The sequence below is a fragment of the Pseudomonas putida genome (assembly GCF_028682175.1).
Lineage (GTDB): Bacteria > Pseudomonadota > Gammaproteobacteria > Pseudomonadales > Pseudomonadaceae > Aquipseudomonas > Aquipseudomonas putida_AD.
The window spans coordinates 1-55,741 of the sequence record NZ_JANHKS010000019.1 but is presented as its reverse complement, the minus strand read 5'-3'; the positions used below and the strand labels follow the sequence as shown (position 1 = coordinate 55,741).

Annotated in this window: 54 protein-coding genes (1 of these 54 cut by a window edge); 24 read left to right on the top strand and 30 right to left on the bottom strand. The window is 62.1% G+C overall.

Going from position 1 to position 55,741, the window contains the following annotated elements; translation table 11 throughout:
• The 8 genes from iolD to NPS29_RS15155 all read left to right on the top strand — a co-directional run.
• Positions 1-759 carry the end of a 3D-(3,5/4)-trihydroxycyclohexane-1,2-dione acylhydrolase (decyclizing) gene (iolD, locus tag NPS29_RS15190; RefSeq protein ID WP_274133552.1) on the top strand. It extends 1,173 nt beyond the left edge of the window, so 759 of the gene's 1,932 nt are visible here — the last part of the coding sequence; its start codon lies off the left edge, out of view; its stop codon occupies positions 757-759.
• Positions 760-903: 144 nt separating this feature from the next.
• Positions 904-1,923 (top strand): Gfo/Idh/MocA family protein, encoded by a 1,020-nt coding sequence (locus NPS29_RS15185; protein ID WP_274133551.1) that lies wholly within the window; start codon positions 904-906, stop codon positions 1,921-1,923.
• Between the two features lie 301 nt (positions 1,924-2,224).
• A complete protein-coding gene (locus tag NPS29_RS15180; protein ID WP_274133550.1) occupies positions 2,225-2,461 on the top strand; it encodes a hypothetical protein in 237 nt (78 codons plus the stop codon).
• 58 nt (positions 2,462-2,519) lie between these two features.
• Positions 2,520-3,446 (top strand): sugar ABC transporter substrate-binding protein, encoded by a 927-nt coding sequence (locus NPS29_RS15175; RefSeq protein ID WP_274133549.1) that lies wholly within the window; start codon positions 2,520-2,522, stop codon positions 3,444-3,446.
• 79 nt (positions 3,447-3,525) lie between these two features.
• Entirely contained in the window at positions 3,526-5,079 is a 1,554-nt protein-coding gene (locus tag NPS29_RS15170; protein ID WP_274133548.1) for a sugar ABC transporter ATP-binding protein, read from the top strand.
• Positions 5,080-5,137: 58 nt separating this feature from the next.
• Positions 5,138-6,160, top strand: a complete 1,023-nt coding sequence (locus NPS29_RS15165) for an ABC transporter permease (RefSeq protein ID WP_274133589.1) — start codon at positions 5,138-5,140, stop codon at positions 6,158-6,160.
• 454 nt (positions 6,161-6,614) lie between these two features.
• Positions 6,615-7,019 carry a TraR/DksA family transcriptional regulator gene (locus tag NPS29_RS15160; RefSeq protein WP_274133547.1) on the top strand — a complete coding sequence of 135 codons (405 nt, stop codon included), beginning with the start codon at positions 6,615-6,617 and terminating at the stop codon, positions 7,017-7,019.
• Positions 7,020-7,342: 323 nt separating this feature from the next.
• On the top strand, positions 7,343-8,806 hold the full coding sequence (locus NPS29_RS15155) for a T6SS phospholipase effector Tle1-like catalytic domain-containing protein (protein ID WP_274133546.1): 1,464 nt from the start codon (positions 7,343-7,345) through the stop codon (positions 8,804-8,806).
• A gap of 44 nt (positions 8,807-8,850) precedes the next feature.
• Here the strand turns inward: NPS29_RS15155 and NPS29_RS15150 are convergent, their stop codons facing one another.
• Positions 8,851-9,087 (bottom strand): DUF2789 domain-containing protein, encoded by a 237-nt coding sequence (locus tag NPS29_RS15150; protein WP_274133545.1) that lies wholly within the window; start codon positions 9,085-9,087, stop codon positions 8,851-8,853.
• A 324-nt stretch (positions 9,088-9,411) separates the two neighbouring features.
• Between NPS29_RS15150 and NPS29_RS15145 the strand changes: the two genes are divergently transcribed.
• A complete protein-coding gene (locus tag NPS29_RS15145; RefSeq protein WP_274133544.1) occupies positions 9,412-9,879 on the top strand; it encodes a hypothetical protein in 468 nt (155 codons plus the stop codon).
• Between the two features lie 25 nt (positions 9,880-9,904).
• Here NPS29_RS15145 and NPS29_RS15140 read toward each other — a convergent pair whose 3' ends face one another.
• The 8 genes from NPS29_RS15140 to NPS29_RS15105 form a co-directional block, all read right to left on the bottom strand.
• Positions 9,905-12,037, bottom strand: coding sequence for a TonB-dependent receptor (locus tag NPS29_RS15140; RefSeq protein ID WP_274133543.1), 2,133 nt, complete (start codon positions 12,035-12,037; stop codon positions 9,905-9,907).
• 229 nt (positions 12,038-12,266) lie between these two features.
• Positions 12,267-12,662, bottom strand: coding sequence for a DUF2946 domain-containing protein (locus tag NPS29_RS15135; RefSeq protein ID WP_274133542.1), 396 nt, complete (start codon positions 12,660-12,662; stop codon positions 12,267-12,269).
• Between the two features lie 70 nt (positions 12,663-12,732).
• On the bottom strand, positions 12,733-13,101 hold the full coding sequence (locus NPS29_RS15130; RefSeq protein WP_274133541.1) for a Na+/H+ antiporter subunit G: 369 nt from the start codon (positions 13,099-13,101) through the stop codon (positions 12,733-12,735).
• Positions 13,098-13,376, bottom strand: a complete 279-nt coding sequence (locus NPS29_RS15125) for a K+/H+ antiporter subunit F (RefSeq protein WP_274133540.1) — start codon at positions 13,374-13,376, stop codon at positions 13,098-13,100. The genes NPS29_RS15130 and NPS29_RS15125 overlap by 4 nt, the downstream gene beginning before the upstream one ends.
• Positions 13,373-13,861 (bottom strand): Na+/H+ antiporter subunit E, encoded by a 489-nt coding sequence (locus tag NPS29_RS15120; RefSeq protein WP_274133539.1) that lies wholly within the window; start codon positions 13,859-13,861, stop codon positions 13,373-13,375. Before NPS29_RS15120 ends, NPS29_RS15125 begins: the two co-directional genes overlap by 4 nt.
• Entirely contained in the window at positions 13,858-15,534 is a 1,677-nt protein-coding gene (locus tag NPS29_RS15115) for a monovalent cation/H+ antiporter subunit D (protein ID WP_274133538.1), read from the bottom strand. Before NPS29_RS15115 ends, NPS29_RS15120 begins: the two co-directional genes overlap by 4 nt.
• A complete protein-coding gene (locus NPS29_RS15110; protein WP_081568723.1) occupies positions 15,531-15,875 on the bottom strand; it encodes a Na+/H+ antiporter subunit C in 345 nt (114 codons plus the stop codon). The genes NPS29_RS15115 and NPS29_RS15110 overlap by 4 nt, the downstream gene beginning before the upstream one ends.
• Positions 15,875-18,811 (bottom strand): monovalent cation/H+ antiporter subunit A, encoded by a 2,937-nt coding sequence (locus NPS29_RS15105; protein WP_274133537.1) that lies wholly within the window; start codon positions 18,809-18,811, stop codon positions 15,875-15,877. The genes NPS29_RS15110 and NPS29_RS15105 overlap by 1 nt, the downstream gene beginning before the upstream one ends.
• An 850-nt stretch (positions 18,812-19,661) precedes the next feature.
• Between NPS29_RS15105 and tusA the strand changes: the two genes are divergently transcribed.
• Positions 19,662-19,916 carry a sulfurtransferase TusA gene (tusA, locus tag NPS29_RS15100; RefSeq protein ID WP_274133536.1) on the top strand — a complete coding sequence of 85 codons (255 nt, stop codon included), beginning with the start codon at positions 19,662-19,664 and terminating at the stop codon, positions 19,914-19,916.
• Between the two features lie 77 nt (positions 19,917-19,993).
• Positions 19,994-21,142 (top strand): 4-phosphoerythronate dehydrogenase PdxB, encoded by a 1,149-nt coding sequence (gene pdxB / locus NPS29_RS15095; RefSeq protein ID WP_274133535.1) that lies wholly within the window; start codon positions 19,994-19,996, stop codon positions 21,140-21,142.
• Here pdxB and NPS29_RS15090 read toward each other — a convergent pair whose 3' ends face one another.
• Positions 21,143-22,123, bottom strand: a complete 981-nt coding sequence (locus NPS29_RS15090; protein WP_274133534.1) for a zeta toxin family protein — start codon at positions 22,121-22,123, stop codon at positions 21,143-21,145.
• A 160-nt stretch (positions 22,124-22,283) separates the two neighbouring features.
• Entirely contained in the window at positions 22,284-22,457 is a 174-nt protein-coding gene (locus NPS29_RS15085; RefSeq protein ID WP_274133533.1) for a PA1571 family protein, read from the bottom strand.
• 193 nt (positions 22,458-22,650) lie between these two features.
• On the opposite strand from NPS29_RS15085, the gene NPS29_RS15080 reads away from it, so the two are divergent.
• Entirely contained in the window at positions 22,651-24,435 is a 1,785-nt protein-coding gene (locus tag NPS29_RS15080) for an ABC transporter transmembrane domain-containing protein (RefSeq protein WP_274133532.1), read from the top strand.
• Between the two features lie 89 nt (positions 24,436-24,524).
• Here NPS29_RS15080 and NPS29_RS15075 read toward each other — a convergent pair whose 3' ends face one another.
• Both NPS29_RS15075 and NPS29_RS15070 read right to left on the bottom strand, forming a co-directional pair.
• Positions 24,525-24,812 (bottom strand): pyrimidine/purine nucleoside phosphorylase, encoded by a 288-nt coding sequence (locus NPS29_RS15075; protein ID WP_274133531.1) that lies wholly within the window; start codon positions 24,810-24,812, stop codon positions 24,525-24,527.
• 87 nt (positions 24,813-24,899) lie between these two features.
• Positions 24,900-25,442: an exonuclease domain-containing protein gene (locus NPS29_RS15070; RefSeq protein WP_274133530.1), complete on the bottom strand. Its 543-nt coding sequence runs from the start codon at positions 25,440-25,442 to the stop codon at positions 24,900-24,902.
• Positions 25,443-25,829: 387 nt separating this feature from the next.
• Between NPS29_RS15070 and NPS29_RS15065 the strand changes: the two genes are divergently transcribed.
• Complete coding sequence (locus tag NPS29_RS15065) at positions 25,830-26,660, top strand: substrate-binding periplasmic protein (RefSeq protein ID WP_400609586.1); 831 nt, start codon at positions 25,830-25,832, stop codon at positions 26,658-26,660.
• A 38-nt stretch (positions 26,661-26,698) separates the two neighbouring features.
• Here NPS29_RS15065 and NPS29_RS15060 read toward each other — a convergent pair whose 3' ends face one another.
• A complete protein-coding gene (locus NPS29_RS15060) occupies positions 26,699-26,866 on the bottom strand; it encodes a DUF2897 family protein (RefSeq protein WP_274133529.1) in 168 nt (55 codons plus the stop codon).
• 219 nt (positions 26,867-27,085) lie between these two features.
• Between NPS29_RS15060 and pyrF the strand changes: the two genes are divergently transcribed.
• Positions 27,086-27,784, top strand: coding sequence for an orotidine-5'-phosphate decarboxylase (gene pyrF, locus NPS29_RS15055; RefSeq protein WP_274133528.1), 699 nt, complete (start codon positions 27,086-27,088; stop codon positions 27,782-27,784).
• A 191-nt stretch (positions 27,785-27,975) separates the two neighbouring features.
• On the opposite strand, the gene NPS29_RS15050 is transcribed toward pyrF, so the two are convergent.
• Positions 27,976-29,103, bottom strand: a complete 1,128-nt coding sequence (locus NPS29_RS15050; RefSeq protein WP_274133527.1) for a glycerophosphodiester phosphodiesterase — start codon at positions 29,101-29,103, stop codon at positions 27,976-27,978.
• A gap of 160 nt (positions 29,104-29,263) precedes the next feature.
• Here NPS29_RS15050 and NPS29_RS15045 point away from each other — a divergent pair, with 160 nt between their 5' ends.
• The gene (locus NPS29_RS15045; protein ID WP_274133526.1) at positions 29,264-30,619 is read left to right on the top strand and encodes a sensor domain-containing protein; all 1,356 of its coding nucleotides are present in this window, start codon (positions 29,264-29,266) and stop codon (positions 30,617-30,619) included.
• Positions 30,620-30,625: 6 nt separating this feature from the next.
• Here the strand turns inward: NPS29_RS15045 and NPS29_RS15040 are convergent, their stop codons facing one another.
• Complete coding sequence (locus NPS29_RS15040; protein WP_274133525.1) at positions 30,626-31,072, bottom strand: DUF2442 domain-containing protein; 447 nt, start codon at positions 31,070-31,072, stop codon at positions 30,626-30,628.
• Positions 31,069-31,497, bottom strand: coding sequence for a DUF4160 domain-containing protein (locus NPS29_RS15035; protein ID WP_274133524.1), 429 nt, complete (start codon positions 31,495-31,497; stop codon positions 31,069-31,071). Before NPS29_RS15035 ends, NPS29_RS15040 begins: the two co-directional genes overlap by 4 nt.
• A gap of 275 nt (positions 31,498-31,772) precedes the next feature.
• Between NPS29_RS15035 and NPS29_RS15030 the strand changes: the two genes are divergently transcribed.
• From NPS29_RS15030 to NPS29_RS15015, 4 genes are all read left to right on the top strand, one after another.
• On the top strand, positions 31,773-32,705 hold the full coding sequence (locus NPS29_RS15030) for a 2-hydroxyacid dehydrogenase (protein ID WP_274133587.1): 933 nt from the start codon (positions 31,773-31,775) through the stop codon (positions 32,703-32,705).
• A 147-nt stretch (positions 32,706-32,852) separates the two neighbouring features.
• Positions 32,853-33,608 carry an SDR family oxidoreductase gene (locus NPS29_RS15025; RefSeq protein WP_274133523.1) on the top strand — a complete coding sequence of 252 codons (756 nt, stop codon included), beginning with the start codon at positions 32,853-32,855 and terminating at the stop codon, positions 33,606-33,608.
• A gap of 234 nt (positions 33,609-33,842) precedes the next feature.
• Complete coding sequence (locus tag NPS29_RS15020) at positions 33,843-34,532, top strand: fumarylacetoacetate hydrolase family protein (RefSeq protein WP_274133522.1); 690 nt, start codon at positions 33,843-33,845, stop codon at positions 34,530-34,532.
• Positions 34,533-34,649: 117 nt separating this feature from the next.
• A complete protein-coding gene (locus NPS29_RS15015; protein ID WP_274133521.1) occupies positions 34,650-35,552 on the top strand; it encodes a helix-turn-helix transcriptional regulator in 903 nt (300 codons plus the stop codon).
• Between the two features lie 96 nt (positions 35,553-35,648).
• Here the strand turns inward: NPS29_RS15015 and NPS29_RS15010 are convergent, their stop codons facing one another.
• Positions 35,649-36,560, bottom strand: coding sequence for a LysR family transcriptional regulator (locus tag NPS29_RS15010; RefSeq protein WP_274133520.1), 912 nt, complete (start codon positions 36,558-36,560; stop codon positions 35,649-35,651).
• 62 nt (positions 36,561-36,622) lie between these two features.
• Here NPS29_RS15010 and NPS29_RS15005 point away from each other — a divergent pair, with 62 nt between their 5' ends.
• Entirely contained in the window at positions 36,623-37,333 is a 711-nt protein-coding gene (locus NPS29_RS15005) for a CTP synthase C-terminal region-related (seleno)protein (RefSeq protein WP_274133519.1), read from the top strand.
• Positions 37,334-37,476: 143 nt separating this feature from the next.
• Here the strand turns inward: NPS29_RS15005 and NPS29_RS15000 are convergent, their stop codons facing one another.
• The 3 genes from NPS29_RS15000 to NPS29_RS14990 form a co-directional block, all read right to left on the bottom strand.
• On the bottom strand, positions 37,477-38,895 hold the full coding sequence (locus NPS29_RS15000; RefSeq protein WP_274133518.1) for a short-chain fatty acid transporter: 1,419 nt from the start codon (positions 38,893-38,895) through the stop codon (positions 37,477-37,479).
• A gap of 254 nt (positions 38,896-39,149) precedes the next feature.
• The gene (locus NPS29_RS14995) at positions 39,150-39,806 is read right to left on the bottom strand and encodes a CoA transferase subunit B (RefSeq protein WP_274133517.1); all 657 of its coding nucleotides are present in this window, start codon (positions 39,804-39,806) and stop codon (positions 39,150-39,152) included.
• Positions 39,807-39,856: 50 nt separating this feature from the next.
• Positions 39,857-40,558: a CoA transferase subunit A gene (locus NPS29_RS14990; RefSeq protein WP_274133516.1), complete on the bottom strand. Its 702-nt coding sequence runs from the start codon at positions 40,556-40,558 to the stop codon at positions 39,857-39,859.
• Between the two features lie 130 nt (positions 40,559-40,688).
• On the opposite strand from NPS29_RS14990, the gene NPS29_RS14985 reads away from it, so the two are divergent.
• From NPS29_RS14985 to NPS29_RS14970, 4 genes are all read left to right on the top strand, one after another.
• The gene (locus NPS29_RS14985) at positions 40,689-41,576 is read left to right on the top strand and encodes a LysR family transcriptional regulator (protein WP_274133515.1); all 888 of its coding nucleotides are present in this window, start codon (positions 40,689-40,691) and stop codon (positions 41,574-41,576) included.
• Positions 41,577-41,833: 257 nt separating this feature from the next.
• Positions 41,834-43,204, top strand: a complete 1,371-nt coding sequence (locus tag NPS29_RS14980) for a gluconate:H+ symporter (protein WP_274133514.1) — start codon at positions 41,834-41,836, stop codon at positions 43,202-43,204.
• 333 nt (positions 43,205-43,537) lie between these two features.
• A complete protein-coding gene (locus NPS29_RS14975) occupies positions 43,538-43,813 on the top strand; it encodes a hypothetical protein (protein WP_274133513.1) in 276 nt (91 codons plus the stop codon).
• 143 nt (positions 43,814-43,956) lie between these two features.
• Positions 43,957-44,562, top strand: coding sequence for a LysE family translocator (locus tag NPS29_RS14970; protein ID WP_274133586.1), 606 nt, complete (start codon positions 43,957-43,959; stop codon positions 44,560-44,562).
• Positions 44,563-44,703: 141 nt separating this feature from the next.
• Here NPS29_RS14970 and ssuE read toward each other — a convergent pair whose 3' ends face one another.
• The 9 genes from ssuE to NPS29_RS14925 all read right to left on the bottom strand — a co-directional run bounded on the left by ssuE (position 44,704) and on the right by NPS29_RS14925 (position 55,642).
• On the bottom strand, positions 44,704-45,285 hold the full coding sequence (gene ssuE / locus NPS29_RS14965) for an NADPH-dependent FMN reductase (RefSeq protein ID WP_274133512.1): 582 nt from the start codon (positions 45,283-45,285) through the stop codon (positions 44,704-44,706).
• 301 nt (positions 45,286-45,586) lie between these two features.
• Positions 45,587-46,669 (bottom strand): polysaccharide biosynthesis/export family protein, encoded by a 1,083-nt coding sequence (locus tag NPS29_RS14960; RefSeq protein ID WP_274133511.1) that lies wholly within the window; start codon positions 46,667-46,669, stop codon positions 45,587-45,589.
• Between the two features lie 180 nt (positions 46,670-46,849).
• The gene (locus tag NPS29_RS14955) at positions 46,850-48,262 is read right to left on the bottom strand and encodes an undecaprenyl-phosphate glucose phosphotransferase (RefSeq protein WP_274133510.1); all 1,413 of its coding nucleotides are present in this window, start codon (positions 48,260-48,262) and stop codon (positions 46,850-46,852) included.
• Positions 48,263-48,275: 13 nt separating this feature from the next.
• Positions 48,276-49,508, bottom strand: coding sequence for a glycosyltransferase family 4 protein (locus tag NPS29_RS14950; protein ID WP_274133509.1), 1,233 nt, complete (start codon positions 49,506-49,508; stop codon positions 48,276-48,278).
• Between the two features lie 91 nt (positions 49,509-49,599).
• Positions 49,600-50,640 carry an acyltransferase family protein gene (locus NPS29_RS14945; RefSeq protein ID WP_274133508.1) on the bottom strand — a complete coding sequence of 347 codons (1,041 nt, stop codon included), beginning with the start codon at positions 50,638-50,640 and terminating at the stop codon, positions 49,600-49,602.
• A 9-nt stretch (positions 50,641-50,649) separates the two neighbouring features.
• Positions 50,650-51,777 carry a glycosyltransferase family 4 protein gene (locus NPS29_RS14940; RefSeq protein ID WP_274133507.1) on the bottom strand — a complete coding sequence of 376 codons (1,128 nt, stop codon included), beginning with the start codon at positions 51,775-51,777 and terminating at the stop codon, positions 50,650-50,652.
• 186 nt (positions 51,778-51,963) lie between these two features.
• Positions 51,964-53,286, bottom strand: a complete 1,323-nt coding sequence (locus NPS29_RS14935; protein ID WP_274133506.1) for a hypothetical protein — start codon at positions 53,284-53,286, stop codon at positions 51,964-51,966.
• Positions 53,287-53,390: 104 nt separating this feature from the next.
• Positions 53,391-54,644, bottom strand: a complete 1,254-nt coding sequence (locus NPS29_RS14930) for a glycosyltransferase family 4 protein (RefSeq protein WP_274133505.1) — start codon at positions 54,642-54,644, stop codon at positions 53,391-53,393.
• A complete protein-coding gene (locus NPS29_RS14925) occupies positions 54,641-55,642 on the bottom strand; it encodes a glycosyltransferase (protein ID WP_274133504.1) in 1,002 nt (333 codons plus the stop codon). Before NPS29_RS14925 ends, NPS29_RS14930 begins: the two co-directional genes overlap by 4 nt.
• Between the last annotated feature and the right edge of the window lie 99 nt (positions 55,643-55,741).

Below are 55,741 nucleotides of genomic sequence, written 5' to 3'. Positions count from 1 at the left end.
TTCGAACCGGAAGTGGCCGGGCACCTCGATCCGCAGGTACTCCGGGATTTCATCGAGATGACGGGCTCGTGCCTCACCCAAAGTCGTGTCCTGGGGGTGCTGAATCAACAGCTGCCGGAAGATGCGGTGATTGTTGCCGCCGCGGGCAGCCTGCCGGGCGACCTGCAACGGGCCTGGCGCAGCACCAGTGTCGACAGCTACCACGTCGAGTATGGCTATTCGTGCATGGGCTACGAGGTCAACGCCGCGCTGGGGGCGAAGATGGCCGCGCCCGAGCGCGAGGTGTATGCGCTGGTGGGTGACGGCTCCTACATGATGCTGCACTCGGAACTGGCGACCTCGATTCAGGAGCGGCGCAAGATCAACGTGGTGCTGCTGGACAACATGGCCTTCGGTTGCATCAACAACCTGCAGATGGGCAACGGCATGGGCAGTTTTGGCACCGAGTTTCGTTACCGCAACCCCGAGACGGGGCAGCTCGACGGCGACTTCGTGCCGGTGGATTTCGCCATGAGCGCGGCGGCCTATGGCTGCAAGACCTACAAGGTGAAGACCGTCGAGGAGCTTGAAGCGGCGCTGGCCGATGCACGCAAGCAGACGGTGTCGACGCTGATCGATATCAAGGTGCTGCCCAAGACCATGATCCACGGCTACCTGTCGTGGTGGCGCGTGGGTGTGGCCGAGGTGTCGACCAGTGGCAAGACCGCCGAGGCGTATGAACGGCAGAAAACGATGCTGGCCAAGGCCCGCAAGTATTGATTCACACAATACCTGTAGGAGCGCGCTTGCTCTGGGCCGCATTCGGACGACCGAGGTGTGTCATGAAACAATATTTGCCTGACACACCGCCGTCGCGGGCAAGCGCGCTCCTACAACGGGAATGTGTTAACTCGGGAGATTCATATGAAAATCGGACTCATCGGCTACGGCAAGGGCGGACGCTTTTTTCATGCGCCGCTCCTGGCCAGCCTGCACGGCGCAACCTTCGCCGGCGTGGTGACGCGCTCCCCGGAGCGCCGCCAGGAACTGCAACAGGACCATCCAAAAGTACCGGCCTTCGACAGCCTGGCCGATCTGGTCGCCTCGGGCGTCGATGCCGTGGTGATTTCCACGCCACTGGCCTCGCGTCGTGCGCTGATTCTGGAAGCCATCGAACTGGGCGTGCCGGTGGTCAGCGACAAACCCTTCGCCCCTGATGCAACGCATGCTCAGGAACTGGTAGACGCCGCCGAGCGTCGCGGCGTGCTGCTGGGGGTTTACCAGAACCGGCGCTGGGATTCGGATTTTCTCACCGTGCGCAAACTCATCGACCAGGGCGTGCTGGGGCAGATCACCCGGTTCGAATCCCGGGTCGAGCGCTACTCGCCGTCGTCGGTGGGCAAGGAATCGGGCGGCGGCATCTTGCGCGATCTGGGCAGCCATCTGGTGGACCAGGCGCTGCTGCTGTTCGGCCCGGTGAAGCGGGTCTACGCCGAGCTGGAGTTCGCCACGCCCGAGCAGAAAGTCGATCACGGGTTTTTCGTGTCGCTGATCCATGCCAGTGGCGTGACCTCGCATTTATGGGGCAACTGCCTGCAGAACGCTCAAGGACCACGTTTTCGCGTCAACGGCGCTCAGGGCTGCTATACCGTTGAAGGCCTGGACGGTCAGGAGGCCGCCGCTTTGGCCGGGCAGTCTCCCAAGTCCGAGGGCGAGCGCTGGGGCGTCGAGGAACACCGACGCTGGGGCTGGTTCGAGCAGGGGGAACACCGCGAGCGAGTGCCCTCCGAACGAGGCTGCTGGACCGAGTTCTATCGCCAGTTGCAGGAAGCGGTGATGAACCAGGGCAAGAACCCGGTGGACGCACGCGATGCAGTGGCTTCGGCCAAGGTGCTGGATGCCGCGCGGATCAGCGCCCAGGAAGGGCGGGTGGTCACTCTGTAAGAGGTGGTCACTCGTAGCAGCACGGCTTGCCGGCGGGAGCGGTGCGTCAGACGAATACTCTTTGCCTGACGCACCGCTCCCGCCGGCAAGCCGCGCTGCTACGGGGTGGTGTGGAATATTTTTATCGTAGAAAAATGAAATAGAAATAAATTCTAAAATCAGTTGAAGTAGAAATTATTTTCCAATAAAGTCATTTCCAGGTTGCCGAATCTCGACGTCCACCCCTGTATCGGACCTTTCCTACACAGGGCTGGGCGGACGAAACAAAAAACAAGAACGCCAAAAAAGACAGGTACCGTCGATGAATATCCTCAAACGCGCCGTTCAGGCCTGCAGGACCGTATCACGCTCTCTTGTTGCTTCCCGCGCTGTCTCTGCCCTCAAGCCATCCCTTGCCGCCGCGCTCGACAAAACCCTCGAAACCGCCGCCCGCGTGCTCTGTGTGCAAAACCACGGGGTGATGGTCTGCGGCTCGTCGGCGGCGTCGGTGGCGCACTTCTGCAATCCACATTTTTCAAGCTCCAGCGGCACAGTCTGAACATCCGTAGTCGTTAGCCAATTCACTACAACAACAAGAATTTGGAGAAAGACCGTTCATGAACACCAAAGCCCGTTTTACCTCCCTGGCACTGGCCCTGATGCTCGGCAGCGGCGCGACCCTGGCAGCCGACCTGAAAATCGGCGTGGCCATGTCGCAGTTCGATGACACCTACCTGACCTACATGCGCGAAGACATGGGCAAGAAGGCCAAGGACATGGGCGGCGTCGATCTGCAATTCGTCGATGGCCGCAACGATGTGAACAAGCAGCTCGACCAGGTGCAGGAGCTGATCGGCAAGAAAGTCGATGCACTGATCGTCAACCCGGTCGACACCGCCGCCACCGGTCGCATCACCAAGGCGGCCACCGCTGCCGGGATCCCGCTGGTCTACGTCAACCGTCGCCCGGATGATCCCAAGCTGCCGGCGGGCGTCGCCTCGGTCACCTCCGATGACAAGGAAGCGGGCCGCATGCAGATGGAATACCTGGCCAAGAAGATGGACGGCAAGGGCACCGTGGTGATCCTGCTCGGCGAGCTGTCGAACAACTCGACCCGCGACCGTACCGAAGGGGTCAAGGAAGTCCTGAAGAAATACCCCGGCATCAAGATCGCCGAGGAACAGGAAGGGGCCTGGGGCCGGCAGAAAGGCATGGACATCACCAACAACTGGCTGACCCAGGGCCGCGATTTCAGCGCAGTGGTTTCCAACAATGACGAGATGGCCATCGGCGCCGCCATGGCCTTGAAACAGGCCGGCAAAAAGCAAGGCGATGTGCTGGTCGCAGGCGTCGATGGCACGCCCGACGGGCTGAGCGCGGTGAAGAAGGGCGATCTTACAGTGTCGGTGTTCCAGGACGCCAAGGGGCAGGGCGAAGGCTCGATCGACGCCGCAGTGAAACTGGCGAAAAAGGAAGCGCTGCCTGAACAGGCGATCGTGATTCCGTTCAAGCTCATCACCCCGGAAAACGTCAGCACCTTCTAATAACGTTCACATCACGACAACTGACAGGGCCCGGTGGCTGAAGCCTCCGCCGCCCATGTCAGGTGAGGAGCCTGTGACCATGTTCGCTTCCGCTACTGCGACCCCTGTCCAACCCGAGCTTGCCGGCACTGGCGCCGAACACCCTTATCTTCTGGAAATCACCAACATCAGCAAGGGTTTCCCCGGGGTGGTGGCGCTGGACAACGTGGAACTGCGCGTGCGTCCCGGCAGTGTGCTGGCCCTGATGGGCGAGAACGGCGCAGGCAAGTCCACCCTGATGAAAATCATCGCCGGGATCTACCAGCCCGACACCGGCGAAATCCGCCTGCGCGGCAAGCCGGTGGTGTTCGAGACGCCGCTTGCGGCACTGCAATCGGGCATCGCGATGATTCACCAGGAACTCAACCTGATGCCGCACATGAGCATCGCCGAGAACATCTGGATCGGCCGCGAACAGCTAAACGGGCTGCACATGGTCGATCACCGCGCCATGCACCGTTGCACCCAGGACCTGCTGGACCGGCTGCGCATCAAACTTGACCCCGAAGAACACGTCGGCAACCTGAGCATCGCCGAACGGCAGATGGTCGAGATCGCCAAGGCGGTGTCCTACGACTCCGACGTGCTGATCATGGACGAACCCACCTCGGCCATCACCGAGAAGGAAGTGGCCCACCTGTTTTCGATCATTGCCGACCTGCGTGCGCAGGGTAAGGGCATCATCTACATCACCCACAAGATGAACGAAGTGTTTGCCATCGCCGACGAAGTGGCGGTGTTTCGCGACGGCGCCTACATCGGCCTGCAGCGCGCCGACAGCATGGACGGCGACAGCCTGATCTCGATGATGGTCGGCCGTGAACTGACACAGTTGTTCCCGGAGCGGGACAAGCCGGTGGGCGATCTGCTGCTCTCGGTGCGCGACCTGGCCCTGGACGGTGTTTTCGAGGGCGTTTCCTTCGACCTGCACGCCGGCGAAGTGCTGGGCATTGCAGGGCTGATGGGGTCCGGTCGCACCAATGTCGCCGAAACCATCTTTGGCATCACGCCCTGCAGCCGAGGCGAGATTGTGCTCGACGGTGCGCCGATCAAGGTCACCGATCCGCATTTCGCCATCGAGAAGGGCTTTGCCCTGCTGACCGAGGACCGCAAGCTCAGCGGGCTGTTTCCTTGTCTGTCGGTGCTGGAAAACATGGAGATGGCGGTCCTGCCTCATTACGTGGGCAACGGCTTCGTGCATCAGAAGGCCCTGCGCGCCCTGTGCGAGGACATGTGCAAGAAGCTGCGGGTCAAGACGCCGTCGCTTGAGCAGTGCATCGATACCCTCTCGGGCGGCAACCAGCAGAAGGCCCTGATCGCCCGCTGGCTGATGACCAACCCGCGCATATTGATTCTCGACGAGCCGACACGTGGCATCGACGTCGGCGCCAAGGCGGAGATCTACAGGCTGATCTCCATGCTCGCCAGCGAAGGCATGGCGGTGATCATGATTTCTTCGGAACTGCCGGAAGTGCTGGGCATGAGTGACCGGGTCATGGTCATGCACGAAGGCGAAATGATGGGCACCCTGGATCGCGCCGAGGCAACTCAGGAGCGGGTCATGCATCTGGCGTCGGGCCATTCGGTCCATTGACGGCGGTTTGCCAAAGGCCCGTCTCGGGTCAGAACAAGAACAAGAGGCACCTATGAAGATGAACGCGATACTGGACAACAAACCGGCGCTGGCCCCGAACAAGCACAAGCGCCGCCTGCCGACCGAACTGAGCATCTTTCTGGTGCTGATCGGCATCGGCCTGATTTTCGAGCTGTTTGGCTGGATCGTGCGCGACCAGAGCTTTCTCCTCAACTCCCAGCGGCTGGTGCTGATGATCCTGCAGGTCTCGATCATCGGTCTTCTGGCCATCGGCGTGACGCAGGTCATCATCACCACCGGCATCGACCTCTCGTCCGGCTCGGTGCTTGCGTTATCGGCGATGATCGCTGCCAGTCTCGCGCAATCGTCGGATTACACCCGGGCGGTATTTCCTTCGTTGACCGATTTGCCGGTCTGGGCGCCAGTCATCGCGGGCCTTGGGGTCGGGCTGCTGGCTGGTGCGATCAATGGCAGCATCATCGCCATCACCGGCATCCCGCCCTTCATCGCCACCCTGGGCATGATGGTGTCGGCCCGTGGCCTGGCGCGCTTCTACACCGGCGGCCAGCCTGTGAGCATGCTTAACGATTCCTACACGGCCATCGGCCAGGGCGCGATGCCGGTGCTGATCTTTCTGGTGGTCGCGGTGATCTTCCACATCGCCCTGCGCTACACCAAGTACGGCAAGTACACCTACGCCATCGGCGGCAACATGCAGGCGGCACGCACGTCGGGGATCAACGTCAAGCGCCACCTGGTGATCGTCTACAGCATCGCGGGCCTGCTGGCCGGGCTTGCCGGTGTGGTGGCCTCGGCGCGGGCTGCGACGGGGCAGGCGGGGATGGGCGTTTCCTACGAACTGGATGCCATTGCGGCGGCGGTGATCGGCGGCACCAGCCTTGCGGGCGGCGTCGGCCGGATCACCGGCACCGTGATCGGCGCGCTGATTCTCGGGGTGATGGCCAGCGGATTTACCTTCGTAGGCGTCGATGCCTATGTACAAGACATCATCAAAGGGTTGATTATTGTGGTGGCGGTGGTCATCGACCAGTACCGCAACAAACGAAAGCTCAAACGCTGATGTCTTGATGCCAGCTGTTTGATCAACGTTGAAAAGGGCCCGGAGAGGGGCCCTTTTCGTTTTTCTGCCGGTTTGAACCGAACGGCCGATGGCCTGTCAGACAGCGTCCAGAAAGTCGGTGTTGGCAGGCCGGACGCCATCGCGAGCAAGCTCACTCCTACAGGGTTACGCGTGCCTGTAGGAGTGAGCTTGCTCGCGATAACGGTGCCGAATCCGATGAGCGTGTCACGGCAGACACAGGTTGAAACACCGGTTTGGCTCAACGCCACCGGGGTTTTGGGGGGTTGTTGGGCGATTCTTGTTCAATTATGTTGCCGAGTACGAAACCCGGCCTTAGACTGCCGCCCCTCGTAAATTGAGTGCCAGGTGGCGCTTGGAGACCATGGCGCTTTTACGATGACGCAGAGGCGCTTCACTAAATCGCCTTAATGCACGTTTTTTTATAGAGAAATCAATGACCAAGGACAAGTTGCTGGCGATGCCGGCCGATGACTACATGAACGCGGAGCAACACGCCTTCTTCATCGAGCTGCTGCAAGCCATGAAAGTGGAAATCCACGAGCGTATCGAGCAGAGCCGTATCGCGATCGAAAGCCTGGATACCCCGGCTGACCCCGCCGACGCCGCTTCCGTCGAAGAAGAGCGCCACTGGCTGGTCAACGTGATCGACCGCGACCAGCGCATGCTGCCCCAGCTGGAAATGGCGCTGACCCGTATCGCCGAAGACACCTTCGGCTGGTGCGATGACAGCGGTGAGCCTATCGGCCTCAAGCGCCTGCTCATCAGCCCGACGACCAAATACTGCATCGAAGCGCAAGAGCGCCACGAGCAGATCGATCGCCACCAGCGTCAGGCCTGATCGCCGTTCCTGACCGCCAGGCCATGGCGCAGGAACCCGTCGCCCGAGGCATTAGCCTCGGGCGATTTTCGTTGTGGGTAATATTTAATTATTGTTCTGTTGATTTAATTCTGTTTAAGTTTTCTGAATATTTTAGGAAATCTGCTGCCTGCTTGTAAGACGAAAGTGCGGGCGGTTTTTTATTGTCTGATTTTTAAGTGGGAAGTTTCTGAAGTCATATTTACCCCATTGACGCTGTCGTGGGGGTGAGCATTCTGTGAGGTATATGTCCGGATATGTAAATAACTGTTCCGGATTGTGTCGACACTTACAGGAGTTTGAATATGACGATGCTTCGCTGTTTCAAGGGATCGACGTCCACGCCCGCCTCGCTGGGCGTCACAGTGCGCATTGGTGTGTTCTTCGACGGCACGGGGAACAACCGGATCAACAGCCAGATCGGCGCGGACTGCCAGGCCATGGCGGGCGTGTACCACAATGCCCATATCAAGGAATGCGGGGGGCGGCATTCCGATCCCGCCAGCAGTTACAGTAACGATTTCACCAATATTGCCCGGCTGGCCGATCTTTACCGCCAACAGTTCGTGGCCACTAACGACGGTAATGGATTGCGGGTGACTCAGCCGATTTATATCAGTGGAGTGGGGACTACATCAGGCGGGCGCGATTCAATACCGGGGCAGGGGTTCGGACGAGGTCATACTGGCGTAGTTGCCAAAGTCTGCAAGTGCGTGGAAAAACTCAAGAGCGTTCTGCATACCTTTGGCAGGCATAACCCCGGCTGTGTCATTGCCGCGCTGGAACTTGATGTGTTCGGGTTCAGTCGCGGCGCCGCATCGGCCCGGCATTTCGCCAATGAGGTGCTCAAGCAGGAGCGGGGTGCATTAGGCCCGGTGCTCGATGGTCAGAAGTTGCCGCTGGCTGCCGACTTCAATTGGCGTAACGGCAGCGTGCGGCTGAAGGTGATCGGCCTGTTCGACACGGTTGCCGCCGTGGGAGGCATTTCCGACCTGGGAAGCGTGGGCGATGACGTCAATAGACGGGTCAACCTGTTCCTGCCGCCGGGTTGCGCGCAGCAGGTGATCCATCTGGTGGCGGCTGACGAGCATCGACGCAATTTCTCGCTCAACAGCGTGGCGCCCGGTTGGCTGCGGGAGATTGTGCTGCCCGGCTCACACTCGGACATCGGTGGCGGCTATCACCCGTACATGGTCGAGAAAGTGGCGCTGACCCGGCCCCGCCGCAGCCTGGTCGGCATCCAGACGCCCTATGACGCGACCCCGGCCTGGCAGCAGACCCACCAGGAAATGGACACGCTGGATGTGCAGCGCTGGATCGACCCGCGAGACGACACTGCCCGCATCACGGTGGATTGCGTGGAGCGGGGGCGCAAGAAAGGCCAGGGCCTGAAAAGTGTCATCGCCAGTGTCATGCTTGAGCGCGGAGTATTCGGGCACCTGTCGCGGGTCTATCTGCGTGTCATGCACGGACTGGCGTGTGACGAGGGCGTGCCGTTCATGCCGGTGCCGGACCTGCCGGATCTCGCGTTGCCACCTGAGTTGCGGGGTGTTGCGGGCAAGCTGCTGGCGCGCGCCCGGGGCGAAGAGCAGCCACTGACCGCGGCAGAAATGCAGATGTTGTACCGGCGGTATATCCACTGTTCCGCCCATTGGAACAGCACTTTGACCAGCAGTAACTCGCTGATCGACGGTTTGTTCGTCCATGCTCCGGCGAAAGAGGGACGCTCACGCTTCCCCAATCTGGGCCAGCCGGGCTACCCCTATTGACGGTGGCGGCCTCCAGGGGCCGCCACCTTTTCAGCGGCCTGCTGCTACTTTGCCGGATGCAGCAGTTCGTTGAGTTCGTCCACCACCGGTGCCCATTCGGCATCGGTCAGCAGTTCCTCCTTGAGAAAGCGCGCCTGCTGGGGCGTCCAGAACTCGGCGTCGACCAGTTTCACATCGTCGCCGAGCCGGTGCTGGCTGACAAAGGCGTCGATGCTGGCCTGATCCGACTCAAGCCCCAATTGTTCGAACAGTGTCGCAAGCGTCGGTGTGGTGAGTTCCATGTTGTTTCCCTCTGGGAAGTGGACGGTGATTGACCTTGTGATGCATGTGAGTGCAGAGCGGCCCCAAGAGTTTCCAGACAATAGCGTTATCGATTCAGCCAACGCCGAAGCGCTTTTCGGCTTCGATTGGACACAGGCCAATGGCCATATTCGTGTACAAGACAGTAAACAATGCGGACGAAAGGCATATATCCCGTATAGACTCTTAGCCGGTAGAATCCAGTTTTTTGCCAGCGTCCGGCATCCGCGGCGCACCGTTTTCTTGTCTTTTCCTTGCCTGGCCCTGCGGTCGGGCAAGTTCATATCAGGTTGGGAGTTTGTACATTGGCAGTAAGTAATCTGGATACCCACGCGTTATTCGTGCTTGGTGATTTGCGCGCGAAGTTGGTGAAGCTGTTCCAGGCGCGTTTCGTCTATGTCATCGAACAGTCCCCCGAAGGCATCTACATGTCTGAAATCGACACCGAATCCGCACTGGTGGTCGATGACAAACCGCGTCTGGAGCTCAAGGTCGGCGATCATTTTCGCGCCGCCGTATTGCCCAGCCGTGAAGGTGGCAAGTTCGAACTCAAGTTCCGCGACATCAAGATGACGATCTACGGCCTGGGCGAATACGCCTTTGTCGAGGTGCCTGAAGGCCAGGGTATCGTGTTCAAGGAATCCCACACGGTGTTCATGGTGTTCGCTGCCCACGAACAGATCCAGCAGGGCCTTGGCAAAGTGCTCAAGGCCGCGACCGCAAAGGCCGCCAAGTGGCGCAAGGGCGAACTGGTGTTCAAGGCCAGCGAGTGATTCGCCGGCCCTGTGTTGCCTGCTTCTAGAAACGAGTCTGTATCGCCAGCTCGAATGTGCGGGGCTCACCCAGGTAGTAGGCCGGTGATACGTGGGCGAAGCGCGCATAGACCTCGTCGGTCAGGTTGCGCACCCGACCGGTGATCGATGTGTGCTGGTCCAGCTTGAAGGTCAGAAAACTGCCGTACAGCGTGTACGACGGCACCCTTTGCGTATTGGCATTGTCGGCATACACCGACGCCACGTAGCGGGCGTCCACCCCTGCTTGCCAGGCCGGCGTGAAGTCATAGGTCAGCCACAGATTGCCGACGCGGTCAGGTACGTTGGTCGGTGTGTTGCCCTTGCGCGAGACCACGATGCCCGCCGAATTCTTTTCACTGAATTCATCGTATTGCGCATCCACCCAGGCGACATTGCCCTCCAGCAGCAAGTCGGGGGTGATGCGCAAGGAACTCGCCAGCTCGATCCCCTTCGATGACTGCTGGCCCACCGGAACCGTGTTGGTTGGGTCCTGCGGGTCGGTGATGGCGAAGTCCTTGCGCTCGATGGTGTAGGCGGCAACGGTGGCCGAACCCCGGCCTTGCAGGTAGTCGAACTTGCTGCCGATCTCCCACTGCTTGCCGGTCGAAACGTCGAAGTTCTGCGTGCCACTGGGCTGCTCGGCGGCGGTGCTGTATTGCAGGTAGACGTTGGCGCTGGGCAGGAACTGCCAGGTCAGGCCTGCGCGGCCGGTCACCGGCTGCCAGTCGCGGCGCAGGTGGCGGGGATTGCTGGCGGTGATTGCACGATGGTTGGTCACGTCCAGGTCGATGTCGTCGTAGCGCAGGCCGGTCACCAGCGACCACTTCTCGCTCAGCGCCAGATGGTTTTCCACGAACAGCGCCTTGGTGGTCACCTCGTTGGTCTTGTCCTTGACGAAGCCTTGGCGGGTGCCGGGCAGTGCGTAGAAATGCCCTGGGTCGAAATGATCCGGATCCACCGTGTTGTTCGCCGGCACGTTCCACGGGTTGTTGGTGGTCGAGTTGACCTTGTACTCGAAGCCACCCGCCCAGGTAGTGGCCATCCCCAGCAGGCTGCTGTCGTGGCGCAATTCGAACTGGTTGCCCTGCTGCCAGCCCTGATGGCGCACCAGATACGCGGTGGAGCGGTTGATGGCGCTGTTGCTCGCGTTGTACTGGTAGGTTTCCAGGTTGCGGTAGTCGCGCTGGCTGTCCAGGCGATACAACGTGTTGCGCAAGCTGGTGGCGTCGTTCAGGCGGTAGTCGATGATCGAGCGCACCCAGCGCGTGCGCTGTTCGTACAGGCCATCCTCGACGTTGTAGTTGCGAAAGCGGTTGTGCTTGTCGATCTTGAGCTCGCCCGCCTTGGGGTTGAGCACCGGGGTGCCCCAGTAGGGGCTGTCTTCGTGCTCGTCCTGATATTCCAGGGCCAGGGTGTGGGAAAGGTCCGGGGTGATGTCGCTCAACAGGGAAAACGCCGCGCTCCACGCGTCGTTCTCCTGACGATCGATATAGCCGTTGCTGCTGGTATGGCTGACATCCAGCCGGGCGTAGTGCTGTACGTCTGCGGTGGGGTCGCTCAAGCGATGGTTGACGCCAAAGGCGGTTTGCGTGGTGTCGAAGCTGCCGTAGCTGACCCGGCCTTCGGCGGCCTGATCTTCCCGGGTGGCCAGCTTGGTGACGTAGTTCAACGAGCCGCCCACCGAGCCTGCGCCATTCATCAGTGACGAGGGGCCGCCGAGCACTTCGACCCGGTCGTAGATCCAGCTATTGACCGGCCGCGCCAGCCCGGTGGCGACGTTGATGCCGTTGAACATCTGCGTGACCTGGCTGCTGGTGAAGCCCCGATAGGAAATGAACCCGCCAAAGCCGGGCGGGGCGCTGGCGTTGACGCCGGGCAAGGTGTTGGCGACGTCCTGAAAGTTCTGTGCGCCTCGGCGCTCGATGTCTGCCCGGTTGGCGACGGCAATCGAGGCGGGCGTCTGGCGCAGGCTCAAGCCCAGGCGAGTGGCGCTGGCGGCCTGTTGCTCCAGGTCTAGGCCCGGTGTGGGTTGTTCCTCGCCATTGACCGTGATCGGGGCCAGGTCGAGGGCGGTTTGTGCGTGGGCGAAAACGGGCAGGCTGCCGATCAGACCGGCGAGCAGGGGAATGCGTTTCATGGTGAAAACCTGAAATGAGGTCGAGCGCAAAACCGTTTTTCAGCACTGTTGCCGCCTATCCCGTAGCAGCACGGCTTGCCGGCGGGGGCGGTGTGTCAGTGACGCATTCATTGCCTGACACACCGTTCCCGCTGGCAAGCCATGCTGCTACGGGGCCGGCTTCACTCTGCCAGGCACGGGCTGGCCGCAGACAACAGCATCTGAAAAACTGGTCAGTAAGTTTTCGAAGTCAGATCAGGGCGAACGGCGGGGCGCGGGGGTTGGCCGTGGGCCAATGCAAAGCGGCGGGAATATCGTAGGAGGCGACGACGGCAGGTGGCGGGCTGTGCTGTTCCGGCAGGATCGCCAGGGTCAGGCTGGAGTTGAGCGCCGGGCCCATGCCGCCGGTGGAGCACAGGGGGCAGCCGAAGGCGGCGGACAGGGTGGGCAGCTTCTGCTCGCCGGGCTTGAATTGATCGACCGCGGTGAGCGCACGGCCATCGGTGGAGCAGAATTCGCCGCCAATGCCGTTGAGTTGCATGCCGACCATCTGGCCGTGACCGATGCTGCAGGCGAACACGTTGAACAGGACGCAGCAATAGAGCATCCATGCAATCAGGTGTCGGTCGGATCGGGCCAGTTTCATGGGCGGCAAAGGTATCAGAATTGGGGCGACGAGCGGGGTGCGGCAAAATGGCGCGGGGGTACGCCTGGCCTCACTTGCCCTCGTGCCGCCCCTCGCTGACCTCTGGCGGCACGTCGTCATCGCCTGCCATGCGCTTGCGGAACAACCCGGTGCGTGCCAGCAGCAGCGTCGTCACGGGCACGGTGATCGCCAGCAGGATCGGGATCAGCCAGGCGTGCAGCACCGGCCCCTGCTTGAGCGCGGAAAAGTAGATGATCGAGGCCAGGGCGACGCACCACGCACCGAGGGTCGAGGCCAGGGCCGGTGGGTGCATGCGCTGGAAGAAGTCCTTCATGCGCAGCAGCCCCATCGCGCCGGTCAGGGCGAACAAACCGCTCAAGACCAGCAAAACCGCGGTCAGGGTCTCAACCCACACCGGCAACTCCTGTAGCGCATTCATTCGATCACCTCGCCACGCAGCAGGAACTTGGCCAGGGCGAAGGATCCGACAAAGCCGAACAGCGCGATCAGCAGCGCCGCCTCGAAATAGGTGTCGCTGGCGTAGCGAATACCCAGCACCAGCATCATCAGCATCGCCAGCAGGTACAGGTAGTCCAGCGCCAGAACCCGGTCCTGGGCCGACGGGCCTTTGAACAGGCGGATCAGGGTCATGACCATGGCGACGGTGAACAGCCCCAGGGTGAGCAGGATCGCGTTGGTGAGCAGCGGGCTCATTGGAAAATCTCCATCAGCGGGCGTTCATAGGTGCGCTTGAAATGCTCGATGAAGCGCACCTCGTCGTCCAGGTCGAACACGTGCATCAGCAGCACGCTGCGATCCAGGGCCAGCTCCGACCACACGGTGCCCGGCACCACGGTGCAGATCATCGACAGCGCCGCCAGGCCATGGGCGTCATGCAAATCCAGCGGCACCTTGACGAACGCCGAGCGCGGCGGATGCCGGCGAGCGCGCCAGACTTGCAGCGCCACTTGAACGTTGGATACCAGCACATCGCGGCCCACCGCAAAGAACAGCCTGAACGCCACGCCCGGCCTGCGGATGCGTGCAGGCAAGGGGCGCAGCGGCGCGAACATGATTGGCGCAAGCAACCCCAGCAGCGCGCCGAACAGCAGGTTTCCGGCGCTCAGGGACAGGTTCAGCAGCAGCCACAATGCCCACAGCGACAGCGACAACAACGGTGCAGGGAACAGGCGCTTCATGGCTGCACCTCTGCCAGGTCACTCGGGCTGGGGACGGGTTTGGCGGCCATCACCGACAGGATGTATTGCTGCGGATCATGCAGCGCCTGTGCCGTGTCCTGGGTGTAGCGCAGCAGCGCCTGAGCCTTGAAGGTGAGGGCGATGCACAGCCCCAGGAGCAGCACGATAGGAATGCATTCATAACGGCGCAGCAGCGGTGACGGGCGCTCCTGTGGTGTCCAGAAGCGCTTGATGCCGACCCGCACGAAAGCGAACAGCGAGGCCAGCCCCGAGACGATCAGCAGCGCCACCAGCGTCCAGCTATCGGCGCGGATCGCTTCGTCCTTGGCCACGTCCAGACCCAATGGGTTGAGCAGGGCGCTGATCAGCGTGAGCTTGCCGAGAAACCCGGACAGCGGCGGCATGCCGATGATCAGCAAGGCGCAGATGATGAAACTCAGGCCCAGGAACGCCATGGTCCAGGGAATCACCTGGCCGACCACCGCTTTCTGTTCATCGTCCAGGTTGGTGCCCGGCACCGGGTGCAAGGCTTCCAGCGGCTTGGGCAACTGATCGGCGTCGTCTTCCAGCGCGATTTCATTGGCCGAGCGCGAGCGCTCCACCAGTTCGGCCAGCAGGAACAATGCGCTCAAGGCCAGCGTGGAGCTGACCAGGTAGAACAGCGCGCCGGAGGTCAGACTCGGCTGGCCGAAGCCGATGGACGACAGCAGAATCCCCGCCGACACCAGAATGCACAGGCTGGCCATGCGCTCCAGACGCTGGGCGGCGACGATGGAAATGGCCGCCACCGCCAGCGTCGCCATGCCGCCCCAGATCATCCAGTCACCGCCGAAGAATGCCGAGTCACCGGCCTGGCCCGAGAACAGCAGCGTCCACAGGCGCAGCAGGGTGTAGGCACCGACCTTGGTCATCAGGGCGAAGATCGCGGCCACCGGCGCGCTGGCGGCCGAGTAGGCCGGCACCAGCCAGAAGTTCAGCGGCCACATGCCCGCCTTGGCCAGGAACGCCACCGCCAGGATCGCCGCGCCTGCATGCAACAGGCCGATGTCGGCTTCGGATACCTGTGGGATCTTGACCGCCAGATCCGCCAGATTCAGGGTGCCGGTGACGCCGTAGATCAGCGCAGCGCCAATCAGGAACAGCGAAGAAGCCAGCAGATTGATGGTGATGTAATGCAGGCCCGCCGAGACCCGCGCCCGCCCCGAGCCATGCAGCATCAGGCCATAGGACGCCGCCAGCAGCACCTCGAAGAACACGAACAGGTTGAACAGATCGGCCGTAAGGAAGGCGCCATACAAGCCCATCAGCTGAATCTGGAACAGGGCGTGGAAGCTCGCACCGGCCCGGTCCCAGCGCGCCAGGGCGAACAGCAGGGCGCAGAAGGCGACGATACCGGTCAACACCAGCATCATCGCCGACAGGTGATCGACCACCAGCACGATGCCGAACGGCGATGACCAGTTGCCGGGCAGGTAGACGCCGATGGAGCCGGTGGTGCCGGTCTTCTGCACCCACATCATCAGGGTGATGGCGATCCCCAGGCCCAGCGCCGTGGACAGCAGGTTGATCCGCGCCTTCAACGGGCGATGGCGTTCACCCAGCCACAGCATCAGCGCGGCGGTCAGCACCGGCAGCAGGATCGGCGCGACGATCAGTTGGTTCATCAGACTCATTCACTGCTCTCCCGGCCGTCCACATGGTCGTTGCCAGTCAGGCCACGGGAGGCCAGCAGCACCACCAGGAACAGCGCGGTCATGGCGAAACTGATGACAATTGCAGTCAGCACCAGCGCCTGGGGCAAGGGGTCTGTGTAGTTGAGCAGGTCCTGCGGCACGCCGTCCTTGATGATCGGCTCCTTGCCGATGAACAGGCTGCCCATGCTGAAGATGAACAGGTTGACGCCGTAGGACAGCAGGCACAGGCCCATGACCACCTGGAAGGTCCGTGGGCGCAGGATCAGCCACACGCCGGAGGCTGCGAGCACGCCGATGGCAATGGCGATGACTTCTTCCATCACAAGGCTCCTTGGGTAGGGGTGGCCGAGGCCGGCTGGATCGGCTGCGGCAGCGACGTCGGACGATGGCTGCGCACCGACTGGTGAGCCAGGGCGGTCAGGATCAGCAGCGTCGAACCCACCACCACGGCGTACACGCCGATGTCGAAGAACAGCGCGCTGGCCAGGTGCACGTCACCGAGCAGTGGCAGATGCAAGTGCGCGGTATGGGTGGTCATGAACGGATAGCCCAGCGCCATCGACCCCAGCCCCGTCGCCAGGGCGAAGAACAGGCCGGCGCCCATCCAGCGCAGGGGGCGCAGGCTCATGTGCGCCTCGACCCACTGGGTGCCGGCGACCATGTACTGCAGAATGAACGCCACCGACATCACCAACCCGGCGACGAAACCGCCGCCGGGCTGGTTGTGGCCGCGCATGAACAGGTACATCGAGACCACGAAGGCCACCGGCAGCAGCAGACGCACCAGCACCGCTGGCACCATCATGAAGCCCAGCGCGGTGTCTGTTGCGTGGCGCGGGTTGACCAGATCGGTCACCACATCCCGCGCCAGCAGGCGTTGCTGGGCGGGCAGGGCGATGCTTTCTTTCGGTGGGCGGAAGCGGCGCAGCAGGGCGAACACGGTCAGGGCGACCACCGCCAGCACGGTGATTTCGCCAAAGGTGTCGAAGCCGCGGAAGTCCACCAGCATGACGTTGACCGCGTTGGTTCCGCCGCCCTGGCTCAGGGCACGGCCCAGGTAGAACTCGGAGATGGTGTTGGGCGTCGGGCGGGTCAGCATCGCATAGGACAGCAGCGCCATGCCGCCACCGACCGCCACGGACAGGATGAAGTCCCGCACGCGACGGGCCTTGGCGCGGTTGCGCGACCGGGACGGCGGGGCGACGTTTTCGTTACGCCGTGGCAGCCAGCGCAGGCCCAGCAGGATCAGCACGGTGGTCACCACTTCTACCGCCAGTTGGGTCAGGGCCAGGTCCGGCGCGGAGAACCAGACAAAGGTCACGCAGGTCATCAGGCCGCAGACGCCGACCATGGTGACGGCCGCAAGACGGTGATACTTGGCCTGCCACGCGGCACCGACGGCGCAGGCAATCGCAATCAGCCAGAGCATGACGAAGACCCCGGAGCCGGCGATCTTCGGCCGGTCGCCCCAGGTCAGGCCGCTCTCGTACATCGGCACGAAACCCACCACCAGCGAGACAAACACCATCAGGAACAACTGCGCCTGCAAGCGCCGCGTGGTCAGCAGGCCTTCCAGCTTGCGCGCGACGATCAGCTTGGTCACCAGCACCCGTTCGAACAGGCGCTTGCCGTTGAGGCGCCAGATCAACGGCGGCCCGACGAAGCGGTCATGCTTGAAAGAGCCGCGCAGCAGCAGGTAGAGGAGGATGCCCGCGCCCATGGCGACCAGGCTCATGATCATTGGCGCATTCAGGCCGTGCCAGATGGCCAGGCTGTACTCGGGCAAGGTCCCGCCTACTACAGGCTGTGCGGCAGCGGCCAGCAACGGACCGACCGATTGTGCCGGGAAAATCCCGACGATCAGGCAGGCCAGCACCAGCAGTTCGACCGGTACCCGCATCCAGCGTGGCGGCTCGTGGGGCGTGTGGGGCAGGTCGGTGGCTTTGGGGCCGAAGAACACATCCACCGTGAAGCGCAGGGAGTAGGCAACGCTGAACGTCCCGGCCACCGTGGCAATCACCGGCAGCGCCATCTCGACCCAGGCGGTGGAGGTGATGAACACGGTTTCGGCGAAGAACATCTCTTTGGACAGAAAACCGTTGAGCAGCGGCACGCCGGCCATGGCGGCGCTGGCGACCATGGCCAGGGTGGCCGTGTACGGCATCAGCTTGACCAGGCCGCTGAGCTTGCGGATGTCACGGGTGCCGCTTTCATGGTCGATGATGCCCGCCGCCATGAACAGCGAGGCTTTGAAGGTGGCGTGGTTGAGAATGTGGAACACCGCAGCGACGGCGGCCAGCGGGCTGTTCAGGCCCAGCAGCAGGGTGATCAGGCCCAGGTGGCTGATGGTGGAATAGGCCAGCAGGCCCTTCAGATCCGTCTGGAAAATCGCCGAATAGGCGCCGATCACCAGGGTGCAGGCCCCCGCGCCGCTGACGATCCAGAACCACTGTTCGCTGCCCGACAAGGCCGGCCACAGGCGCGCCAGCAGAAACACCCCGGCCTTGACCATGGTCGCCGAGTGCAGGTACGCCGACACCGGCGTCGGCGCGGCCATGGCGTGGGGCAGCCAGAAATGGAAGGGAAACTGCGCGCTCTTGCTCAGGGCGCCGATCAGGATCAGCGTCAACAAAACCGGGTACAGGGCATGGGCGCGTATGGCGTCACCTGCGGCCAGCACCCGATCCAGATCGTAACTGCCGACCACATGCCCCAGCAGCATCACACCCACCAGCAAGGCCAGCCCGCCTGCGCCGGTGACCATCAACGCCATGTAGGCGCCGCGCCTGGCATCTGCGCGATGGTGCCAGTAACCGATCAGCAAGAAGGAGAAAACGCTGGTCAGCTCCCAGAAGAACACGATCTGGATCAGGTTCCCGGACATCACCAGGCCCAGCATCGCCCCCATGAACGCCAGAAAGAACGAGAAAAACCGCGGCACCGGATCGTTCGGTGACATGTAGTAACGGGCGTAGAGCGACACCAGTGTGCCGATCCCCAGGACCAGCATCGAGAACAGCCAGGCGAACCCGTCCAGGCGCAATACGAAGTTGAGTCCCAGGCTCGGCACCCAGAAATATTCTTCGCGAATGACCCCTCCATGGGCGATCTGCGGGTACCAGAGAGCAACCTGCACCGCGCCGATCAGAGCGATCACGCCTGCAAGAAGAGATTCGGTGTTACGCGCGTTGTGCGGCAACAGGGCCGCCAGACAGCTGCCGATGAAAGGCAGAAGAAGTAGAACTATCAGGGACATAGGCTTCTAATCTGCGAATGAATGTCAAGGATCATACGTGCCGGGTCGTGGATCACCAACCGCCAAGATGTCGCAGAATCCTACAAAGTCTGTAGGCAGCAGCGTAGTTGATACGTTTCCAAATACGATTTCAGAGTGATCTCGGCATGGCTTGTGTATGTGGCGAGGGGCATGGCCTGTTGGCGTCGGCGATCTTGAGGACGCCATCGTCCGAATGCGGCCCAGAGCAAGCTCACTCCTACAGGTGCGAACATCGACCCGTAGCAGTCCGGCTTGCCGGCGGGGGCGATCTCAAGGATGCCGTCGTCCGAATGCGGCCCAGGGCAAGTGCGCTCCTACAGATGCGAACACAGCCCCGTAGCAGCACGGCTTGCCGGCGGGGGCGATTTCAAGGACGCTCCCGCCGGCAAGCCGTGCTGCTACGGGTCGGTGGTGTGTTTTAGATCTTGATTTTGATCTTCTTACGCGGTGGTTCAGACACCGCCGAACGCGACGTAAAGGCGCCAGGCCGAGCGCAGGCGTCGTGTAGGGGGATGAGCGGCAGGAGCCGCGAAAGCCGTGCGGGCCATGGATGGCCCATCATGGCGTGCCCCCGGAACGGCGCCGGAGGGAGGGAACCGAGACGAAGTCGAGGCCCAGCCAGGAGCAAATGGTTTGCCTACTTTCCCGAAAGAAAGTAGGTCGCCCGTAAGGGGCGAAACCCTAAAGCCCAGCCACCGCGACAACGGATAAGCCCCCAATTCAAAAGTCACCCGCGACGCGGAGCGTCACAAGCGCCGTTAACAGATGATCAGATCTACCCGCCTACCACCATTTAAGCGACAATGCCCACCAGTTTCCGGAGTGCCCCATGTCTGATTCCCTCGAAAGCCTTGCCGTCGACGCCGTCCTCGACGCCACCGGCCTCAATTGCCCTGAGCCGGTGATGATGCTGCACCAGAAAGTGCGCGACCTGCCGGCCGGCGGCCTGCTCAAAGTCATCGCCACCGACCCGTCCACCCAGCGCGACATCCCCAAGTTCTGCGTGTTTCTCGACCACGAACTGGTCGACAAACAGATTGGCGACGGCGTCTTCCTGTACTGGATTCGCAAGAAACAGGCCTGACCCGGCCCGGCTTGCGTCTTCGGGCTGGCTCCCTCACCCGTCAGCGCCTACACTGCCGCGACTCCAGGGAGCCCACCATGCGCATAGTTGCTGACGAAAACATTCCACTGCTCGACGCCTTCTTCCAGGGTTTCGGCGAAATCCACCGCTACCCCGGCCGCACCCTCGACCGCGCTGCCGTGGCCGACGCCGACATCCTGCTGGTGCGCTCGGTGACCCAGGTGACCCGCGAACTGCTCGAAGGCACCCCGGTGCGTTTCGTCGGCACCTGCACCATCGGCACCGATCACCTCGACCTGGAATATCTCAAGCAAGCGGGCATCCAGTGGTCCAGCGCGCCAGGTTGCAATGCCCGAGGCGTGGTGGATTATGTGCTGGGCAGCCTGCTGACCCTGTCTGAAATCGAAGGCGCCGATCTGGCCAAGCGCACCTACGGCGTCGTGGGTGACGGGCAGGTGGGTGGTCGGCTGATCAAGGTGCTGCGCGGCCTGGGCTGGAACGTGCTGGTCTGCGATCCGCCCCGTCAGGCCGCCGAAGGGGGTGACTACGTCAGCCTCGACGAAATCATCGCTCGCTGCGACGTCATCAGCCTGCACACCCCTTTGAACAAGATCGGCGAGTCGCCGACGTGGCACCTGTTCGACCGCAGCCGCCTGCAAGGCCTCAAGCAAGGCACATGGCTGATCAACGCCGCACGCGGGCCGATCATCGACAACCTGGCCCTGCTCCAGGTGCTGCTCGAGCGTGAAGACCTGCAAGCGGTGCTGGATGTCTGGGAAAAAGAACCCTTGGTGGATCCGGACCTCGCCGAACTCTGCGTCATCGGCACCCCGCACATCGCCGGCTACAGCCTCGACGGCCGCCAGCGCGGCACGGCGCAGATCTACCAGGCGCTGTGCGAGCACCTGGGCCAGCCTGCGGCCATTCGCCTGGAGGACCTGCTGCCTCGGCAATGGCTGGCCCAGGTGACCCTGGACGCCGAGACCGATCCGGTCTGGGCGCTGAACATGCTCTGTCGCGGTGTCTACGATCCACGCCGCGACGACGCCGACTTCCGACGCAGCCTGGTCCCCGATGCCACCCAGCAGAAGCTGGCCTTCGATGCCCTGCGCAAACACTATCCGCCGCGCCGGGAAATCGAAGGCCTGCACGTGGATATCAAGGGGCAATCGGCTGCACTGATGCAGATCGTTCAGGCCCTCGGCGCGGTGCTGGTCGACGAGTGATTACCGGGTGTACTTCTTGATATAGCCCCACAGCGTCTCGGGCAGGCGCGACGGGATCTGCTGCCAGAATCCACGCATGCGGCCCAAGGCGCGGTAGGCGCTCTCCCAGGCCTCGCGGCGGTCATTGTCGCCTACGACCGGTGCATGGGTCATCTCGATGAAATTGGCGAAGCTGCAAGGCACGGGCAGCAGCTCGCTTCGTTCGATGCGTCGGATCTGCCGTTCCAGAGTGATGGGCTGGCCCGTTTCGTCGAGAAATTCCAGCGGCGTGAGGCTGTTGATGTGATCGCAGCGGCTGCGGCACAGTAGCCGGCGGTTTTTCAGCTCGCCGAACCCGCGTTCGTACATGCTGATGGTCGATCCGCTGACACGCATGCAGGCTGCCTCGAAGGCATTGAGGATTGCCTCGGCGTTCTCCAGGCTGGCCTCGATGGTCGCGACATCGACAAAGCGCTCCAGCGTGCCTTGCTCAAGGGCGTCGAGCGCGCGCTTGATGGTCGACAGGTGGACGAAGTCCTTCTTGCAGCCGATCAGATGCACTTCGAACTGGTAATCGGCCAGTTCCTTGCCGTTGATGACGGTCGCGAACGCCTTGGTGTCCAGCGCCGTTTCCAGGATGATGTTGTACTTGTTTTCATGGGCGTAGGCGAAAATGCGCGCACACAACTCCCAGATAAACGTTTCGGTGTGCTTGTAGCGGCTGAGAACGTCCTGATCGGCGAATTCGGCATAGCGCGGGTGCAGTTCCCGGAAGCTCTCCTTGTAAAGACGCACGTAATTGGCGTAACCGCCATCCTTGAGCAGCGTGTTATTGAGCATGTAGGTCTTGCCGGAGCCCTGAACCCCGGCGACCACCAGGATCTTCGGCGCGGGCAGTCCATCGTCGCCAATGTCTTTCCTGACGTTGAACAGGCTCGCTTCCAGTGTTTCGTAGGCGGCGTCCAGTTCTTTGGGCGTGTAGCTGTAATGTGTAGCGGGCATAACGATCTTCCCTGGATTGAGTCGATTGACTGATAAGCCGGGGACGTAATCGCAAGGAGGTGGGTGGGGCAAGCAGTCCGGAGCCCTTGTTTATTGCAGGATGTTTAAAACGCCCATAAAAAACCCGGCAATGGCGCCGGGTTTCAAGTAAGTCTGTTCATCAGTCTTGTTTTTCAGGTTTGACCCAGTACTTTTCGCATTCCTGACATGCGGCCTGAACCATCTCTTCAGTAATCAGGACTTCCTTTCCGTCCTTGTCAAGAATCGCGCCCCCCAGTTGAAACTCCGGTTGAGGGCGTACGACGGGTTCGTGACTGCTCTGCTGCAAGCTCATGGGCCTCTCTCCTCATCAGGTTGTGCGTTTTACGGTATCCACGCTTGATGACCACCCCGTGACATCCGCGGGTGCTGCGCGGGCACCTTTTACCTGACTGGCTGCGCCGCCCCGAGTTCAGCGCATCTCGACGAGCGTGCAGGTGACGAGCGGTGTAGGCTCTGCCATTCGAGCCGTCTATCAGGTGTATTTCATGGCAGCAGTGTTATCAGGGCGTCAGCGTCACGCCATTCGTCTGGCCATGCGCATGCTCGCGCCTTATCGCAGGCACGCCATCGGCGCGCTGGTGGCGTTGATCGTCACGGCGGCCATCACGTTGTCCATGGGGCAGGGCATCCGGCTAATGGTCGATCAGGGATTCATGACCCGCTCGCCGACCCTGCTCAACGAAACCATCGGCCTGTTCATGTTGCTGATCCTGGCGCTGGCAGTGGGCACCTTCACCCGTTTTTACCTGGTGTCGTGGATCGGCGAACGGGTGGTGGCCGATCTGCGCAAGCAGGTGTTCGATCACCTGGTCAGCCTGCATCCCGGCTTCTACGAAAACAACCGCAGCTCGGAGATCCAGTCACGCCTGACCGCCGACACCACGCTGTTGCAATCGGTGATCGGCTCGTCGCTGTCGATGTTTCTGCGCAACGCGCTGATGGTGATCGGCGGGGTGATTCTGCTGTTTTTCACCAACCCCAAGCTGACCAGTATCGTGGTGATCGCGTTGCCGCTGGTGGTGGCGCCGATCCTGATCTTCGGGCGGCGGGTGCGCAGCCTGTCGCGGGAGAGCCAGGACCGGGTCGCGGATGTCGGCAGCTATGTCTCCGAGGCCCTGGGCCAGATCAAGACGGTGCAGGCCTACAACCATCAGGCCCAGGACCGGCAGCGCTTCGGGCAGACCGCCGAAGACGCGTTCGACACGGCGCGCAAGCGGATCCTGCAGCGTTCGTGGCTGATCACCCTGGTCATCGTGCTGGTGCTTGGCGCGGTGGCGGTGATGCTCTGGGTAGGTGGCATGGATGTCATTGCCGGGCGCATTTCCGGCGGTGAACTGGCAGCCTTCGTGTTCTACAGCCTGATCGTCGGCAGCGCGTTCGGCACCCTCAGCGAAGTGATCGGGGAGCTGCAACGGGCGGCAGGCGCGGCAGAACGCATCACCGAACTGCTGCAGGCGCGCAGTGAAATCACCCCGCCTGCCGAGGATGTCCTGGTGCTGCCGCAGCGGGTCAGTGGGCGGCTGGAGCTTGCGAACGTCAGCTTCGCTTACCCGTCGCGGCCCGAGCGCAATGCCGTAGAAGACCTGACGCTGACCATCGAGCCCGGCGAAACCCTGGCGCTGGTCGGGCCGTCGGGGGCGGGCAAGTCGACGCTGTTCGATCTGCTGCTGCGTTTCTACGATCCGCAACAGGGGCAGGTGCGCATCGAGGGCTTGCCGGTCGAGCGTCTCGATCCGCTGGACCTGCGCCGCTGTTTCGCCTGGGTATCCCAGACGCCGGCGCTGTTCTTCGGCAGCGTCGAGGACAACATTCGCTATGGCCGCCCGGATGCCAGCCTTGAGCAGATTCAGGCTGCGGCGCGGATCGCCCATGCCCACGAGTTCATCGAGCTGTTGCCCCAGGGGTATCAGACTCACCTGGGCGATGGCGGGATGGGGCTATCAGGCGGGCAGCGCCAGCGCCTGGCCATTGCCCGGGCGCTACTGGCCGATGCGCCGGTTCTGCTGCTCGACGAGGCCACGAGTGCCCTGGATGCCCAGAGCGAGCATCTGATTCAGCAGGCCTTGCCTACCTTGATGAAGGACCGCACGACCCTGGTGATCGCCCACCGTCTGGCCACGGTGCAGAACGCTGACCGGATTGCGGTGATGGATCAGGGGCGGCTGGTGGCGGTGGGTACGCATCAGCAACTGATTGCCAGCAATGCGCTGTATGCGCGACTGGCGGCGTTGCAATTCAATGCGATGGGCCCTGCGAATGAGCTTGTGTAGCAGCACGGCTTGCCGGCGTTGGCGTACTTGCAGTCGCCACCGCCAGCAAGCGGAGCGCCACCCGGCCGGGCGGCGACAGGAAGAGGGTGTCAGTCCTTGCGGTATTCACACAGATAAGCGGTTTCGACGCTCACTTCCAGGTCGAACTTGCTGTTGGCCGGCACACGGAACTGGTCGCCCGCGTTAAAGGTTTCCCAATCGTTGCTGCCTGGCAGCAGGACTTTCAGCGAGCCGGACACCACGTGCATGATCTCGCGGTCGGCGGTGCCGAAGTTGTACTTCCCTGGCGCCATGACACCGATAGTGGCTGCGCCATCGGCTTGCTGGAAGGCGATGGACTTGACGGTGCCGTCGAAATATTCGTTGACCTTGAACATGGCGGATTCCTTGGAAAGGGCTGAAAAAGGCCGGACAGTATGCCCAACGTATAAAAGGACGTCATCCGCTTTGATAAATGCGTCACATCAGGCCGGAATCACCAGCGGCAACAGCCTTGCGGTGTTGCGCGCATCGGTCAGTGCCCGGTGTTGCTGGCCGCTGAAATGCATGCCCGCCAGTTGCAGGGCAGTGTTCAGGCCGCAGGGTTTCTGCAGATGCCGCGCCTTGGCGAAGCGCTGCTTGAGGTTGATGTGCGAGAGGCCGCTCAACTCGCTGACCAACTGATGCTGCCGCCATTGCAGTTCGAACTGCTGACGATCGTAGTCACCCCAACTGACCCAGCCCTGCAGCCGGCTGCGATGATTGCCCAGCCAGCGCTCGAATTGCGGCCAGATGGCTGGCAAAGGCTGGGCGGTGTCGATCTGCGCCTGCTGGATATGGGTCAGCTCGCGGCAGAACGGGGTCAGCAATGGCCGCCTGACCGGACGCACGAAACGCTCGAAATGATCGACCTCCCGCCCGTCCGAATTGACCACGCAGGCGCCGATCTCAATGATTTCCATCTCTGCCACCGGCCATCCGCCCTCTTCGGTGGTGGCCTCCAGGTCTATCACCAGCCAGTGGGGCATGTGTAACTCCAGTCTCAAATCCGTGGCACCGCCATGGAGCGTAGCTGCTCAATCAGACTCACAGGAGGGCCGATGGTTTGCGCGGTGCTGCGGATTTTTACCGCACGACCGTCGGGAATGTTCCACCAGCCGCTTGCCTGCCTGGCTTGCAGGGCATAAATTGCGGCGCGTCCGGCGATTTTGTAAGCGTTTTTTTCCGGGATGGCGGAGCCGGGAATGGCTTGCGTATTCCCGCCGCGATGCTCAAGCGATGCGCTCCGGGCGCGGCCCGTGGTTGCGGGGCATTCATATCAAGAATAAATCGGACTTCGCGTTGTTTGACCGTTGTCTAATTGTTTTCAAACGCATAGCTTACGTACTTCGATTCGTCGGGAGTGTTCTGTCTTGATGTCTATGCCAATGCGGATGGCTCTGAAAACGCTGCTGCTGGTCACGACCACCCTGTGCGCCTGGCAGGCGAGCGCGGCGCAGGTCGTGCGCATTGGCGCGGCGCATTTTCCGCCGTACACGATTCGCCCCGAGCGCGGCGAAGACACCGGCTTGCTGCCGCAGATGGTCAGCGCCCTGAACGCCATGCAGAGCGAATACCGTTTCGAGATGGTACCCACCTCCATTCCTCGTCGTTTCCGGGATTTTCAGCAGGCGCGCTTCGACATGGCGATCTTCGAGAACCCTGGCTGGGGTTGGAAAGACATTCCCCACGAAGACGTCGACATGGGCCTGGAAGACGCGGAAATCTTCGTCGCCCATCGTGGCGCAGGCCGCACCCAGAGCTATTTCGACGACTTGCGCGGCAAGCGGCTGGCGCTGTTCAGCGGGTATCACTACGCCTTCGCCGACTTCAACGCCGACCCCAAATTTCTCGCCGAGCACTACAACGCCACGCTGACCTATTCCCACGACAGCAATCTTGCGATGGTGCTACGGGATCGGGCAGACATCGCCCTGGTCACGCGCTCGTACCTGAGCACCTTCCTGGCGAACAACCCGCAGGATGCCAACCAGTTCATGGCGTCGGACAAGGTGGATCAGGTGTATCGCCATTTCGCGCTGTTGCGGCCGGGGGCGCCGATCACGGGGGAGCGATTCAGCGATCTGCTGCGTCAGTTGCGGGAAAACGGCCAGATGTTCAGGATTTTCCAGCCGTTTCGCATCGCCGTCACGCCACAGGCCAGCCACCACGCCGTGGCGCTGGACATGGATGAAGGTCGGGATTGAAGGGGAACGGGCGGCGCCTTTGACTCCGCCCGCAGTCATCAGCGGTCGCGAGCATCCTTGGCATCCATTTCGGCATTGCGCTCATGAACTCGCTTGAGTTGTTCTTCGGTCAGGGGAAGTTTTTTCGCTGAATCCTTGAGCATCAGCAAACCACCGACGATCGAGCCTATTGCAACGACCAGTATCAACCACGCGTACCAGGGCATGATGCTCACTCCTTATTGTGATAAAGCTTTGAGCAATGGCGCTGCCCACAGGTTCCATTGTATGAGATGCCCGGTCGGGCGAGTACCGTGATGATGCTTCGGCAGGCCCCGTTTCAGGCATTGCGGGGTTTTACCATGGAGTTGCCGATCACCGGGTCCCGCGCCGGGACATGTTCAGCTACAATGCGCGCCGATTTCGACTTGCCAGAGAACCCGCTCATGTCCGCCTGCCAGACCCCCATCATCGTTGCCCTGGATTTCCCGACCCGCGAAGCGGCGTTGAAGCTGGCAGACCAGCTCGATCCGAAACTGTGCCGGGTCAAAGTGGGCAAGGAGCTGTTCACCAGCAGCGCGTCAGGCATCGTCGAAACCTTGAATGACAAGGGTTTCGAGGTATTCCTGGACCTCAAATTCCATGACATCCCCAACACCACCGCCATGGCGGTCAAGGCTGCGGCCGAGATGGGCGTGTGGATGGTCAACGTGCACTGCTCCGGCGGCCTGCGCATGATGGCGGCCTGCCGCGACGTGCTGGACCAGCGCACCGGCGCCAAGCCATTGCTGATCGGCGTGACCGTGCTGACCAGCATGGAACGTGAGGATCTGGCCGGCATCGGCCTGGACATCGAGCCGCAGGAGCAGGTGCTGCGCCTGGCGGCGCTGGCGCAGAAGGCCGGTATGGACGGCCTGGTGTGCTCGGCCCTGGAAGCCCAGGCGCTCAAGGCTGCGCACCCGTCGCTGCAACTGGTGACCCCAGGTATCCGCCCGGCTGGCAGCGCCCAGGACGACCAGCGCCGCATCCTGACCCCGCGCCAGGCACTGGACGCCGGCTCCGACTACCTGGTCATCGGCCGCCCGATCAGCCAGGCGGCCGATCCTGCCAAGGCGCTGGCCGAAGTGGTTGCGCAGCTGGCGTAAGGCTGCGATCCCCTTGTAGGAGCGCGCTTGCCCGCGACGGGTTTTAGCTGACGTTGCAAGGGTGGCTGACACTCTGCTGTCGCGGGCAAGCGCGCTCCTACAGGCTCAGCGGTGTGTCAGGAGACGAAGGCGTCACTGATACACCGCTCCCGCCGGCAAGCCGTGCTGCTACGGGGTTGAGATGGTGGGCCTCAATAGCCGATCCGTTTGAGGATCGACTCCTTGCTCTCCTTCGAAGGCCGTCCGTAGAACTTCAGCAACTCCGAAGCGCGGTTGGTGAAGAAACCGTCGACACCGCGCTCGCTGATGGCCTTGAAGTCCACGGCATCGTCCACGGTGTAGGGGTGGATGATCATGCCGCGGTCGTGGGCCATCTTGTTCATCCACGGCTGCACCAGGTCCATGTAGCTCTGGTCACCGCCATTCTTCAGGGCTGCCGCAGGGCCTGTGCCCACCGCGCCATGGGCCTTGGCCCAATCCATCCACGCCGCGAAATCCTCCTTGGACTTGACCTGTTGCGTCGCGTAGAACGCCGCCTTGTCCTTGGCCCCCGAGTCCTTGAAGCTCTTGTCGGATGCTGCCGGGATATAGCCGTCGCCCAGCCACAGCAACAGCACCTTGGGCGTGTCCGGCATGGCTTTGTGCAGCAGTTCAAGGCTTGGCTTTTCAAAGGTCTGCAACACCACGCGCCCCGGCATGTGTGCAACGTTCACATGGCCTTTCTCGGCCGCCGGACGCTGGCTCAGCCAGCCACGTTGCGCGAGTTTGTTCTTCAAGTCTTCCTCGATACCGGGAAACTGCGCCGGCACCTTGGTTTCGATGTACAACCCGGGCTTGTTCTTGCCGCCCTCGGCGATATCGATCACCTCGTCCAGCGTCAGGATCTTCAGCCCCGCATAGCTGGCGCGGGCGCGATCCGGATGGGCCTTGTTGAACCATGAGCCGGCATCCAGGCGCTTGATTTCTTCAAGGGTGAAGCTGCTCAGCGGATCCTTCACCCGGTCGGGGTAGACCTGGGCGATGTTGGTGGTCCGCTCCAGGGTGTCGTCGTGCAGCGCGATCAGGACACCGTCTTTGGTGCGCTGGATGTCCATCTCCAGATAGTCCGCGCCCAGTTCGCGAGCCAGGGTGTAGGAGGGCACGGTTTCTTCAGGGGCATCGAACGAGGCGCCGCGATGGGCGATGACCGCAGGCCACGGCACGCCGATTTTCGCCGCCAGCGCCTTGCCCGGCGCGTCGGCGGCACCGGCCAGTCCCGAAGACAACAGCGCACCGGCCAGTGCGGCGGTGCTCAACGTTCTACTGATTCCTTTGAACATAAGCTCTCGTTCCTTTTTTGTGCATGATTCGTTCAAGTGCTCAATCGGCAGATGGCCGAACGCATCGGGTTTGGGCACTATGACCGCAGGTTAGGTCATTTTTTATGACCTACCTCTCTCGAAAGCGTGAACGTTGGCTAATGCAGGTAGTGCTTTTCGCATGGAAACAAACACTTACGCGGCGCTTACGGGATTTGTCGACATGTTGCTGGACGCCATCTGCGTGGTCGACGCAGAAGGGCGGTACGTCTTTGTCAGCGCGGCGGCGGAGCGGATCTTCGGTTATCTGCCACAGGAGCTGATCGGGCGCAGGATGATCGAGCTGGTGCATCCCGATGACCAGGAGCGCACCCTTGCGGCGGCAGGCGAGATCATGGCCGGGCAACCCAACCTCGGTTTCGAGAACCGCTACGTGCGCAAGGACGGGCGCATCGTCCATATCATGTGGTCGGCGCGCTGGTCGCAGGATCACAAGCTGCGCATCGCCGTGGCCCGGGACATCACCGAGCGCAAGCGCGCCGAATCGATGCGCACCGCGCTGTTTCGCATCTCGGAGGCGGCCCACGTCGCCTGCGACCTGTCGGCACTGTTCAAGGACATTCATGGCGTCATCGGCGATCTGCTGCCGGCGCGCAATTTCTTCGTCGCCTTGAAGGATAAATACAGCGGCCTGCTGAACTTTCCTTACCACGTCGACGAACAGGACCCTTCGTTGCAACGGCCTATGGCTGACGCATTGGCAACGGAAGTGGCCAGCAGCGGGAAAACCCTGTTGCTGGCTTCAGGTTCCGGGCCCCGGCAGAGCGACGATGGCGTGCCCGATTACCTCAGGCAGCGCATGGGAGACGGGTTTTCCTGGCTGGGTGCGCCGCTGGAAACCCAGCACGGCATCATCGGCGCGCTGCTGGTCAAGAGTCACACCGATTGCCCACCGTATGACGAGCGTGACAAGGAGTCGCTGCAGTTCGTCTCCACCCAGGTCGCTGCGGCCATCGAGCGCAAGCAACTCTACGAACGTCTCAAAAGCATGGCGCAGTACGATCAACTGACGCAGTTGCCCAATCGCATGCTCCTTCACGAGCGCTTGCAGCAGTCCCTTGAACGGGCAAAGAACAGCAAGGGCCGCATGGCGCTGCTGTATCTGGATCTGGACAAATTCAAGCTGGTCAACGACACCCTCGGCCACGCCGCAGGCGACCTGCTGTTGCAGGAAGTCGCGCACCGCCTCAAACAATGCGTGCGCGAGACAGACACCGTCGCCCGCATCGGCGGAGACGAGTTCGTCATCCTGCTCGATCGCGTCAACAGCCTCGAAGATTCCGGCAAGGTCGCCGACAAGATCTGCAAGACCCTCAACGTGCCAATGGTCCTCAAGGGCCACGACTGGCAGATCCTGCCCAGCATCGGCATCGCCAACTACCCCGAGAACGCAACCGACCTCGCGCAACTGTTCCGCCACGCCGATGAGGCGATGTACAGCGCGAAGAAGAATGGCGGGAATCGATTTCAGGGGTGATGCAGGTTATGGCGCCACGATCACCTTGCGTGGACGGCCGCCTTTCAAACCGTTGGCCCTCGACGCTTTGGTTTTTGCCTCAGTGCTGCGTCGACCGTTGCGCGAGGCAACGACACTCGCCGCCATCGCCATCAATGATTCGCTGGCCGAGATCATCCCGGCGACGGATATGTGCAGGTCACGGGATTCAAGGCATAGCGCGCTTCCTCCAAAGCCGAGCTCCATCTGTGCAAGTTCTTGAGCGGACAGATTGCGAAGCTCCGGATAGTTACCGACCGGAAGCAGTAGCGCGGTCTGATCTGCAAAGCCAATGGCGTAGGCATTCAACGAACTCATGAATTGCAGGGTGACAGCGCACAAGACGCCGCGTGTGCGGCCCAGTTCAGTCGCCTGCTCGAGAGCGACATGGTCGACGATGTCGTCATCGTGTTCGCGAGCTTTCACGGGTTTCATAACTCTATCTCCAACGGCGTGCAGTAGCCCGCCAAGTGCAATTGTGTTTTGTAGCTTCTGGCGTCGAATAGAGCGCAAAGAATGGGTGATGCACTCAATCGTCCGTAGCGGGGAGCCACCACCTCGCCGATTTCCAGATCCCAGGCCTGATTGTCCAGACACAAGGTTTGCTGGCTTGCCCACCAGCATTCCCGGGCCCTGCGCAAGTTGGCGCGGCGTTTGATCACCTGACGCAGCTCCTCCAGTATCCGCGTGCAAGGCCCGTTCTTGGCCGGCGTTACGTCCCATAGGCGGATGCCGTTATGCCAAAAGCTGAACAGAAACCTGGCATCCCATGCGCTGGTTCCCACATGAACGTGAGGAGGGCAGTGCTCATCCCTGGTGAAGACTGCGACCAAATAACCTTTATGACTGCATACCTTCATTCAATAACCCATCCGTTAGGTTTTGGAGTCTACGCTCTGTGTTGCGTACTGGCGACTACCAAAGTGCACTTGCATGAAGTTTCGGAAATCGCCTACACCGCATAGCGAGTTGAACGTAATTTCGGCGAACGGGCCATGTTGCAGCTGCTACAAGATTTGACCTGCTGTTGTCGAAGAGAGGATGCATTACTCATCCATTTTCCCGGGAACCCCTGCACAGCCGCTCTAACTCGCGCTACTGTCTGTCCCTCTGCAAATTTCGGGACGTGATGATGGTGAAGACGGTTCTGGTGCTGGTTGAAAGTGTGAACGAGTATTTGCCGATTCTGGAGGACGCAGGTTTTCGCCTGATCCTGGCGCCGACGCCGGCGACCCGGGCTGAAGCGGTGGCGACCCGGGGCGGAGAGATCGACGCGGTGTTGACCCGTGGTCCGCTGGGGTTGACGGCGGCGGAGATGGCGGCGTTGCCTGGGCTCGGGATCATCTGCGTGCTGGGCGCGGGGTACGAGCAGGTGGACTTGCCCGCCGCCCAGGCCCGGGGGATTACCGTGACTAACGGCGCCGGGGTCAATGCGCCGACCGTGGCCGACCATGCGATGGCCTTGCTGTTGTCACTGGTGCGCGACATTCCCCTGGCCGATGCATCGGTGCGTCGCGGTGAGTGGCGCAAGGTGACGCGACCTTCCTTCACCGGCAAGACCGTCGGGATTCTCGGCCTGGGTGCGGTCGGTCTGGCGATTGCCAAACGGGCGACGGGCTTCGACATGCAGATCGCCTATCACAACCGTTCGCCGCGCACGGACGTGGATTTCAACTATTGCGCGACGCCGCAGGCGCTGGCCGCCGAATCGGATTTCCTGATCGTGGCCACGCCGGGGGGCAGTGGCACTGCGCACCTGATCGACAAGGCAGCCATCGACGCATTGGGCGAGGAGGGGTTCCTGGTGAACATCGCCCGTGCCAGCGTGGTGGACACTGGGGCGCTGGTCGATGCCTTGCAGCACGGTCGCCTGGCCGGGGCGGCGCTGGATGTGTTCGACGACGAACCCCAGGTGCCCGATGTCTTGAAGGCGCTGAGCAATGTCGTGCTCACCCCCCACGTCGGCGGGCTGTCGCCGGAGGCGTCTCGCGCCACGGTGCAACGGGTGGCTGACAACCTGCTGGCGTTCTATGCGGGCAAACCGGTGCTGACGCCGGTGTATGCCTGAAGGCCGGGCGGCCATCGTCCCGTAGCAGCACGGCCGGGCGGCGCTCCGCTTGCCGGCGAGGCGCATTCGAGATCGCCGACGCCGGCAAGCCGGACTGCTACGGGTGAAGATTGTTTTTCAACATTCCAATAACAACAGGAGGTTCTCATGTCTGCATTGAAAGTCGCGCTGGTCACCGGTGCCGGGAGCGGCATTGGCCGTGCGGTGGCGCTGAAATTGCTGGATGACGGCTATGCCGTGGTGCTGGCGGGTCGTCGTCTGGAGCCGCTGGTGGAGCTGGCCGAGCAGGCGAAGGCCGCGGGCCGCCAGGCGCTGGCGGTGTCCACCGACGTGCGTGATGCCGCCAGCGTACAGGCGCTGTTCGACAAGATCGAGAGTAACTATGGCCGCCTGGATGTGTCGTTCAACAACGCCGGGATTGGCGCCCCTGCGGTGCCGATGGATGAACTGTCGGTGGAGCAGTGGCAGAACGTGATCGATACCAACGTCACCGGCATGTTCCTGTGCGTGCGCGGGGCATTCGGCCTGATGCGCCGGCAGGTGCCGCAAGGCGGACGGATCATCAACAACGGATCGATCTCTTCCCACACACCACGCCTGTTCAGTTCCCCCTACACCTCCAGCAAACACGCGGTGCTGGGCCTTACCAAAAGCACTTCGCTGGACGGGCGCCAGTACAACATCGCCTGCGGCCAGATCGACATCGGCAACGCGCTGACCGACATGACCGACCGCATGACCAAGGGCGTGCCCCAGGCCGATGGCAGCCTGATGGTCGAGCCGACCATGAATGTGCAGCATGTGGCCGATGCGGTGAGCTACATGGCGTCGCTGCCGTTGTCGGCGAACGTGCTGAACATGACGGTCATGGCCAGCAGCATGCCGTTCGTGGGCCGTGGCTAAGCAGCACGCATCCACATCCCGTAGCAGCACGGCTTGCCGGCGGTCGCGGTGTGTCAGGAGCGGATATATTCACTGACACACCGCTCCCGCCGGCAAGCCGTGCTGCTACGCAGGCCAGCGTAGATTGACAGACCTTTGTTTCGTCCAAGACCCTGAGGGATCTGTCCAACCCGGCGCGTTGGCGAGTCTGCACACTGTGTCCATGTCGAACACCTTTCATTCGAGGACATGACCATGAGCGAATTCGTCATCGCACCGGTCGCCACGCCATCGCTGGCGGTGGCGGGCACTTCCAGCCGCTTCCCGATCCGCCGGGTATTCTGCGTGGGCCGCAACTACTCCGAGCACGCCCGTGAAATGGGCCATGATCCGGATCGCGAACCGCCGTTCTTCTTTGCCAAACCCGCCGACGCCGTGGTCCCCGCGCAAGGCAGCATTCCCTATCCGCCGCTGACCGCCGACCTGCACCACGAGATCGAACTGGTGGTGGCGATCGGCAAGGACGGCGTGGATATCCAGCCTGAAGACGCACTGAGCCATGTCTGGGGCTACGGCGTGGGCCTGGATCTGACCCGTCGCGACTTGCAGGCCCAGGCCAAGAAAATGGGCCGTCCATGGGAATGGGCCAAGGCGTTCGACGCGTCGGCACCGGCCACCGCGTTGCTGGCGGTGAGCAAGGTCGGCCACCCTGAAACAGGCTCGATCTGGCTCGACGTCAACGGCGAGGCGCGCCAGCGCGGTGACCTGGCCGATCAGATCTGGGCGGTCAAGGATGTGATTGCCTACCTGTCGCAATCGGTGGGCGTGAAAGCCGGCGACCTGATCTACACCGGCACGCCAGCGGGCGTAGGCGCGTTGCAGCGCGGTGATGTGGTCACCGCCGGCATTGAAGGCATCGCCGAGCTGAGCCTGACCATCGACTAAAGCCGCAAGCCTAGCCGCAAGCCGCAAGCCGCAAGTCTCAAGCCAGCGCCAGGCGGCTTTTAACTTGCAGCTCGCGGCTTAAAGCTTGAAGCTTGTGTTTTTTTCAGGCCTCAAGCGATGGCGAACACCCCCCGCATCCAGACCTATGGCATGCAGCAGCGCAGCGACCGCATGGATTTCTACATCCGTGACAAATCGGCCCGTCCGGCGCTGACCTCGCCCCATCGTCACGAATATTTCCAGATCCAGATCAACCTCGGTGGCGACACCGTGCAGCACATCGGCGGTGCGATCCGGCCGTTTCCCCGCAACACCCTGGCCTTCATCCTGCCGCACCGGCTGCACGTGATTCCCCATCCTGAAGACGGCAATTTCGTGCTGATCAATTTCGCCCAGGAGTTCCTGCTGCAACATGTGCAGTGCGATCCGATGGACCTTGAGGACGTCTCCCTGACCGACTGCCCGGAGCTTGCGCCGTTCCGGTTCCAGGAGCATCTGGACTTCATTCTGGGGGACAGCGATTTCGCCGAGGTGACCGCGCTGCTGGACCTGATGCGCGAAGCGGACCGCACCCGTCAGTTGGGGTGCGCGGCGATTCTGCGGGGCTATCTGCTGCAGTTGATCGGCAAGGTCTGCAACCTGTTCGAGCCGCAGTTGCTGGCGCTTTCCCAGGACAAGGCCGAGCGAAGAGGGCGGCGCGACGCGATGGGGCGAGTCATGGTCTACATTCGCGAACACATCGCCGACCCGGCCATGACCCTGACCGATGCAGCGGCAGCGGCATTTCTGTCTCCTAACTACCTGACCCACCTGCTGCGCAAAGAGACCGGCAACACCTTTTCCGAACTGGTGCTGGAGCGGCGCATGCGCCTGGCGCGCACGCAATTGATGAACAGCGACAAACCCCTGAGTCATATCGCCCAGGTCTGTGGTTTCACCGACGAGGCCTATTTCTCACGGCGTTTTCGCAAGGCCCACGGCATGCCGCCGGGGCAGTTTCGGCGCGAACGCCGGTCTTGAGCACAACCCCGCTCTAACGCTGCCCCCCGCTTTCGTAGCAGTCCGGCTTGCCGGCGTCGGCGATCATAAGACCGCCCCCGCCGGCAAGCCGTGCTGCTACGGGGCTAGCTCAATGGTTCTGGTGAGTTCGCTGAACAACGCCGACACCGAGCGCAGCGCCCGGCAATCGGGGCGGGTGAGCAGCCACAGTTGCGTGTCGCAGCCTTGCAGAGGCTCACCCAGCGGTTGCAGTTCGCCCGCCCGCAGCATGAAGTCCGGCAACGCCGCCACGCCCATTCCCGCCCGCACCATCTGCGCCACGGTCTGCATCGAGCTGCAGCGGTAGCCGGGGTTGACCTGCGGCCATTGCTGACGGCGCCAGACAACCGTCGGGTGATCGGGCAGGAAATCATCCGGGGCGACCCAGACCATCCTGGCAAGGTCGCTGTGCTCGCAACGTTGCAGGTACTGGGCGCTGGCATAGACCCGGTACGACACCGTGCCCAGGCGCGTGCCTACAAGATGCTGGGGCGGTGCGTCGGTCAGGCGCAAGGCAATGTCGGCGTCGCGACGGCTGAGATTGGCGAAGGTATCGGACGTATTCAGTTCTAGGCGCAGGGCCGGATAGTCCGGCATGAAGCGCGTCAAGGCTGGCAGCAACAGGCTCTGCAACACCGCTTCGGTGCAGGTCAGGCGAACGCTGCCGCTGACCGTTTCGCGGTCCTGCTCCAGGGCGATCTGCGCCAATGCCAGCGCCTGCTCGGCAGTTTCGGCCTGTTGCGACAGCAGCAGCGCAGCGCTGGTGGGGCGATACCCGGCGCGGCTTTTCTCGAACAACGCGGTGCCCAAAGATTTCTCCAGGCGCCGTACCGCACGAAACACCGTGGAGACATCGACCTTGAGCTGTTCGGCGGCACGGGCCAGCGTTCTACCCCGCACCAACGCGAGGATCAGAGACAGGTCGGCATGGCTGATCTGATATTGCGTGGATGCATGAATCACTTGCTTGAACGCCCATTTAGATTGCATGGCCACAAGCTTATAGTCGCCGTCGCACGTTCAGCAAAGCGTTTTGATTTCAGGGAGCAGACATGTCAGAGAAACAGGCAATTCGCATCGCTTTGGTAGGTGACTACGACCCGCAGGTGGCCGCCCACCTGGCCATTCCGGTGGCGCTGGACCGAGTGGCGGCAGAGACAGGGGTTGTCCTCGAGTTCGACTGGTTGCCGACACCGGACGTCGGCAGCGGCGAAGTCCTCAAGTCGTTCGACGGCATCTGGTGTGTGCCCGCCAGTCCCTATCGGGACATGAACGGTGCGCTGACCGCCATTCGTTTCGCCCGCGAGCGTCAGGTCCCGTTTCTCGGCACCTGTGGCGGATTCCAGCACGCACTGCTGGAGTACGCGCGCAATTATCTGGGCTGGACCGATGCCGAGCACGCCGAGACCGCGCCAGAGTCGCAGCGGGCGATCATCACCGAGCTCAGTTGCTCGCTGGTGGAGGCGTTCGCGCCGATTCGCCTGGTGCCCGGCTCGCGCATCGCCAGAGCCTATGGCAGCGAGCAGACCCAGGAGCGCTATCGTTGCCGCTACGGCCTGCGCAAGGCGCTTGAGAAAGAGGTGTTTGCCGGTCCGCTGAAAGTCAGCGGCTACGATCCGGAAGGCGAGATTCGCGCGATGGAGCTGGAAGGGCATCCGTTCTTCGTCGCCACGCTGTTCCAGCCTGAGCGCGCCGCGCTTGAGGGCACCACACCGCCTTTGGTCAAGGCGTTCGTCAGCGCCTGTACGGCGCTGCGAATGTAACCGGCTTCCATACTAGGTTTCGGCTGCTTCTGGCCGAAGGCCGTGGGAGCGGGCTCGCCCGCGAATGCGTCGGACCTGACGCACTGGCGGTGGCTGGGCCACCACCTTCGCGGGCAAGCCCGCTCCCACAAGTCGAGGGGCGGTTACGGCATCACTGGTGGCAGGTACGCCAGGGTGGTGCCCAGTGCCCACAGCAGGAACAGCACCAGCGGGGTGTGCACCAGCAATTGCACGAAGGAGAAGCCGATCAGGTCCCGCGCCTTCAAGCCCAGCACGCCCAGCAGCGGCAGCATGTAGAACGGGTTGATCAGGTTCGGCAGTGCCTCGGCGGCGTTGTAGATCTGCACCGCCCAACCCAGGTGATACTTCAGGTCATTGGCCACTTGCATCACATACGGCGCTTCGATGATCCACTTGCCGCCACCGGACGGAATGAAGAAGCCGAGGATCGCCGAGTACACGCCCATCAGCAGTGCATAGGTGTCATGGGAGGCGATGCTGGTGAAGAAGGTCGAGATGTGGTGCGCGACGGTCTGCGCATCGCCGCCCTTGACGGTGGTCAGCAGCGCGGCAATCGAGCCGTACAGCGGGAACTGGATCAACACGCCCGTGGTGGTGGGCACGGCGCGGGCCACGGCATCCAGGAAGCTGCGTGGGCGCCAGTGCAGCAATGCGCCAACCATGATGAACAGGAAGTTATAGGTGTTCAGGCCCGAAATGGCGGTGATCGCAGGCTTGGTGGTGAACTCGTTGTACAGCCAGCCGGAGGCCAGCACGACCATCAGAATGATCAGCAGAGGGCTGTATTCCAGCCACTCGCCAGGGCGAGTGCGCGGTGGCAGCGGCGGCATGCTGAACGCAGGATCGACGCCGCAATCCTTGGCTTCGCGGGCGCTGTTCGGGCCGGGCGCAGTGGCGTAGGCGACGATGATCGAGACCACCACCAGCGCCAGCAGCATGACGCCCGATTGCCAGAGGAAGATGGTCTGGGTGAACGGGATCATGCCGGTGATCGCCAGGATCGACGGCGGCAGGCTGGCCGGGTTGGCCTGCAGTTGCGCAGCCGACGACGACAGGCCCAGCGCCCAGACAGCGCCCAGACCCAGATAGGCAGCGGCACCGGCGGCGCGATAGTCCATCTTCAGGTCCGTGCGACGGGCCAGTGCGCGCACCAGCAAGCCGCCGAACACCAGCGAAAGGCCCCAGTTGAGCAGCGACGCGACCATGGAAATCAGCGCGACCCAGGCCACGGCCGAGCGTCCGTTTTTCGGAATGCGTGCCAGGCGGTCGATCAGCTTCACGGCGGGTGGGGAGCTGGCGACGACATAGCCGCCGATGACCACGAAGGCCATCTGCATGGTGAACGGGATCAGGCTCCAGAATCCATCGCCGAAGGCCTTGGCGGTGTCGGCGGGTTTGGCGCCGATGACCAGGGTCGCCAGGGTGACGATGACCACGGCCAGGGCGGCGAACACCCAGGAGTCAGGGAACCAGCGCTCGGCCCATTTGGCGCAGCGCAGGGCAAATCGGGCGGAGCGGCTTTCTTCGATATCGGCGGCCACGTGTTGTACCTCTTGGAGTTATTTTAGGTGCTGTTTAAGTTGTTTTTATGTGTTGGCGGTGATGCAGAAAAAGGTGCCGCGCCAGATACGCCAATGCCCCTTCATTGCTGAAGGGGCAGGTTGGCATAGCGGTGTGGCTCAGACCGTAGCAGCACGGCTTGCCGGCGGGAGCGGTGTGTCAGGCGATCATTTCGTGACAGAAAGACCGCTCCCGCCGGCAAGCCGTGCTGCTACAGGATAGGCGCAAGCCTGTGTCAGAACGTCATCTCGACCACATCGTCTGGCACGATCAGCTTGCCGGCGGTCTTGGCGACGATCTCTTCGATGCTCACGCCCGGCGCGGTTTCGCGCAGGATGAAGGCGCCGTTCTCGATTTCCAGGTAGGCCAGATCAGTCAGCACCTTCTTGATGCAGCCGGCGCCGGTCAGCGGCAGGCTGCAGCGCGACAGCAGCTTGGACTCGCCGTCCTTCGAAGCGTGGGTCATGGTGACGATGATGTTGTCGGCACCGGCCACCAGGTCCATCGCGCCGCCCATGCCTTTGACCAGCTTGCCGGGGATCATCCACGAGGCGATGTTGCCCTCGACATCGACCTCGAAGGCGCCCAGCACGGTCAGGTCCACATGACCGCCACGGATCATGGCGAAGGATTCGGCCGAGGAGAAGATCGAGGCGCCGACGCGGGCGGTCACGGTCTGTTTACCGGCGTTGATCATGTCGGCATCGATGGTTTCCTCGGTGGGAAACGCGCCCATGCCCAGCAGGCCGTTTTCCGATTGCAGCATCACGTCGATGCCGTCCGGGACGTAGTTGGCGACCAGGGTCGGAATGCCGATGCCCAGGTTCACGTAGAAGCCGTCTTGCAATTCGCGCGCAACGCGCTGTGCCATTTGTTCGCGGGAGAGTGCCATGTCTTGGGTCTCTTTTATTCTGTTCGGTGGCCCATGTCGGATGGGGTGCGTCAGGCTTTTCTGACGGTGCGCTGCTCGATGCGTTTCTCGAAGGTGCCCAGGATCACCCGATCGACATAGATGCCGGGGGTGTGGATTTCAGTCGGCAGCAACACGCCCGGCTCGACGATTTCCTCGACCTCGACCACGGTGATCTTGCCTGCGGTGGCGGCAACCGGGTTGAAGTTCTGCGCGGTGTGGCGGTAGACCACGTTGCCGAAATGGTCGGCTTTCCAGCCCTTGACGATGGCGAAGTCGCCGGTGATGGCTTCTTCCAGGATCACGTTGCGGCCGTTGAACTGGCGGGTTTCCTTGCCTTCGGCGACAGGGGTGCCGTAGCCGGTGGCGGTGTAGAACGCGGGGATGCCGGCACCGCCTGCGCGCATTTTCTCGGCCAGGGTGCCTTGGGGGGTGAGTTCGACTTCCAGCTGGCCGTTGAGCAACTGCTCCTCGAACAGTTTGTTCTCGCCGACGTAGGAGGCGATCATTTTGCGGATCTGCCGGTCTTCCAGCAGGATGCCCAGGCCGAAACCGTCGACGCCGCAGTTGTTGGAGACCACCGTCAGACCCTTCACGCCCATGCGCTTGATGTGGGCGATGAGGTTTTCGGGGATACCGCACAGGCCGAAACCGCCCGCCAGTACAGTCATGTTGTCGGTCAGCCCGGCGAGGGCCTCTTCGTACGTTGCTACTCGTTTGTCGAGTCCGGCCATGGTGCGATCTCCGCCTTCTTTGTAGTTGTGTCCGACAAGGGCGTGTCGGAAAGCGTTCGCCGCATCTTCTCTCTCCCTCAGTAATTTGTTAATTTTGTTTTTTTCATGAATTCATAAGTTCTATAAATAAATGAACGTTAAACAGCTTCGGGCGTTTCTCGCGGTGGCCCAATGTCTGAGCTTTGCTCAGGCTGGAGAGCGGCTGCACCTTTCGCAGCCGGCCCTGAGCCTGACCATCAAAGCGCTGGAGGAGGACCTGGGCGGGCAGTTGCTGACCCGCACCACCCGCAGCGTCAGCCTGACGCCGGAAGGCGAGACGCTGTTGCCGCTGGCCCGGCAACTGCTGGCGGACTGGGACAACGCCGAAGAACTGCTGCGCCAGCGCTTCACCCTGCAGACGGGCAAGGTATCGATTGCCGCTATGCCCTCGTTCGCCGGCAACCGGCTGCCGGTGGCGCTCAAGGTGTTCCGCGAGCGCTACCCGAGGGTCAACGTGGCAGTGCACGACGTCATCAACGAGCAGGTGCTGGAACTGGTGGATCACCGGCGGGTGGAACTGGGCATCGGCTTTGAACCGGAGTCCAGCAACAACCTGAGCTTTACGCCGTTCTACATGGATCGCTTCGTGGCCGTAGTGCCCGTGGATTCGCCCCTAGCCGAGCAGGGCGAAGTGACCTGGGACGAGCTGCTGCATCACGACTTCATCACCCTGCAACGGCCGTCGGCAGTGCGTCTGCTGCTGGAGCAGGACCTGCAGACCCAGCACGGCAAATTATCCGTGGCGTTCGAAAGCCATCAGTTGTCGACTGTGGGGCGCATGGTCGCCAACGGTCTGGGGGTGAGCGCGGTGCCCTCATTGTGCATTCAGCAGATGGAAGAGCTGGGCGCCCGCTGTATTGCCCTGGAAGGGCCGCGCATCGAGCGCAGGATCGGCCTGATGACCCTGGCCGATCACAAATTGTCGGCGGCGGCTCAGGCGTTGCGCGACGTGCTGATCGAGTGTTCTAGAATCGCTTGACCTGTAGGAGCGCGCTTGCCCGCGACAGCGGTGGGCCAGACACATCCCTGGTGCTGGCACACCGCTGTCGCGGGCAAGCGCGCTCCTACAGTATCGGACGCTATTCATTTAGATGAATGGATGAATGGCAGGGCTTTTCGGCCAGTTTCTGTTAAAAAATCACTGCGACGTCTTGCCGCATCCGGTATCGTTTGGCCATCTGAAACAAATTGTTTCAGATCATCCTTCAATAAGAATCGAACGATAAGGGGTTCCGCTTGGATTTGTCGTCTGCTGCCTGGGTGTTCCATGACACCCGGCTCATCATCTGCTGCCTGATCGCCATTGCCACGATTATCGTGCTGATCAGCGCCACCAAACTTCCGCCGTTTCTGTCGATTCTGGTGGGTACTTTCATTGCAGGGATTGGTGCGGGGCTGCCAGCGGAGGCGGTTGCAAAAGCGTTCAGCAAGGGCGCGGGCGGAATCCTCGGCGAGGCCGGCATCATCATCGCGCTGGGTGCGATGCTGGGTGCCCTGATGGCCGAATCCGGCGCGGCGGACCGCATCGCATCGACGCTGCTGGGGCTGGGCAAGGGCCGGACGCTGCCGTGGGTCATGGCCCTGGTGGCGATGGTCATCGGGCTGCCGCTGTTCTTCGAGGTGGGCCTGGTGATGATGGTGCCGATCATTTTCGTCATGGCGCGCCAGTCGAACCTGCCGCTGTTGAAGATCGCCATTCCGGCGCTGGCGGGCATGACCACCTTGCACGCCCTGATGCCTCCGCATCCGGGGCCGCTGATTGCGGTCAGCGCGTTGCACGCCGATCTTGGGCTGACCATGTTGCTGGGCCTGTGTGTTGCGGTGCCAGCGGTGATCCTTGCCGGTCCCTTGTACGGCAACTGGCTGTCCAAACGCCTGCACATCGAAGCGCCGGCCGAATTGGGTGAGCTGTTTTCGGCCAAATCCAGTGCTGCGCGTCAGCCGGGGTTCGGCATTTCGCTGCTGATCATCCTGCTGCCAGTGATCCTGATGCTGGGCAGTACCCTGGCCAAGGTGGCGATGGAGCCTGAGAGCAACGTTGCGCTGACCCTGAAATTCCTCGGCGAGCCGCTGGTAGCGCTGGGTATCGCGGTGCTGGCGGCCACGGTTTGCCTGGGCTGGGCCAACGGCATTTCCCGTGAGCAGGTCGGTGGCACGCTGCGCAAGAGTCTGGCGCCGATCGCCGTGTTGCTGCTGACCATCGGTGCCGGTGGCGGCCTGAAGCAGACGCTGCTGGATGCCGGTGTCAGCCAGACCATCAGTAAAGTGGCCGAAGGCGCGCACATGCCGTACCTGTTGCTGGCCTGGCTGATCGCCGTGGCGCTGCGTCAGGCGACAGGTTCGGCGACCGTGGCGACCACCACCACCGCAGGCATCCTGGCGCCAATGATGGCCGGGCTTGCGCCGGTTGAAGCGTCGCTGGTGGCGCTGGTGATCGGCGCCGGCTCCGTGTTCTTCTGCCACGTCAACGATGCGGGTTTCTGGATGGTGCGCGAGTACTTCGGGCTGCAGCTCAAGCAGACGATCTGGGTGTGGTCGGTGCTGCAGACCATCGTCTCGGTGGTCGGGCTGATCGGTACGTCGCTGTTGTGGCATTGGCTGGTTTGAGGTAGTTACGGGTTCGTCACCCTGTAGGAGCGCGCTTGCCCGCGACCGCGGTGGGTCAGATCCATCCAGGGTGACTGACACGCCGCTCCCGCCGGCAAGCCGTGCTGCTACGGGACTGGATTGTCACCCTGTAGGAGCGCGCTTGCCCGCGACCGCGGTGGGTCAGGTCCATCCAGGGTGACTGACATGCCGCCGTCGCGGGCAAGCGCGCTCCTACGAATCTGAAGACTGTTTCATCCGCCGATAGCGACTATCAAGACGACTGATTTCTGCTGGAAAGGGCCCAGGCGTAGCCTTGGCTTCATTCCAGAAACGAGCCGAATGGAGGCTCCCATGAACCGTCTTCTTGCCCTCGCCATGTTGCTTTCAGTCGCTGTCGTTTCTGGCTGTGCCGCTGGCAATCATCCTGAACTTCGCCCTTACACCGCTGAAGAAACCCATCAGTTGGCCCTCGAAGACCTCAACCGTCGCGGCCTGTCCTATGACGATTACCAGGCTCGCAAGGCGCAGTTGATGGCCCAGCCTCAAATGCAGCAAGCCCACGAATTCGACACCCGCGGCGAAGTGAGCGCCGAGGTCAGCGCCCCCTCGAAAGCGCGTCAGGGTTGAGCCAGGTGGTTTGATAACAGTTTCATGAGCGACACGAATATCATGAAACTGTACGGGTAAAAGTCAGCCTCACTGTCCATATGTTTTGCGCCGTGCTTTCGATAGCGTGGCAGGCAGAAAATCAAAACATATCCTGGACCTGCATCATGCTGACTGCCGACCTCTTGCTTGCCTTCATCCTCTTCGCCTTTGTGTCATCGATCACCCCAGGTCCTAACAACACCATGCTGTTGTCCTCGGGGGTGAACTTCGGTTTCAACCGCACCATCCCCCACATGCTCGGCATCAGTTGCGGTTTCGCGTTGATGGTGCTGGCGGTCGGCTTCGGCCTGGGCGCGGTGTTCCAGGCGTATCCAGTGCTCTACACCATCCTGCGTTATGCGGGCGCGGCGTATCTGCTGTACCTGGCGTACAAGATCGCAACCTCAGGTCCTGCCAAGGACAGTGACGAGAGCAAGGGCAAGCCGATGAGCTACCTGGGCGCGGCAGCGTTCCAGTGGGTCAACCCCAAGGCCTGGGTGATGGCGGTCGGCGCGATCAGCACCTACACGCCCATGAATGGCTACTTCACCAACGTGGCGGTGATTGCCCTGGTGTTCGGCATCGTCAACCTGCCTGCGGTGAGCATGTGGGCGGGGTTCGGCAGCCTGTTGCGCAACGTGCTGCGCGATCCGCTGTGGCTGCGGGTGTTCAACGGGGTGATGGCAGCGTTGTTGGTGCTGTCGCTGTATCCGCTGCTGGAACACTGATCCGCTTCCCATAGCAGCACGGCTTGCCGGCGGGTGCGGTGTGTCAGGCGACTTATTCGTCACAGTCACACCGCTCCCGCCGGCAAGCCGTGCTGCTACGGGGTCGGCGCACTGGAACCTAAATCCAGTGCGCTCAAAGGCTTACAACGCCAGCTTCAGATGCCCGCCCGCTTCCTTGTGCCGGGCATTGGTGCGGTGTTGCAGGCCGAGGAGGAAATGATCCAGTCCGTCGTGCAGGCGCTGGGTCAGTAGTTCGTCCAGTTCACCCCCAAGCTCGCCCTCGCCGTAGCTGATCTGGCTGTCGATGGCGAATACCCCGTGCAGCACTTCCTGGCATTTGAGGGCCGACAACACCGGCTTGAGGGCGTAGTCCACTGCCAGCATGTGCGCGATGCTGCCGCCGGTTGCCAATGGCAGCACCACCTTGCCGTGCAGCGAGCGCTCCGGGAGCAGGTCGAGCAGGGTTTTCAGCGCGCCGGAAAACGAAGCCTTGTACACCGGCGTGCCGATCAGCAAACCATCGGCCTTGGCCACTGCCTCGATAAAGGCGATCACGGCGGGGCTGTCGAACCGCGCATACAGCAGGTCTTCGGCGTTGAAATCCTGGATGCGCACCGCCTTGACGTCCACGCCATGATCGCTCAGCCATTGCGCAGCGTGCTTGAGCACCACCCCCGAACGCGAGCGGGTCGATGGGCTGCCTGAAATTGAAACCACCAGCATGTTCTGATTCCTTGGGGTCAGTCACCCGAGGTGCGCAAAGGCACCGTACAGGCCGCGTACCACGCGATTGAAATGGGCGGATAGACCCTGTGAGTGGTTCAAAGCAGCATGCGTGCCAGCGCAGCCAGGCCCTGTAAATGCGGGAGAAGGCGGGTTGCATGGGGGCGTTGTGGTGGCTGGAAATCGTGGGGACTGTTGATTGACTGTTGCTGTGACAACACCTGACGCTCCTACAGGACCGTTTTTCAGGCAAAAAAAATCCCCGCAGCCGGCCACTGCGAGGATTTTTTGTTTGCGCTTCTTAGTTCCGGAACATCGCACCGGTCTGGATGATGTTGTTGGAACCCAACAGCTGACTTACATAACGGCTCCAACGGGTGATGTTGGCAGGGCCGACAAACACCACGTCCTGGGCCGCCAGCTCAAAGCCCTTGGCCAGTGCGAAACTGGTCGGCTTCTTGGCGCTCAGGTGATACACGGTGGCCGAGTGGGTCGCATCCTGGGCGCGAATCACGTACACCGCATTACCGTCCGCCGAGTCAGGGCTCAGGCCACCGGAGCTGCCCAGCGCTTCGAGCAGCGTCACGCTGGTGGTGCTGAAGGAGATCACCTGAGGGCGTTGAACTTCGCCCAGCACGTAGATCTTGTTCTTCGAGTTGCTGTTGAGGTGCAGGTAGTCGCCGTCCTTGAGGAAGATCTTGCTCAGTTGCGAGTCCTTGCGGTTGAGCGAGTCGACGTCGATCACGTAGTCCTTGCCGTCGCGACGCAGGGTCAGGCCTGCGAGGTTGGCGTCGGTGAGGTCAAGACCTGCCTGGCTGATGGCCTGCACCAGGCTCAGTGGAATGTTGGTGATCGGCTGGGTGCCCGGCGTCTTGAAGGCACCGGACAGCAGCACGCGCTGGCTGTTGTAGCGCAGCACTTTGACGTCGACCTTGACCTCGGTGTATTGCGGCAGCAAGCCCATGCGCAGTTGTTCACGGATCTGCGAAACGGTCTTGCCCGCCGCCTGGATACGACCGACATACGGGAAGAACACAGTGCCGTCGTTCAACACTTCCCGGCTGTTGGCGTCCAGTTGCTCCTGGGAGCCCGGGGCGGTCAGTTCAGGGTGTTCGAATACGGTGACCAGCAGGGCATCGCCCGGCCCGACCACGTACTCAGGTGTCTTGTAGGTCAACAGTTCAGGTGGCAATGGCTTGGCCAGGGCCGCAGCGGATTTCTGCTGTTGGGCCAGGGTCGCGGGGGTGATATTGACGAGGGTGACCGCAGGGCCGTCCGGGTCTTTGTCGGTTACATCGTCGAGGGACATGTACTGGCCGGGGGCGAATGCGCAGCCTTGCAAAATCAGACTGGAAAGCAGCACTACCGCTAACGTTACTTTCATATGTATGTTCCTTCTAATCCTAAATGGTGCGCACTGGCACCGCAGTGATTTCGTTGCATCCCTTACTTACACCGAACATCGGATTTCAATCGCTCATACACTCACGGACCTCCTGCCGAGCTTAGTAGCCAACGGCCATAGTTGTTGTTATTGGCAGACCCTTCTTTTCTTTTTTCATCGTTAGAAAGCGTTCTTGTTGACGAAGCCTTTGAAGAGCGTCAGCAGGATGATTTTCAAGTCCAGCCAGACCGACCAGTGCTCGATGTACTGCAGGTCGAATTCCACGCGTTTCTGCATCTTGTCCAGCGTGTCGGTCTCGCCACGCCAGCCGTTGATCTGTGCCCAGCCGGTGATGCCCGGCTTGACCTTGTGCCGGAGCATGTAGCCCGACACCTGCTTGCGGTATTGCTCGTTGTGCGCCACGGCGTGGGGGCGCGGGCCGACGATGGACATCTCGCCGCGCAGCACATTGAAGAACTGCGGCAACTCGTCCAGCGAGGTGCGCCGCAGGAAGGCGCCCAGCGGCGTGATGCGGCTGTCGTTGCGCGTGGCCTGAGTCACCACGTCGCCGTTTTCCTGGACGCTCATGCTGCGGAATTTCCAGACCATGATCGGTCGCCCGTCCAGGCCATAGCGGCGCTGGCGAAACAGCACAGGGCCCTTGGAGGTGAACTTGATCGCCAGGGCAATCAGCATCAGGGGCAGGGCGATCATGGCCAGGATCAGGCTCGACAGCACGATGTCCTCGATGCGCTTGACCACGCTCCAGGCGCCGTCCATGGGCGAGTCGAAAATGCTGATGCTCGGCAGGCCGTTGATGCTTTCGCTGCGGGCATGCAGCAACTCGAACATGAACACGTCCGGGATCACGTAGACCGAGGCCGTGGTGTCGCTCAGGCCCTTGATCAGTTCCTGCAGGCGGGCCTGGGCACCCAGGGTCAGGGTGATGTAGACCTTGTCGATCTTGCCGTCGCGGGCATCGTTGATCAGCTGGTCCAGATCGCCGATCACCGGGATCCGCCGGCCAATCTGCGCAAGGTCCATCTGCTCCGGATTTTCGTCATAGAACCCCAGCAGGTTGAGGCCCATCCAGGGTGCGCTCTCGATGGACATCGCCAGGCGTTCGCCACAGTGGCCGGTGCCGACAATCGCCACCCGACGGGTGTTGAAGCCCCGGGCGCGAAAGCTGTGCAGCAGGCTGCGGATCGCCAGGCGATAACCGCACAGCGCCACCAGCACCGAGGCGAACCAGGCCATCTGGCTGTTATCGGCCAGGTTCGCCGGCTTGAGCAGCATGTAGTCCACGAACAGCAACAGCACGAAGGCCAGTCCCCAGTAATTGGCGACCTTGAGCAGTTCGCGCAGGATCCGTTCGCCACGCCAGGAACCGTACAACTGGTGGTATTCGGCCAACCAGTGGAAGGCCACGGCTGCCAGCAGGATCTGCATCCAGATTTCGGTGCTCATGCCTGCGTCGGACAGCAGGTTGACGCCGTAGCCGCACAGCATGATGACGGCCAGGTCGAGCAAACGATGAGCGACCGACAGTGATGATTGATGCGCGTGCAAGATGCCGCGAAGAGGTGTGCTCATGTCAGGTGCTCGCTCAGACGGATTTGATCGGAACAACGCGGGCGCAAAGCTCGTTGGGTGCCACGGTTTGGGTGACTTGAGCAGCCGGTGCCGACCTTGCGACCGGCGGCTGGCGTTTCTCCCGTGCGGCGCTCAGGCGCAGGTCGACGAACTGACGCATTTCCTGCTCGAAACGCGCCTGGCTGAAGCGCTCGGCGTTGGCACGGCAGGCCTGGGCAGTGATGCGCGGGCTGTAGGTCTCGAAGATCTGCACCGCTTCGATCAGCGACGCCACGCTCTGCTCGGGATACAGCACCCCGGTGGGTTGCGCATGGTCCAGGCCGCAGACGGTTTCCAGCACGCCACCCTTGCCAAAGGCGATCACCGGGGTGCCGCAGGCCTGGGCTTCCACCGGGCTGATGCCGAAGTCTTCCTCGGCGGCGAAGACAAAGGCGCGGGCGTTGCGCATGTGCTCCTGCAACACGCTGAACGGCTGGTAGCCCAGCAGCTGGATGTTGGGGGCGTGGGCCGCAGCGGCGCGGGCCTTTTCCATTTCCGGGCCGTCGCCGACCATCACCAGACGTTTGTCCGGCATGGCGGCGAAGGCTTCGACGATCATCGGCATGCGCTTGTAGGGCACCATGCGCGACGCGGTGAAGTAATAGTCCTGCTTGTGTTCCTGCAGGGTGAAGCCACGGGTGTCGACGGGCGGGTAGATCACCGTGGATTCGCGGCGGTAGGCCTTGGTGATGCGCGCGCCGATGAAATGCGAGTTGGCGATGAAGTCATCCACGCCTGCGGCCGTGCGCTGATCCCACATGCGCATGTAGTGCAGGATCATGCGCGCCACTTTGCCTTTCATGCCGGTGCTCAGGTTGGCTTCGCGCAGGTACTGGTGTTGCAGGTCCCAGGCGTAGCGGATCGGCGAGTGCACGTAGCTCACGTGCAACTGGTCCGGGCCGCACAGCACGCCTTTGGCCACCGCGTGGCTGCTGCTGATGATCAGGTCGTAGCCGGACAGGTCCAGTTGCTCGATGGCCATCGGCATCAACGGAAGGTAGCGCTGGTAGTGGGTCCTGGCCTTGGGCAGGCGCTGGATGAAGGTGGTGGTCGCCACTTTGCCGCCCAGTTGGGCGCGGTCCTGATCGCTGAGGAAATCGATGACGGAAAACAGATCCGCCTCGGGCCAGATATTGATCAACGATGCCAAAACCCTTTCGGCACCGGCGTACGTCACCAGCCAGTCGTGGACGATTGCGATTTTCATTGGAGTTCTCTGCATTAACGGCGTTGAAAGGCCCCGCACGTCGAGCGAAGCTCGCGCGGACCTCAAGCGTTTGTGTTTGCGCAGGCTGACTTCAGATACTCAGCGGCTGCGTCCCTGCCTTGCGATTATTGAGTCGTTTTCCAAGTTGAATGAACGGGTGTTCGATGTAGTGAAAGCACAGGTGCGCGGCGCCCAGGGTCAGCACCGTGGCGAATACCGCGACCACCAGCGCCGGTGCGCCGGTAGGTTCGAGCAACCATTGGGCGAGCATGCCCATGGTCGGGTGCAGCAGGTACAGCGAGTAACTCACCGCGCCCAGCCAGACCAGCGCCGGGTGGTCCAGGCGTACGCTGCGCGTGAGCAGCAGAAAGCTGGTAATAGCCACTGCATAGGTGAAGCAGTAGCGGCCCCAGGTTTCACCGGTGCCCATGTCCTTGCTGTAGGCCATGACCAGCGTGGGCGGCAGCAGTACGGCGAAGGCGATCAGCAGCATGGTCAGGTTGCGGGTCAACTGCCTGCTGTGTTCGGCCAGAAGCCACTGGCGCCAGACCGAGCCGAAAAACATCAGCGACAAGGCCAGCGGCAGGGCCACCGGCAACTTGCGGTCGGTCAGGGCGCGCACGATGCCCATCGCCAGCGCCACCAGCAGAAACACCAGCGAGCAGCGCGCGCGAAAGGTCTGGTCGTAGAGCTTGCCGCCGATGAACAGCGCAAGGCACAGGCCGTAGAACACAAGCTCGATGAACAGCGTCCAGTACAGCCCGATCACGTCATCAAAGCCCAGGGCGGCCTGGATCATGGTCAGGTTGGCGACCACCTGGGCCAGCGACGGCAGCGGCTCGCCGCTCAGCTTGAGCATCAGCACGAACACCAGCAGTGACAGCCAGTACGCCGGATACAGGCGCATGAAGCGCGACACCAGGAACCGCTGCGCGCCGTCAGGGCCGGGCTTGAGGCTGTAGGGGATGACCACCCCGCTGATCATGAAGAACCACAGCACCCCCAGCTTGCCGGGGTCGATCAGTGCGTCGAAGACCCAGACGTGCCCCACGATCGGCAGATACAGGTGTGTGAACACCACCATCAAGGCGGCGATACCACGCAGCGCGTCGAGATAGGCCAAACGTTTCATGAGCGTGCCTCACAGCTTGCTGGACGATTCACGACGCAGGGCATCGGTGCCCGTTGCCGGGCTGGCGCGACGGTCGCGTGACTGGTTGAGCAGCACATCGATACGGTGCGAAACCCGCCGCGCCGATTCTTCCCAGGAAAACCGCGCCACGTTGTTCAGGCCGCGGCGGCGCAAGGACTGGCGCAGCGGCAGGTCAGTGAGGATGCGCTCCATGGCCGAAGCCATGTGGGTCACGTCCAGCGGATCGAAATACAGGGCGCTGGCTTGCAGCACTTCCGGAATCGACGCCGCGTTCGCCGCCAGCACCGGGCAACCGCAGGCCTGTGCCTCCAGGGGCGGAATGCCGAAGCCTTCGTACAGCGAAGGGAACACGAAAGCGGTCGCACCCTGGTACTGCGCGATCAGTTCTTCGTCGCTCAGGCGGCCCAGGAACTTGATGCGCGAGTCGCGGCTGGCCAGGCGTTGCAGGTGGTCATCGGCAAACACGTCGCTGGCGCCACCGACGATATGCAGTTGCAAGTCGTCGTGGTCACGCAGCATCAGGAACGCCTGAATCATGCGGCTGAAGTTCTTGTGGGCGCTGGGTGATGACACGGCCAGCAGGTACTCGGGGCTGTCCTTGAGCGGTGGCCCCGGCTGGAAATCGCCGCTCACGGCGTTGGGCACCACGAAGATCTTCTTTTCCGGGTAGTTGTAGAACTGCGAAATCTCTCCCTTGGAAAAGTTGCTCACGGTCAGCAGCGATTTGATGCGCGACAGCATGATCGGCGTCATGGTGCGGTACAGCAGGCGGAACAGGCGCGTGTAGCTTTCCGGGTGACGCACATAGGTGACGTCATGGTGGGTCGCGATCTGATTGCCGTACATCAGCGGCGCGGTGCTGCACAACGAAACCAGCAGCGGGCTGCCCTGCTTGCGCAGGTAGAGCGGCAGGTCCAGTTGCTCCCACAGATGGCCGCCGTGGCGACCGATGCATTGCACGTCCAGCGCCTTGGCGCTGTCGTGCATCTTGATGCCGTGAGGCGCGACGAACACCACGTCGTCGCGCAACTGCTTGAGTGCCAGACAGGTCTGTTCCGCGAAGCGCTGGACGCCACGCAATTCCTGGGTGAGAAAACGTGCATTGATCACAATCATTGTGGGCGACCTGTTGAAGAGATGAATAAGTCGTGAAGTCCGTGCGGGTGAAGCAAAATCGTCTGAACACGTTCTCCCGTAGCAGCACGGCTTGCCGGCGGGAGCGGTGTGTCAGGCGATGGATGGGTCACTGATCCACCGCACCCGCCGGCAAGCCGTGCTGCTACGGGAAATGGCGGATGCGAATCAGGGCAAGGCAAACAACGCCGGGCGGGTGCCCAGGGTGATGATTTTCGGAAATTCGTCGATCGGTACTTGCGCCGAGCAGCGCCCTTCGTTGCAATTCCACGGGATGCCGCTGTCGACCTGGCCGTTCTGCGGCTCCCGGGTGTCGATGTATTGCACGTTGCCGCGCAGCACACTGCTGGAATCGACCTTGATCGTGCGTGGCAGCCCGGCCGTCCAGGCGACCATGATCTGGTCCGATCCACGGGCGAACCGCAGCAGGTACTGCGAGTCGATTTCGCGGCTCTTCTCGGCGTCGAAACGAAACTGATGCAGCGTCGGACTGATCGCCTTGAGCGTCAGGTACGCCTGCTTGATGCTCAGGTCCTGGTTGAGCAGCCCGAAGTTCTGCTCCGGGTCGGTGCCGTCAGGGCCATCGTTGAGCAGGCCGTTCCACCACATGCCCTTGATGTTGGGCATTGTCTGGGCCAGAAAGAAGCTGCGGGCGAGAAAGGCCGCCTGGGTCTTTTCGTCACCGCCGCAGCGGCCTTCGTTGCTGGGCCAGCCCATCTCGGTCAGGTAGAGCGGCACTTCGGTCTTGTTGCGGGTCTTTTCCTTGAGGTCCTCGTTGATCCTGCGCAACCAGGCGATCCAGTTTTCCGGGGTGTTGCGTTCATCCGAGCGGCAATGCACATAAGGATGCAGCGACAGGCCGTCGACATGATTCAGAATCCCGGATTCCACCAGCCGGTCGGCGAACCCCAGGTCCATCCCCTGGCTGGTGACGGCCCCGGCCAGGATCACCATGGGCCGCTGGTTGGTGCGAATGCGCCTGGCCGCTTCCTCGACCAGGATGCTGTAGTCCTGGGCGAAGGTCGGGTCGACGGGGTTTTCCTTGTCCCACTCGTTCCAGATTTCGTAGAAGTCCACGCTGTCGGTGAGCTGGCGGGTGACGAAACTCACGTAGTTGGCGTAGGCATCACGGACATTCGGTTTGCGCGGTTTTGCATAGTTGTCGTAGAACGGGTTGCCGTAGCCCAGCACCAGCAAGGGCCGCAGATGGTGCTCCTGGGCCTTGCTCAGATAGGCCTGCCAGGCCGGTTCGATCCTCATCAAGCCCCGTCGGGGCTCGGCGCTGGACCAGTACGCATCGTCGCGCACCGAGTCCACCCCCGCAGCTTCGAGCAACTGCAAGGCCTTGGCCGAGGTCGAGTTCTTGTTCATCAGGTGGGTATCGACCCCGATGATGAACGATTCATCGGCAAAGCCTGTGCAGCTGATGAACAGACCCAGCAGCATCGCCAGTAAGGGGCGTCGTAACCTCGTCAGGCGCGTGATGGGCATGGCTTGTCTCAATGAAGAGGCACGGTCCGGAGCGCTTGCTCAGGTAGGTCTCGGGCCGTTGGCAAATGAAAGCGGCACCCGGTCAGGACCGGGTCCGCACGTCTTCAAACTGTATGAGGCAAGACCGTCGCGTCACGGTGCGTAATGTTATCCAGCAGGGTCTGGTCGAAGATGCTCTCGTAACTGTCGAGCATCAGCTCAAGGTTCAACAGCGCCGCAACGCTGACCCGCGCCTGACTGCTCAGGCGAGCCAGCAGGTCCGGTTGCTGATGCAGGCGCAGCATCGCGTGGCCCAGCGAATCGGGGTCATCGGGCCGGCACAGCAGACCGTTGAGCGGGTCCTGGATGATTTCCGGCAACCCGCCCATGCGGCTGGCGATCACTGGCACCGAATGGGCGCAGGCTTCGACGGCGACCAGGCCGAAAGGCTCGTTCCACAGCGACGGCACGACAGCGACGTCGATCTGGCTGTAAAACGCTTCAGGTTTCTGGTAACCGACGAAACTGACGTTCGGCGAAGTGACCAGAGCCTTGAAGGCAGCCTCGTCGTCCGGCTGGCCGCGCCCGGCGATCTGCAGGGTGGCGTCGAAGGGCAGGCGCTGAAATTGTTCGATGAGCCAGCGTACGCCTTTCTGCTCGGACAGGGTGCCCATATATCCGAAACGCAGCGGCGCATGCTTCATTGACGGGTCGAGCTGGCGCTGCTTGTTCGGCGAGTTGTACACCTGGGCATAGGGGCTGGCGTTGTGCACGACGTAGCCTTTGGCCGCGCTGAAGTAACCGCGCTTCTGCAGTTTCTCCAGAATGAACTGGCTGACCCCGACCACCGCTGACACCTGCGCCGAGCGCAGGTCATGGCCCTTGCGGAACGACTGGCAACTGCTGCATTGCTGCTGGCAGCAGTGGCCGCGCTTGAACATGTTGCTGCTGGGGCACATCAGGTACATGTCATGCAGCACCTGAACGATGGGTAGCCCGGCGGCGGTGATCTCGTCCCACACCGACACCGACCATCCGGCCAGGTTGTGGCACACCACCAGTTGCGGCTCTTCGCTTTTTATCACCTGGCGCACGTAGCTGCGCATGGCGCCGTTGTAGCGGTCGCGCAGGTGCCAGCCCAGGCGCAGAAGCCGCCCCGGACGCTTGGCGCCGAACTGCCAGTAGAAGTTGTGAAGCCCTGCGCGGTACACCTTGACCCCGTTGACCATTTCGGTCGCCAGGCCCGCGTCGGGTCCTGTCACCAGCACGCTGACCTGGCAGCCGCGTTGTTGCAGGCCTTCGACGGTGCGCTGGAGAATGATCTCCGCGCCGCCGCCGATGTGAGGTGAATACAGGCTGCTGATGAACAGTATTTTCATAGTGGATACGACTGATTCAGACCCAATACGCCGGACTCACCGTCACGGATGGCTTTTTCGATCAGATTCAAGCGCTCTTCGGCGCCGCGCCGCTTGGCGATCAGTCGCAGCAGCCGGAAGAACACCCAGCGGTTGAGGCTGTAGAGCAGCGACGAATTGGCCCAGACGTTCTTGTCGAACCAGGCCTGGTTGCGCGCTCCGTAATAGGCGCGCAGGTCCGAGCCGCCCAGCAGGAAGCTCTCGTAGATGTTGTTGGTGCGCGCCTTGATGTTCCAGGAGTTCTCCAGGTCATCGAGCACGGCATCGGGCACCAGGAAGATCCGCCCGCCACCTGCGGTGATGCGCCAGGTGTATTCGCTGTCGTCTGCATACAGCAGCAGGGCGTCCAGCGGCAGGCCGATCTTGCGATACAGGTTGCGGTGGGCGAGCAGGCCGCCGTAGGTGGCGAACGGCAGTTGCACCATGCCCATCTTGTCCTGGGAGCGTTGCGGCGCGCCCCAGGGCAAGCGGCGCCAGATCTTGTAAGGCAACTGCGCGATGTGAAACCCGAAGAAGCTTGAGCGGCGCTGAATGGCGAAGCGCTTCGGCACGCCAGCGGCGATGTCGGCCTGGTGAGTCGGGCGGAAACCCAGCACTGCGGCCTTTTCATCGCCATCCACGGCTTTGCGCTCTTCAAGCACCTCGTGCAGCGTGGCGATGGCGTTGATGGTCGGCGCGTTGTCGTCGTCCATCAGCCAGATGTGTTCGGCGCCAGCGTCCAGCGCAGCCTGGATCCCCACCGAGTAGCCACGGGCGGAGCCGGTGTTCTGGTGCAGGTAGATGACGCTGACCTCGTCGGGCCAGGTGCGGCGCAGGGTTTCCAGCGGCGCGGTCGATGCATTGCTGACGATAATCACGCGGTCGATCAGCGGGCTTTCCAGCGAACGGCTGACGAGCGTGTGCAGGTAATTGAAACGGTCACCATAGGTGAGCGTCACCAACGTCGTTTTTCGGGTCATGGTGAGTTTCCGGGCGAAGAGGGTTCAAGAGGCTGAAAGCATCAGCCCCGTAAGCATCTGGAAGGGTTCGATGATCTGATTCGTAGCAGCACGGCTTGC

Excerpts from the sequence above, each read along its gene's own strand:
- NPS29_RS15010 (WP_274133520.1), bottom strand. The coding sequence starts at position 36,560 with ATGCAATCTAAATGGGCGTTCAAGCAAGTGATTCATGCATCCACGCAA.
- NPS29_RS15185 (WP_274133551.1), top strand. The coding sequence starts at position 904 with ATGAAAATCGGACTCATCGGCTACGGCAAGGGCGGACGCTTTTTTCAT.
- NPS29_RS15105 (WP_274133537.1), bottom strand. The coding sequence starts at position 18,811 with ATGTCCCTGATAGTTCTACTTCTTCTGCCTTTCATCGGCAGCTGTCTG.
- NPS29_RS14955 (WP_274133510.1), bottom strand. The coding sequence starts at position 48,262 with ATGAGCACACCTCTTCGCGGCATCTTGCACGCGCATCAATCATCACTG.
- NPS29_RS15180 (WP_274133550.1), top strand. The coding sequence starts at position 2,225 with ATGAATATCCTCAAACGCGCCGTTCAGGCCTGCAGGACCGTATCACGC.
- NPS29_RS15165 (WP_274133589.1), top strand. The coding sequence starts at position 5,138 with ATGAACGCGATACTGGACAACAAACCGGCGCTGGCCCCGAACAAGCAC.
- NPS29_RS15035 (WP_274133524.1), bottom strand. The coding sequence starts at position 31,497 with ATGAAGGTATGCAGTCATAAAGGTTATTTGGTCGCAGTCTTCACCAGG.
- tusA (WP_274133536.1), top strand. The coding sequence starts at position 19,662 with ATGTCTGATTCCCTCGAAAGCCTTGCCGTCGACGCCGTCCTCGACGCC.
- NPS29_RS14945 (WP_274133508.1), bottom strand. The coding sequence starts at position 50,640 with ATGAAACGTTTGGCCTATCTCGACGCGCTGCGTGGTATCGCCGCCTTG.
- NPS29_RS15015 (WP_274133521.1), top strand. The coding sequence starts at position 34,650 with ATGGCGAACACCCCCCGCATCCAGACCTATGGCATGCAGCAGCGCAGC.
- NPS29_RS14985 (WP_274133515.1), top strand. The coding sequence starts at position 40,689 with ATGAACGTTAAACAGCTTCGGGCGTTTCTCGCGGTGGCCCAATGTCTG.
- NPS29_RS15040 (WP_274133525.1), bottom strand. The coding sequence starts at position 31,072 with ATGAAACCCGTGAAAGCTCGCGAACACGATGACGACATCGTCGACCAT.
- NPS29_RS14960 (WP_274133511.1), bottom strand. The coding sequence starts at position 46,669 with ATGAAAGTAACGTTAGCGGTAGTGCTGCTTTCCAGTCTGATTTTGCAA.
- NPS29_RS15025 (WP_274133523.1), top strand. The coding sequence starts at position 32,853 with ATGTCTGCATTGAAAGTCGCGCTGGTCACCGGTGCCGGGAGCGGCATT.
- NPS29_RS15135 (WP_274133542.1), bottom strand. The coding sequence starts at position 12,662 with ATGAAACTGGCCCGATCCGACCGACACCTGATTGCATGGATGCTCTAT.
- NPS29_RS15160 (WP_274133547.1), top strand. The coding sequence starts at position 6,615 with ATGACCAAGGACAAGTTGCTGGCGATGCCGGCCGATGACTACATGAAC.
- pdxB (WP_274133535.1), top strand. The coding sequence starts at position 19,994 with ATGCGCATAGTTGCTGACGAAAACATTCCACTGCTCGACGCCTTCTTC.
- NPS29_RS15075 (WP_274133531.1), bottom strand. The coding sequence starts at position 24,812 with ATGTTCAAGGTCAACGAATATTTCGACGGCACCGTCAAGTCCATCGCC.
- NPS29_RS15140 (WP_274133543.1), bottom strand. The coding sequence starts at position 12,037 with ATGAAACGCATTCCCCTGCTCGCCGGTCTGATCGGCAGCCTGCCCGTT.
- NPS29_RS15175 (WP_274133549.1), top strand. The coding sequence starts at position 2,520 with ATGAACACCAAAGCCCGTTTTACCTCCCTGGCACTGGCCCTGATGCTC.
- NPS29_RS15045 (WP_274133526.1), top strand. The coding sequence starts at position 29,264 with ATGGAAACAAACACTTACGCGGCGCTTACGGGATTTGTCGACATGTTG.
- ssuE (WP_274133512.1), bottom strand. The coding sequence starts at position 45,285 with ATGCTGGTGGTTTCAATTTCAGGCAGCCCATCGACCCGCTCGCGTTCG.
- NPS29_RS15110 (WP_081568723.1), bottom strand. The coding sequence starts at position 15,875 with ATGGAAGAAGTCATCGCCATTGCCATCGGCGTGCTCGCAGCCTCCGGC.
- NPS29_RS15085 (WP_274133533.1), bottom strand. The coding sequence starts at position 22,457 with ATGAGCTTGCAGCAGAGCAGTCACGAACCCGTCGTACGCCCTCAACCG.
- NPS29_RS14930 (WP_274133505.1), bottom strand. The coding sequence starts at position 54,644 with ATGAAAATACTGTTCATCAGCAGCCTGTATTCACCTCACATCGGCGGC.
- NPS29_RS15090 (WP_274133534.1), bottom strand. The coding sequence starts at position 22,123 with ATGCCCGCTACACATTACAGCTACACGCCCAAAGAACTGGACGCCGCC.
- NPS29_RS14950 (WP_274133509.1), bottom strand. The coding sequence starts at position 49,508 with ATGAAAATCGCAATCGTCCACGACTGGCTGGTGACGTACGCCGGTGCC.
- NPS29_RS14975 (WP_274133513.1), top strand. The coding sequence starts at position 43,538 with ATGAACCGTCTTCTTGCCCTCGCCATGTTGCTTTCAGTCGCTGTCGTT.
- NPS29_RS14925 (WP_274133504.1), bottom strand. The coding sequence starts at position 55,642 with ATGACCCGAAAAACGACGTTGGTGACGCTCACCTATGGTGACCGTTTC.
- NPS29_RS14935 (WP_274133506.1), bottom strand. The coding sequence starts at position 53,286 with ATGCCCATCACGCGCCTGACGAGGTTACGACGCCCCTTACTGGCGATG.
- NPS29_RS15130 (WP_274133541.1), bottom strand. The coding sequence starts at position 13,101 with ATGAATGCGCTACAGGAGTTGCCGGTGTGGGTTGAGACCCTGACCGCG.
- NPS29_RS14940 (WP_274133507.1), bottom strand. The coding sequence starts at position 51,777 with ATGATTGTGATCAATGCACGTTTTCTCACCCAGGAATTGCGTGGCGTC.
- NPS29_RS15080 (WP_274133532.1), top strand. The coding sequence starts at position 22,651 with ATGGCAGCAGTGTTATCAGGGCGTCAGCGTCACGCCATTCGTCTGGCC.
- NPS29_RS15070 (WP_274133530.1), bottom strand. The coding sequence starts at position 25,442 with ATGCCCCACTGGCTGGTGATAGACCTGGAGGCCACCACCGAAGAGGGC.
- pyrF (WP_274133528.1), top strand. The coding sequence starts at position 27,086 with ATGTCCGCCTGCCAGACCCCCATCATCGTTGCCCTGGATTTCCCGACC.
- NPS29_RS15155 (WP_274133546.1), top strand. The coding sequence starts at position 7,343 with ATGACGATGCTTCGCTGTTTCAAGGGATCGACGTCCACGCCCGCCTCG.
- NPS29_RS15020 (WP_274133522.1), top strand. The coding sequence starts at position 33,843 with ATGAGCGAATTCGTCATCGCACCGGTCGCCACGCCATCGCTGGCGGTG.
- NPS29_RS15120 (WP_274133539.1), bottom strand. The coding sequence starts at position 13,861 with ATGAAGCGCCTGTTCCCTGCACCGTTGTTGTCGCTGTCGCTGTGGGCA.
- NPS29_RS15060 (WP_274133529.1), bottom strand. The coding sequence starts at position 26,866 with ATGCCCTGGTACGCGTGGTTGATACTGGTCGTTGCAATAGGCTCGATC.
- NPS29_RS15125 (WP_274133540.1), bottom strand. The coding sequence starts at position 13,376 with ATGAGCCCGCTGCTCACCAACGCGATCCTGCTCACCCTGGGGCTGTTC.
- NPS29_RS14995 (WP_274133517.1), bottom strand. The coding sequence starts at position 39,806 with ATGGCACTCTCCCGCGAACAAATGGCACAGCGCGTTGCGCGCGAATTG.
- NPS29_RS15065 (WP_400609586.1), top strand. The coding sequence starts at position 25,830 with ATGTCTATGCCAATGCGGATGGCTCTGAAAACGCTGCTGCTGGTCACG.
- NPS29_RS15170 (WP_274133548.1), top strand. The coding sequence starts at position 3,526 with ATGTTCGCTTCCGCTACTGCGACCCCTGTCCAACCCGAGCTTGCCGGC.
- NPS29_RS15050 (WP_274133527.1), bottom strand. The coding sequence starts at position 29,103 with ATGTTCAAAGGAATCAGTAGAACGTTGAGCACCGCCGCACTGGCCGGT.
- NPS29_RS15005 (WP_274133519.1), top strand. The coding sequence starts at position 36,623 with ATGTCAGAGAAACAGGCAATTCGCATCGCTTTGGTAGGTGACTACGAC.
- NPS29_RS15150 (WP_274133545.1), bottom strand. The coding sequence starts at position 9,087 with ATGGAACTCACCACACCGACGCTTGCGACACTGTTCGAACAATTGGGG.
- NPS29_RS15115 (WP_274133538.1), bottom strand. The coding sequence starts at position 15,534 with ATGAGTCTGATGAACCAACTGATCGTCGCGCCGATCCTGCTGCCGGTG.
- NPS29_RS14990 (WP_274133516.1), bottom strand. The coding sequence starts at position 40,558 with ATGGCCGGACTCGACAAACGAGTAGCAACGTACGAAGAGGCCCTCGCC.